This is a genomic window from Nocardioides astragali (assembly GCF_024436375.1).
Lineage (GTDB): Bacteria > Actinomycetota > Actinomycetes > Propionibacteriales > Nocardioidaceae > Nocardioides > Nocardioides astragali.
In genome coordinates this window covers 635,544-693,214 of the sequence record NZ_JAFMZM010000003.1, presented here as the reverse complement: position 1 = coordinate 693,214, position 57,671 = coordinate 635,544, and the positions used below count along the sequence as shown (strand labels likewise).

Annotated in this window: 52 protein-coding genes (1 of these 52 only partly in view); 24 read left to right on the top strand and 28 right to left on the bottom strand. The window is 70.3% G+C overall.

The annotated features are described in order from the left end of the window. The 5 genes from J3P44_RS12515 to J3P44_RS12495 all read right to left on the bottom strand — a co-directional run. A protein-coding gene (locus tag J3P44_RS12515) for an anthranilate synthase component I family protein (RefSeq protein WP_255890711.1) crosses the window boundary here: on the bottom strand, positions 1–965 show its 5' portion. 325 nt of this gene lie to the left of the window's left edge; only the first 965 of its 1,290 coding nucleotides appear in the window; it begins with the start codon at positions 963–965; the stop codon falls past the left edge of the window. Further along, positions 962–1,522 (bottom strand): anthranilate synthase component II, encoded by a 561-nt coding sequence (locus tag J3P44_RS12510; RefSeq protein ID WP_255890710.1) that lies wholly within the window; start codon positions 1,520–1,522, stop codon positions 962–964. Before J3P44_RS12510 ends, J3P44_RS12515 begins: the two co-directional genes overlap by 4 nt. A gap of 26 nt (positions 1,523–1,548) precedes the next feature. Next, entirely contained in the window at positions 1,549–3,243 is a 1,695-nt protein-coding gene (locus J3P44_RS12505) for a sulfatase-like hydrolase/transferase (protein WP_255890709.1), read from the bottom strand. Positions 3,244–3,406: 163 nt separating this feature from the next. Next, positions 3,407–5,320, bottom strand: coding sequence for an anthranilate synthase family protein (locus tag J3P44_RS12500; RefSeq protein WP_255890708.1), 1,914 nt, complete (start codon positions 5,318–5,320; stop codon positions 3,407–3,409). Between the two features lie 121 nt (positions 5,321–5,441). Then, positions 5,442–6,104, bottom strand: a complete 663-nt coding sequence (locus tag J3P44_RS12495; protein WP_255890707.1) for a NeuD/PglB/VioB family sugar acetyltransferase — start codon at positions 6,102–6,104, stop codon at positions 5,442–5,444. 99 nt (positions 6,105–6,203) lie between these two features. On the opposite strand from J3P44_RS12495, the gene J3P44_RS12490 reads away from it, so the two are divergent. The 6 genes from J3P44_RS12490 to J3P44_RS12465 all read left to right on the top strand — a co-directional run bounded on the left by J3P44_RS12490 (position 6,204) and on the right by J3P44_RS12465 (position 12,848). Further along, positions 6,204–6,818: a sugar transferase gene (locus J3P44_RS12490; protein WP_255890706.1), complete on the top strand. Its 615-nt coding sequence runs from the start codon at positions 6,204–6,206 to the stop codon at positions 6,816–6,818. After that, entirely contained in the window at positions 6,815–8,113 is a 1,299-nt protein-coding gene (locus tag J3P44_RS12485) for an O-antigen ligase family protein (RefSeq protein WP_255890705.1), read from the top strand. Before J3P44_RS12490 ends, J3P44_RS12485 begins: the two co-directional genes overlap by 4 nt. Positions 8,114–8,217: 104 nt before the next feature. Beyond that, positions 8,218–9,387 carry a hypothetical protein gene (locus J3P44_RS12480; protein ID WP_255890704.1) on the top strand — a complete coding sequence of 390 codons (1,170 nt, stop codon included), beginning with the start codon at positions 8,218–8,220 and terminating at the stop codon, positions 9,385–9,387. Next, entirely contained in the window at positions 9,351–10,274 is a 924-nt protein-coding gene (locus J3P44_RS12475; protein ID WP_255890702.1) for a glycosyltransferase, read from the top strand. The genes J3P44_RS12480 and J3P44_RS12475 overlap by 37 nt, the downstream gene beginning before the upstream one ends. Positions 10,275–10,878: 604 nt before the next feature. After that, positions 10,879–11,841 (top strand): class I SAM-dependent methyltransferase, encoded by a 963-nt coding sequence (locus J3P44_RS12470; RefSeq protein WP_255890700.1) that lies wholly within the window; start codon positions 10,879–10,881, stop codon positions 11,839–11,841. After that, positions 11,838–12,848 carry a hypothetical protein gene (locus J3P44_RS12465; RefSeq protein ID WP_255890699.1) on the top strand — a complete coding sequence of 337 codons (1,011 nt, stop codon included), beginning with the start codon at positions 11,838–11,840 and terminating at the stop codon, positions 12,846–12,848. Before J3P44_RS12470 ends, J3P44_RS12465 begins: the two co-directional genes overlap by 4 nt. Here J3P44_RS12465 and J3P44_RS12460 read toward each other — a convergent pair. The 6 genes from J3P44_RS12460 to J3P44_RS12435 are packed head-to-tail and all read right to left on the bottom strand — an operon-like array spanning position 12,837 to position 18,648. Further along, positions 12,837–14,372 carry a glycosyltransferase gene (locus tag J3P44_RS12460; protein ID WP_255890698.1) on the bottom strand — a complete coding sequence of 512 codons (1,536 nt, stop codon included), beginning with the start codon at positions 14,370–14,372 and terminating at the stop codon, positions 12,837–12,839. The two genes, J3P44_RS12465 and J3P44_RS12460, sit on opposite strands and share 12 nt — an antisense overlap. Next, positions 14,365–15,219 (bottom strand): 3-deoxy-8-phosphooctulonate synthase, encoded by an 855-nt coding sequence (kdsA, locus tag J3P44_RS12455; protein ID WP_255890697.1) that lies wholly within the window; start codon positions 15,217–15,219, stop codon positions 14,365–14,367. Before kdsA ends, J3P44_RS12460 begins: the two co-directional genes overlap by 8 nt. Continuing rightward, positions 15,216–15,968, bottom strand: a complete 753-nt coding sequence (gene kdsB / locus J3P44_RS12450) for a 3-deoxy-manno-octulosonate cytidylyltransferase (protein ID WP_255890696.1) — start codon at positions 15,966–15,968, stop codon at positions 15,216–15,218. The genes kdsA and kdsB overlap by 4 nt, the downstream gene beginning before the upstream one ends. Continuing rightward, positions 15,968–16,930 (bottom strand): KpsF/GutQ family sugar-phosphate isomerase, encoded by a 963-nt coding sequence (locus J3P44_RS12445; RefSeq protein ID WP_255890694.1) that lies wholly within the window; start codon positions 16,928–16,930, stop codon positions 15,968–15,970. The genes kdsB and J3P44_RS12445 overlap by 1 nt, the downstream gene beginning before the upstream one ends. 24 nt (positions 16,931–16,954) lie before the next feature. After that, positions 16,955–17,686 carry an HAD family hydrolase gene (locus J3P44_RS12440; RefSeq protein ID WP_255890693.1) on the bottom strand — a complete coding sequence of 244 codons (732 nt, stop codon included), beginning with the start codon at positions 17,684–17,686 and terminating at the stop codon, positions 16,955–16,957. Beyond that, a complete protein-coding gene (locus J3P44_RS12435; RefSeq protein ID WP_255890692.1) occupies positions 17,683–18,648 on the bottom strand; it encodes a class I SAM-dependent methyltransferase in 966 nt (321 codons plus the stop codon). The genes J3P44_RS12440 and J3P44_RS12435 overlap by 4 nt, the downstream gene beginning before the upstream one ends. Here J3P44_RS12435 and J3P44_RS12430 point away from each other — a divergent pair. The 3 genes from J3P44_RS12430 (at position 18,549) to J3P44_RS12420 (ending at position 22,308) form a co-directional block, all read left to right on the top strand. After that, positions 18,549–19,919 (top strand): lipopolysaccharide biosynthesis protein, encoded by a 1,371-nt coding sequence (locus J3P44_RS12430; protein WP_255890691.1) that lies wholly within the window; start codon positions 18,549–18,551, stop codon positions 19,917–19,919. The two genes, J3P44_RS12435 and J3P44_RS12430, sit on opposite strands and share 100 nt — an antisense overlap. A gap of 203 nt (positions 19,920–20,122) precedes the next feature. After that, the gene (locus J3P44_RS12425) at positions 20,123–21,043 is read left to right on the top strand and encodes an NAD-dependent epimerase/dehydratase family protein (protein ID WP_255890690.1); all 921 of its coding nucleotides are present in this window, start codon (positions 20,123–20,125) and stop codon (positions 21,041–21,043) included. Further along, on the top strand, positions 21,040–22,308 hold the full coding sequence (locus J3P44_RS12420; protein WP_255890689.1) for a nucleotide sugar dehydrogenase: 1,269 nt from the start codon (positions 21,040–21,042) through the stop codon (positions 22,306–22,308). The genes J3P44_RS12425 and J3P44_RS12420 overlap by 4 nt, the downstream gene beginning before the upstream one ends. A 45-nt stretch (positions 22,309–22,353) precedes the next feature. On the opposite strand, the gene J3P44_RS12415 is transcribed toward J3P44_RS12420, so the two are convergent. The 7 genes from J3P44_RS12415 to J3P44_RS12385 all read right to left on the bottom strand — a co-directional run bounded on the left by J3P44_RS12415 (position 22,354) and on the right by J3P44_RS12385 (position 31,906). Then, entirely contained in the window at positions 22,354–23,505 is a 1,152-nt protein-coding gene (locus J3P44_RS12415) for a glycosyltransferase family 4 protein (RefSeq protein ID WP_255890688.1), read from the bottom strand. Continuing rightward, on the bottom strand, positions 23,502–24,521 hold the full coding sequence (locus J3P44_RS12410; protein ID WP_255890687.1) for a glycosyltransferase: 1,020 nt from the start codon (positions 24,519–24,521) through the stop codon (positions 23,502–23,504). The genes J3P44_RS12415 and J3P44_RS12410 overlap by 4 nt, the downstream gene beginning before the upstream one ends. Positions 24,522–24,538: 17 nt before the next feature. After that, positions 24,539–26,386: an asparagine synthase (glutamine-hydrolyzing) gene (asnB, locus tag J3P44_RS12405; protein ID WP_255890686.1), complete on the bottom strand. Its 1,848-nt coding sequence runs from the start codon at positions 26,384–26,386 to the stop codon at positions 24,539–24,541. Beyond that, positions 26,386–27,540, bottom strand: a complete 1,155-nt coding sequence (locus tag J3P44_RS12400; protein WP_255890685.1) for a DegT/DnrJ/EryC1/StrS family aminotransferase — start codon at positions 27,538–27,540, stop codon at positions 26,386–26,388. The genes asnB and J3P44_RS12400 overlap by 1 nt, the downstream gene beginning before the upstream one ends. Next, positions 27,537–29,276 (bottom strand): polysaccharide biosynthesis protein, encoded by a 1,740-nt coding sequence (locus J3P44_RS12395; protein WP_255890684.1) that lies wholly within the window; start codon positions 29,274–29,276, stop codon positions 27,537–27,539. The genes J3P44_RS12400 and J3P44_RS12395 overlap by 4 nt, the downstream gene beginning before the upstream one ends. Positions 29,277–29,510: 234 nt before the next feature. Next, complete coding sequence (locus J3P44_RS12390) at positions 29,511–29,777, bottom strand: hypothetical protein (RefSeq protein WP_255890683.1); 267 nt, start codon at positions 29,775–29,777, stop codon at positions 29,511–29,513. 170 nt (positions 29,778–29,947) lie between these two features. Continuing rightward, positions 29,948–31,906: a glycosyltransferase family 2 protein gene (locus J3P44_RS12385; protein WP_255890682.1), complete on the bottom strand. Its 1,959-nt coding sequence runs from the start codon at positions 31,904–31,906 to the stop codon at positions 29,948–29,950. Positions 31,907–32,317: 411 nt separating this feature from the next. On the opposite strand from J3P44_RS12385, the gene J3P44_RS12380 reads away from it, so the two are divergent. Next, positions 32,318–33,280: a DMT family transporter gene (locus J3P44_RS12380; protein WP_255890681.1), complete on the top strand. Its 963-nt coding sequence runs from the start codon at positions 32,318–32,320 to the stop codon at positions 33,278–33,280. Positions 33,281–33,287: 7 nt separating this feature from the next. Here the strand turns inward: J3P44_RS12380 and J3P44_RS12375 are convergent, their stop codons facing one another. Together J3P44_RS12375 and J3P44_RS12370 are read right to left on the bottom strand one after the other, a co-directional pair. Then, entirely contained in the window at positions 33,288–34,184 is an 897-nt protein-coding gene (locus J3P44_RS12375; protein ID WP_255890680.1) for a LamG domain-containing protein, read from the bottom strand. Positions 34,185–34,290: 106 nt separating this feature from the next. Continuing rightward, entirely contained in the window at positions 34,291–36,480 is a 2,190-nt protein-coding gene (locus J3P44_RS12370) for a HelD family protein (RefSeq protein ID WP_255890679.1), read from the bottom strand. 174 nt (positions 36,481–36,654) lie between these two features. Here J3P44_RS12370 and J3P44_RS12365 point away from each other — a divergent pair, with 174 nt between their 5' ends. Beyond that, positions 36,655–37,647, top strand: coding sequence for a hypothetical protein (locus tag J3P44_RS12365; RefSeq protein ID WP_255890678.1), 993 nt, complete (start codon positions 36,655–36,657; stop codon positions 37,645–37,647). Positions 37,648–37,825: 178 nt separating this feature from the next. Here J3P44_RS12365 and J3P44_RS12360 read toward each other — a convergent pair whose 3' ends face one another. Together J3P44_RS12360 and J3P44_RS12355 are read right to left on the bottom strand one after the other, a co-directional pair. Then, positions 37,826–38,581, bottom strand: coding sequence for an enoyl-CoA hydratase-related protein (locus J3P44_RS12360; protein ID WP_255890677.1), 756 nt, complete (start codon positions 38,579–38,581; stop codon positions 37,826–37,828). Next, positions 38,578–39,201: a hypothetical protein gene (locus tag J3P44_RS12355; protein ID WP_255890675.1), complete on the bottom strand. Its 624-nt coding sequence runs from the start codon at positions 39,199–39,201 to the stop codon at positions 38,578–38,580. Before J3P44_RS12355 ends, J3P44_RS12360 begins: the two co-directional genes overlap by 4 nt. Here J3P44_RS12355 and J3P44_RS12350 point away from each other — a divergent pair. From J3P44_RS12350 to J3P44_RS12325, 6 genes are all read left to right on the top strand, one after another. Beyond that, positions 39,200–40,201 carry a molybdopterin-dependent oxidoreductase gene (locus J3P44_RS12350; RefSeq protein WP_255890674.1) on the top strand — a complete coding sequence of 334 codons (1,002 nt, stop codon included), beginning with the start codon at positions 39,200–39,202 and terminating at the stop codon, positions 40,199–40,201. The genes J3P44_RS12355 and J3P44_RS12350 overlap by 2 nt on opposite strands. 106 nt (positions 40,202–40,307) lie before the next feature. Continuing rightward, on the top strand, positions 40,308–40,970 hold the full coding sequence (locus J3P44_RS12345; protein ID WP_255890673.1) for a fasciclin domain-containing protein: 663 nt from the start codon (positions 40,308–40,310) through the stop codon (positions 40,968–40,970). Between the two features lie 47 nt (positions 40,971–41,017). After that, positions 41,018–41,632 carry an ECF RNA polymerase sigma factor SigK gene (gene sigK / locus J3P44_RS12340; protein WP_255890672.1) on the top strand — a complete coding sequence of 205 codons (615 nt, stop codon included), beginning with the start codon at positions 41,018–41,020 and terminating at the stop codon, positions 41,630–41,632. Then, positions 41,629–42,360 (top strand): anti-sigma factor, encoded by a 732-nt coding sequence (locus J3P44_RS12335; protein WP_255890671.1) that lies wholly within the window; start codon positions 41,629–41,631, stop codon positions 42,358–42,360. Before sigK ends, J3P44_RS12335 begins: the two co-directional genes overlap by 4 nt. After that, positions 42,357–44,366 carry an FAD-dependent oxidoreductase gene (locus J3P44_RS12330; RefSeq protein ID WP_255890669.1) on the top strand — a complete coding sequence of 670 codons (2,010 nt, stop codon included), beginning with the start codon at positions 42,357–42,359 and terminating at the stop codon, positions 44,364–44,366. The genes J3P44_RS12335 and J3P44_RS12330 overlap by 4 nt, the downstream gene beginning before the upstream one ends. After that, a complete protein-coding gene (locus J3P44_RS12325) occupies positions 44,363–45,751 on the top strand; it encodes an SAM-dependent methyltransferase (protein ID WP_255890667.1) in 1,389 nt (462 codons plus the stop codon). The genes J3P44_RS12330 and J3P44_RS12325 overlap by 4 nt, the downstream gene beginning before the upstream one ends. Here the strand turns inward: J3P44_RS12325 and J3P44_RS12320 are convergent. Next, positions 45,726–46,211, bottom strand: a complete 486-nt coding sequence (locus tag J3P44_RS12320; RefSeq protein WP_255890665.1) for an SRPBCC family protein — start codon at positions 46,209–46,211, stop codon at positions 45,726–45,728. The two genes, J3P44_RS12325 and J3P44_RS12320, sit on opposite strands and share 26 nt — an antisense overlap. 126 nt (positions 46,212–46,337) lie before the next feature. Here J3P44_RS12320 and J3P44_RS12315 point away from each other — a divergent pair, with 126 nt between their 5' ends. From J3P44_RS12315 to J3P44_RS12290, 6 genes are all read left to right on the top strand, one after another. After that, the gene (locus tag J3P44_RS12315; protein WP_255890664.1) at positions 46,338–46,904 is read left to right on the top strand and encodes an RNA polymerase sigma factor; all 567 of its coding nucleotides are present in this window, start codon (positions 46,338–46,340) and stop codon (positions 46,902–46,904) included. Positions 46,905–46,937: 33 nt separating this feature from the next. Further along, positions 46,938–47,807: a hypothetical protein gene (locus J3P44_RS12310; RefSeq protein WP_255890663.1), complete on the top strand. Its 870-nt coding sequence runs from the start codon at positions 46,938–46,940 to the stop codon at positions 47,805–47,807. 174 nt (positions 47,808–47,981) lie between these two features. Further along, a complete protein-coding gene (locus J3P44_RS12305; protein WP_255890662.1) occupies positions 47,982–48,461 on the top strand; it encodes a helix-turn-helix domain-containing protein in 480 nt (159 codons plus the stop codon). A 10-nt stretch (positions 48,462–48,471) separates the two neighbouring features. Beyond that, positions 48,472–48,936, top strand: a complete 465-nt coding sequence (locus J3P44_RS12300; RefSeq protein WP_255890661.1) for a VOC family protein — start codon at positions 48,472–48,474, stop codon at positions 48,934–48,936. Next, entirely contained in the window at positions 48,933–49,412 is a 480-nt protein-coding gene (locus tag J3P44_RS25525) for a cupin domain-containing protein (protein WP_255890660.1), read from the top strand. Before J3P44_RS12300 ends, J3P44_RS25525 begins: the two co-directional genes overlap by 4 nt. A gap of 26 nt (positions 49,413–49,438) precedes the next feature. Next, positions 49,439–49,990, top strand: coding sequence for a protein-L-isoaspartate O-methyltransferase family protein (locus J3P44_RS12290; RefSeq protein ID WP_255890659.1), 552 nt, complete (start codon positions 49,439–49,441; stop codon positions 49,988–49,990). A gap of 10 nt (positions 49,991–50,000) precedes the next feature. Here the strand turns inward: J3P44_RS12290 and J3P44_RS12285 are convergent, their stop codons facing one another. Both J3P44_RS12285 and J3P44_RS12280 read right to left on the bottom strand, forming a co-directional pair. Then, positions 50,001–50,381, bottom strand: coding sequence for an MmcQ/YjbR family DNA-binding protein (locus J3P44_RS12285; RefSeq protein WP_255890658.1), 381 nt, complete (start codon positions 50,379–50,381; stop codon positions 50,001–50,003). Positions 50,382–50,418: 37 nt separating this feature from the next. Then, complete coding sequence (locus J3P44_RS12280) at positions 50,419–51,093, bottom strand: winged helix-turn-helix transcriptional regulator (RefSeq protein WP_255890657.1); 675 nt, start codon at positions 51,091–51,093, stop codon at positions 50,419–50,421. A gap of 136 nt (positions 51,094–51,229) precedes the next feature. Between J3P44_RS12280 and J3P44_RS12275 the strand changes: the two genes are divergently transcribed. After that, the gene (locus tag J3P44_RS12275; RefSeq protein WP_255890656.1) at positions 51,230–52,624 is read left to right on the top strand and encodes an FAD-binding oxidoreductase; all 1,395 of its coding nucleotides are present in this window, start codon (positions 51,230–51,232) and stop codon (positions 52,622–52,624) included. 20 nt (positions 52,625–52,644) lie between these two features. Here J3P44_RS12275 and J3P44_RS12270 read toward each other — a convergent pair whose 3' ends face one another. From J3P44_RS12270 to J3P44_RS12260, 3 genes are all read right to left on the bottom strand, one after another. Beyond that, positions 52,645–53,805 carry an acyl-CoA dehydrogenase family protein gene (locus J3P44_RS12270; protein WP_255890655.1) on the bottom strand — a complete coding sequence of 387 codons (1,161 nt, stop codon included), beginning with the start codon at positions 53,803–53,805 and terminating at the stop codon, positions 52,645–52,647. Then, positions 53,802–55,829 (bottom strand): ATP-binding protein, encoded by a 2,028-nt coding sequence (locus tag J3P44_RS12265; RefSeq protein WP_255890653.1) that lies wholly within the window; start codon positions 55,827–55,829, stop codon positions 53,802–53,804. Before J3P44_RS12265 ends, J3P44_RS12270 begins: the two co-directional genes overlap by 4 nt. A gap of 97 nt (positions 55,830–55,926) precedes the next feature. Beyond that, positions 55,927–57,567, bottom strand: coding sequence for an acyl-CoA carboxylase subunit beta (locus tag J3P44_RS12260; RefSeq protein WP_255890651.1), 1,641 nt, complete (start codon positions 57,565–57,567; stop codon positions 55,927–55,929). Positions 57,568–57,671 lie beyond the last annotated feature (104 nt).

The window sequence follows — 57,671 nt, the reverse complement described above, 5'->3', positions numbered from 1 at the left end:
CGGAGGTGGCCACGGACCGTGGAGACGAGCTGGTGCACCGACTCGTAGGTCTCGACCTGCATCAGCGCCGGCACCTCGACCGACCCGACGTCGCAGACCATCGAGAGGTCGTTGCGGAGCAGGTCGACGATCATGAGGTTCTCAGCGCGGGTCTTGGCGTCGGTCGCCAGGCGCGCTCGGTGGACCTCGTCCTCCTCCGCAGTCGCGCCGCGCGGGGTCGTGCCCTTGATCGGCTTGGTCTCCACGTCCCGCTCGGGGGTGATGAGCGCGTATCTCTCCGGTGAGCTGGACAGCAGCCACGACCGCGCCTCGGCGACGTCGTGCTGGAGGAAGCCGGAGTACGGCGCGGGGTTGAGGTCGCGGAGCCGGAGGTAGGCCGTGACCGGGTCGAGGTCGGCATCGCGGGTGAGGCGGTGGGTCAGGTTGACCTCGTAGGAGTTGCCGGCGTGCAGGTGCTCCTGGACGGCGGCGAAGGCGTCGGCGTACGACGTGGGCGGCACACCGCTGGGGGGATTCTTGCTCTGCATGGGGGTTGCAACCCCCTGGTGGTGCGGGTTTCCCCGCGTACGCGGGGATTCCGCCTGATCCGCCACCTCGTGCTCGAAGACCCGCACCGCCCGCGGCCGCATCCAGACCGCGTCGGGGAGCACCGGATCGGGCGAGCCGGGGAGGTCGGTGCGCGAGGCGTAGCCGAGGTAGCCGAACCACTGCTCCCCTGCGCCGATCCGCTCCTCCAGCACCTCGAAGATGTCGTCCCCGACCACCGACGACGTCCCGCCGGCGTGCGCGCGCACCTCGCGTCGCGCGGCGGAGAAGGTCAGCGAGACGTCGTCGTCCTCGAGCCAGCCGATGATCGAGCGACGCCCGGACCACTCCCGCGCACCGCCGCCGTCGAGCCAGAAGCAGCGCCGGTGCGCGGCCGCGACGTCGCGGAAGAAGGGGACGGGATCACTGCGCTCGCTCACGAGAGGAAGTTCCTGATCAGGGTCTCGCCGTGCTCGGACACCACCGACTCGGGGTGGAACTGCACGCCTTCCAGCGGGAGGGACACGTGCCGTACGCCCATCACCACCCCGTCCTCGCTCCAGGCCGTGGCGACCAGGTCGTCGGGGAGGGCGAGCGCGGCGAGGGAGTGGTAGCGAGCGGCCTCGAAGGGCTGCGGCAGGCCGGCCAGGACTCCCGCGCCGTCGTGCCGGATCGAGGCGACCTCGCCGTGCGCCGGCTCGACCCGCGAGACCGTGCCGCCGTACGCCGTCACCAGCCCCTGCATCCCCAGGCACACGCCGAGCACCGGCCGACTGCCCGCCAGCAGCACCTCGCGCCCGACCGCGAAGTCGGCGGGGTCGGCGGGATGCCCCGGCCCCGGGGAAAGCACGACGTGCGAGTGGCGCAGCACGTCGTCGGGCTCGACCTCGTCGTGCTGCACGACCCGCGGCAGGACGCCGGTCACCCGGGCGAGGAGGTGCACCAGGTTCCACGTGTAGGAGTCGTGGTGGTCGACCACGATCACGTCTGGCGTCACGCTCGGAGACTAGGGCATGGCTAGTGCTACTGCGTGACCGTGCGGCAGGCGGCGGAGACGGGCTGGTCGCCCGTCTCCCTGCAACCGTCGAAGGCGGCGAGCTTCGCCATCAGCAGCGCCACCTCCTCACGCCGCTTGGGGTTGGCGACGTTGTTGCGCAGCTCGTACGCGTTGAGCTTGTAGTTGTAGAACTCGTAGCCCCACTTCGTCCTCCGCGGCCGGGGGTCGAGGTCGAGACGCACCAGCAGCGCCGTCCTGCTGCGCACCGCGGTGTAGGACGGGATCCGGTCGAGCTCCGACCCGCTGAAGGCGGCATCCGGGTCGCCCCCGGTGAGCGTCTGCTGGGTGTGCTCGAGGAACGCGTACGACTGCCGCGCGAGCTTCGGCTGGGCCAGGGTCGGCACCAGCGACAGCCCGCTGCGGTAGGGCGCGGGCGGCAGCCCGGCGAGCTCCTCGAAGGTCGGCGCGAGGTCGATGTTGCTGGTGACCTCCTTGCGCGCCCCCGGCACCACGCCCGGTCCGGTGATCAGCAGCGGCACCCGCACGTCGGTGTCGTACGGCGTCCCCTTGCCGCGACCCATGCCGTTCTGGCCGAGGTGGAAGCCGTTGTCGGAGGTCAGCACGACGTAGGTGTCGGGCCCGACCGCACCGAGGATCCGCGAGATCAGCCGGTCGGCGGACTGGGCCATCCGCGCGCGGTCGCGCAGGTCGCGGACGGCGATCGCTGCCGGCATGGTCGGCCCGGTGTTCCAGGCCCGCGCCGGCTTGCCGGCGGCCGTGCGCGGGCGGTTGTCGGCGCGCTTGTCGCCGAACCCGGGGAGGTCGGCCACCGTCAGCTTGCTGCACGCCACCCGTCCGCAGCCGCGCTCGCCCTCGCGGTCGCGGAACATCGGCGGGAACAGCGGGTCACCGGGGTAGTAGCCCTCGGCCTGGGTGCGGTTGTGCGGGGCGTACAGCGCGACCTCGAGGAAGTAGGGAGCGTCGGCGGCCTCGCCCCTCTCGAGGACGTCCATCGCCAGGTCGCCGATCACCGTCCCGGCGTACGCACGGTCCTTGGCCGCGTCACTCGCGCCGGCGGCGGGCGCGGGGTGCTGCCGCACCTGCAGCCGCTGGTCGACCAGGGACGTGCTGGCGAAGTCCCACCCGTCGTAGGCCGACCCGAAGACGGCGTCGAAGCCCGACCAGCCCGGCACCACCGGCGGGAGGGCCTGGCCGGGCACCCACTCGTACTCGTTGAGGAACTTGCCCACGAAGCCCGTCGTGTAGCCGGCCTGCTGGAGCCGCACGTTGAAGGCACGCTCCGGGTTGCCGCGGGTGTCGAAGGCGGGCCAGCCGCCGAGCATCGAGGTGCCCTTGTTGGAGGTGTTGGTGCGGACGCCGGTCTGGTGAGGGTACTGGCCGGTGAAGAAGCTCGAGCGCGAGACGCAGCACAGCGAGTCGGTGACGAACGCGTGGGGATAGCTGGCGCCCGCCCTCCGCATCCGCTGCACCGACCGCATCGTCTGGACGAGGTCCATCGAGAAGTCGTCGAGCATCACCACGACGATGTTGGGCCGGGCGGCCCGGCTGGCCGCGGGCTGCAGGTCGCCGACCGACGACGCCGAGCTCCGCGACGTGGGTGGCCGCGCGTCGTCTCGCGGGGTCGACCCGTCGGTCGACGCGCATGCCACGAGAGCGAGGAGGCACACGCCGGCCCAGGCCCGTCTGAAGTGGTGGTGCACCTGTCCCCCGTCGTGTCCTGCGCTGGCTACAGAAGAGTGACGCGTCGGGCACCCGATCGGTTGCCCGCCGCGCCGACATCAATGTCTACTCGTTCACTCAACTTTAGCCGATACCTGAGGACGTGGTGGTCGGATTCCGCCCCCGATGACGTACGTGGCGTCCTCAGATATCGGGTGTCGGGGTGAGGAGGTCGCGCACCGCCGCGTGCAGCAGGTCGTAGCCGTTCTCGGTGAGGATCGACTCGGCGTGGAACTGGATGCCCCGGAAGTGCGGCCCGACCAGCGCGTGGATGTCGCCGGTGGCCTCGTCGGCCTCGACACGTACGCCGTCCGGCAGGGCGCCGGCCGGGACGCGACCGACGAACGTGTTGTAGAAGCCGACGCGCTCGGTGCGGCCGTCGAGCCGGACCGGCGACTGGGTCCCTTGGAAGACGACGTCCTTGTAGCCGAGCTCGAGCCCCAGTCGCTGGCACAGCGTCTGGTGGCCCAGGCACACCGCGAGGAACGGCTGGCCGGAGGCGAGGAGGTCGTCGACGGCCTTCCGGAAGGCGGCGATCTTGGGGTGGTCACCCTCGCGCGGGTCGCCCGGGCCGGGGCCGACGATGACCAGGTCGGCGCCGTCGAACGCTCCCGCTGTGTAGTCCTCGTGCCGCACGACCCGCGAGGTCATGCCGAACACCCCCAGCACGTGGACGAGCATGTTCACGAAGTCGTCCTCGCCGTGCAGGATCACCGCCGTCCTCCCGGCGAGGCCTGGGTCGGCGGGCTCCCCCGCCTGGTCGGTGAGCCAGAAGCGGGACAGCCGCTGGTTGCGGGAGCCCAGCGCGAGGAGGACGTCCTCGTCGCGCGCGAGGTCGGCGATGTCGGTGCCGTCGGAGAGCGCGGCGTCGACGAGCCCGAAGGCGCTGAGGATGCCGCCGGCCTTGGCCCGCGTCTCGGCGACCTCGTAGGCCGCCGTGGAGTCGCGGACCAGGGTGGCCCCCGCGGTGACCTTGAGCTCGCCGGCCGGCGAGACGTCGGCGGTGCGGATCAGGATCGGGCTGTCCATGGTCGGCGTGCCGTGGGGCGACCGGCCGAAGAGCGCCAGCGCGGCGCCGTAGTAGCCGCGCCCCTCGGGCTCGTAGTCGGCGATCAGCCGGCAGGCGTTCTCCACCGGCGCGCCGGTCACCGTCGCGGCGAACATCGTGTCGCGCAGGATCTCGCGGTGGTCGCGGTCGGAGCGACCCGCGAGCAGGTACTCGGTGTGGATGAGGTGGGTCATCGGCTTGAGGAACGGCCCGAGCACCTGGCCGCCCTCGTGGCAGATGTCGCACATCATCTTCAGCTCCTCGTCGACGACCATGAAGAGCTCAAAGATCTCCTTCTCGTCGGCCAGGAAGTCGAGCAGCCGGTCCTTCACGTCGCCGGCGCCGTCGGCGGGGGCGGCGACCCGGAACGTCCCCGAGATCGGGTTCATCCGGACGTCACCGGAGCGCACCGAGACGTGCCGCTCAGGGCTGGCGCCGATGAGGAACCGGTCGCCGGTGAAGAAGCAGAACGTCCAGTACGCCCCGCGCTCGCGCTCCAGCAGCCGTCGGAAGACGGTCAGCGCGCGAGCGGCGTCCCAGTCGGCGACGACCGCCCGGTAGTGCCGGCCGATGACCAGGTTGGCGCCCTCGCCCTGGCCGATCTCGTCGCGGATGATCGCCTCGACGACGTCGCCGTAGTCGGCGTCGCTGGTGGAGAAGCCGCCCCGGTCGGCGAACTCGACCGGCACGTCGGGCAGCGCGGCGAGCAGGTCCTCGACCGCGACCTCGTGCTCGGCCTCGATGTCCACGACGGTCAGCGGGGTGCCGTCGTCGACGGCGGCGAAGCCGCGCTCGCGCACCTGCCGGAACGGCACGGCGGCGAGCCGGTCCGCGCTGCGCCCGGGCGCCGGTGCGCCCGTCTCCAGCGGGATGTCGAGCAGGGAGGCCACCTCGTGCGGCGTGCCGCCGACCAGGCCCGCGGTGGGTGCTGCCTTGCGCCGGATGACCGCCCAGGCGCCGTGCCCCTGGATCTGCTCCAGGAGGTCTCGGACGGAAGGGGTCTCGGTCATGGCCGAAACCCTACGGGTGGGGTCGGAACATCCAGCCGGCGTCTCAGAGGTACCCGTACGCGCTCACGAGGTCGCCCACGCTGTCGTCCTCTCGCGATCCCAGGCTCCGCGCAGGCACGCCTCAGCGCTGGCCCAGCGGCCGGGCCGGCACGCCGACGACCGTGGTCCCAGGAGCCACGTCGCGCACGGCGCACGCCGCCCCGCCGACGACGGCGTCCTGCCCCACCCGCAGCCGGTTCAGCACGATGCCGCCGACCCCGACCAGCACGCCGCTCTCGACGACGCAATCCCCAGAGATCGACGCGCTGGGGTTGAGGCTGACGAAGTCGCCGACCGAGGTGTCGTGCCCGACCGTGACGTTGGGGTTGAGGTGGACGTGCCGGCCGATCGTGATGTTGGTGGTGATCCGGACGCCGGCGCACGCCACGGTGCCGGCGCCGATCGTGACCTCGGAGCCCATCGTCGCGCTGGGGTGGAGGAGGATCGCGCCGGAGTGCCCGCCCTCCTCGAAGCGGAGCGCGACCTTGCGTCGGACGGACGGTGCGCCGATGCCAACTGCGTAGGCGACGGGTCCTCCGCACGTGGCAAGGAAGTCGTCAGCGGTCCCCAGGTAGGAGATCGAGCGCTTCGCCAGGCGCTCGCGATTGTCCGGGGCCAAGGAGTCGTCGACGACTCCCACCAGCTCCCAGAGGGGCTCCGGCGCGGCGGCATTGATGGCCTCGATGACATCGATGACCTCACGCCCGAAGCCGCCCCCGCCGACAATGACGATGCGAGTGCTCACGGGTTCACTGTGCCACGAGAGCGTCAGACCGCCGGTCAGTCGGCGTAGCGTCGGCGTACAATCCGGCGGGCCGAAGAGGATGAAGGGGACAAACAACCAGTGGATGGCAAGCGAGCGTTCGATCTGGCAGTCGCCATTCCCGCCTTCGTGGCCAGCCTGCCGGTCCAGGGCCTCGTCGCGCTGCTCGTCCGCCTTCGACTTGGCCGCCCGGTGCTGTTCCGCCAGGAACGGCCGGGACTGCATGCAGTGCCCTTCGAGATGGTGAAGTTCCGCACCATGCTCGATCCTGACCCCTCGCGCGGCTTGATCGACGACGCCGACCGGATGACCGGGCTCGGGCGCGTCCTGCGCGCGAGCAGTCTCGACGAGCTGCCCTCACTGTGGAACATCGTGCGCGGCGACATGTCGTTGGTCGGCCCGCGCCCGCTGCTGATGCAGTACGTGCCGCGGTACACCCCGCAGCAGGCTCGCCGGCACGAGGTCAGGCCGGGTCTCACCGGACTGGCGCAGGTCTCCGGACGCAACGCGCTGACCTGGGAGCGCAAGTTCGAGCTGGACGTGCAGTACGTCGACCACCACACCCTGCGCGGGGACGTGAGGATCCTCCTGGCGACCGTGGGCAAGGTCCTGCGACGAGACGGGATCGCCGCCGGCTCCTCGGTGACGATGCCGGAGTTCATGGGATCGCCGACCGGGCCCAGGCGTTCGCCTTGAGCATCGGCTCGCACGTCGCCACCGGCGGTCCACGGCTCTTCCGGCCGCGACGCGAGCGCGCGACGCTCGCCACGTGGCGGGGCCACCTGTGGACCGTGGTGATCGGCCTCGACTTCTACCTGTTGTCCAACCCGCTCGTCTACGAGCCGCTGTTCGCAATCTCGCTCCAGCGTGCCGTGCTGATCACCGCACTCGCAGTGGTCATCTCGATCCCGTGGTTGCGTGTGCCCCGTCTCAACCTCGCTCTGCTGGCGTTCTTCGCATGGGGCCTGGCCTCCAACGTGTGGTCCATCCAGCCCGGCGCGACGATGGAGACCTTCGGGCTCTACCTGACGTTGGGCGCACTCGCGGTGATGACCTACTCCCAGGTCGCCGGCGAGGTGCTGGCGCTGGGATTCGCCTACGGCGGACTGGCGGTCACCGGGCTGTCGGTCCTGGCGTTCCGCGAGCGGCTGCCGGGGTCGTACTTCGAGACGCTCGACGTGACCGAGCCGATCGTCTTCGCCGGCGTCGGCACCAACCCGAACATCCTGGCGTACACGGTGACGCTGGGACTGGCCGGCTGGCTGGCCCTGTGGCCGCGGACGCCGCTGAGCATCGTCCTGTGGGTGGGGATGGGCGCCGGCCTGCTGTACGGCGTCTACCTCGCCGAGTCGACGACCGGCTACCTCACGGCTGCGGCCATGATCGCCACAGCCGCCCTCCTGTGGGCGGCGCCCCGCCTGAAGGGGCGTACGTGGAGGCGCCGCAGCCGGGACGCCTGGATCGCGGGCGTCATCGCCATCACGGTGGGTGGCGCGGCAGCCCTCGGCTTCACCGGCATCGGACCGGGGACGTTCTCGGACCGGTTGCCGTTCTGGGAGGCCACGTTGACCGTGGCAGCACACAGGCCGGTGGTCGGCTTCGGGTGGGGGGCCGTGTGGGCGCACCCGTGGCTGTTTGCGCCACCCAATGCCGTGGCGGAGGGCATCTATGGGGCGGCCGGCGGCCTGTTCCTGACCCATGGACACAACTCGTTCATCGACCTCATCATCGACTTGGGGATGGTCGGTGTGGTGCTCGTGCTAGCGGTCGTCGTGTCGGTCGTCTGGACTGCCAGCCGTCCCGCGAAGCAGTCGCAGGCCCTCTCCAGGGGGGACGACGCTCGACGGTTTCGGTTCGTCCTCCTGTGCGTGGTCGACCTGCTGGTCTTCGGCATCACCGAGCCCATGCTCGTGATCCCTCTCGGCTTCTGGGCGCTCGTGCTGCTCACGGAGCCACGAGCCCCTCGGCGCCACGGCACGCGGCGTCACTGACGCGCGACACCCCACATCGTCTCGCGTTCCTGCGCCTCCCAGGACGTGGCCCGCACGGTGCCGGCATTCCGAGCTGGGGTCGTCCGGTCGTTAAGGTTTGCCGAATGGGACTCTCGGCGTGGCTCGCACTGGTCGCCTGCATCCTCGTGGGAGGTGCGGCGACCTTGGCGTGGGCTCACCGCGTCGGGGTCGTCCGCCCCGCAGCCGCAGGCCTGGCGGCGCAAGGGGTGATCACCATCGGCCTCTATGCCGCGATCGGCCTGTGGGCCCCTGATGCCATCGTGTACGACGACCTCGGCCAGGAGTTCGCGGCGTCCTGGAAGGGTGGGCCCGATCCGTCGGAGGTCACCGACGGGAAGGAAGCCTTCCCGGTGATGCTCGGCGCCGTCTACTTCGTGGTCGGGACCGCGCCGGGGATCGGACTGGTCCTGAACTGGGCCTCACACGGACTCCTCATCCCCGCGCTGGCAGCGCTGGCCAAGCGTGCCGACCTGCCGTCCGGGCCCACGGCGTGGGTGGTGGCCCTGTTCCCGCCGGCACTGTTCTGGTCCGCGCTCCTCCTGCGCGAGTCGATTACCTGGCTGCTGATGGCCGTGTTCCTCTACGCACTCGTCGGCCTCGCACGCGGGATCACGGTCCGCGACCTCGCGATCATGGTCGCCGCCCTAGTCGCTCTCATGTGGTTCCGCGGCACTGCCGCGGTCATCCTCGCGGGCGTCAGCATGGTGGTCCTCGTCCTGACCGCCAAGCTCCGCACCCTGCTTCCCCGTTGCGGGGTGGCGATGCTCGCCATGCTGGTGCTGTCGCCGAGACTGGCGTCGCTCCTCTTCGGCTACACCACGGTCGACGACATCGAGGCGAAGCGCTCCGACCTCAGCAACGCCGACACCAGCTTCGGTGGCGAGGCCGGCGGTGATGTCGAGGGCACGGTGGCGACGTCGTTCCTCGACTCCGCGATTCGCGTGGCACTGGGGCCCTATCCCTGGGAGTGGCCCAGCCTCGGTGCTCCGTTCGCCCTTGACGCGGCCCTGTGGCTCGCGATCCTGGGTCTGGCCGTGCTGGGCTGGTGGCGCGCGTCCAACCGTCTGCGACTGCTTCTCGTGGTGCTGCCCGCCCTGGCCCTCGCCGGCGCGCTGATGATCACAAGCGCCAACTACGGCACCATGCAGCGGCTGCGTGTGCAGACGTCCGTGTTGCTGACCCCGATGGCGGCCGCCGGGTTCACCTTCCTGGCAGCGTGGTGGAGGTCGCGGCTCGATCGAAAGGCAGGCTGATGAACGAACAGGTTTCGGCCGGCTGGGAGGTCCTCGTCGTCGCCTACAACAGCGAACCGGAGCTGCCGGGGCTCATCGACTCCGCCGAACGCAACCTTCCAGCAGGCACCACGATGACGATCTGGAGCAACTCGGACACAGACGTCCTTCGTCTCGCACTGGGTGCGAAACTCACCACCTCCACCCTCAGCATCGAGGTGCTCGGGGACGGATCAAACCTCGGGTTCGCCAAAGCCTGCAACCGGCTGGCGGAGATGTCGGAGGCTGACACCATCTTGTTCTTGAATCCGGACACGGAGATTCTTGACTTCGGGGAGGTCCTGCAGCCGACCATTTCTCGCATCGTCGCTCCGACGGTCTATTCACAGGCGGGCGAGCTTCAGAGCACGTTCGGGGCAGAGCGAACCCTGAGAAGAGAGATCGCGATCCGCCTTCTTCGATGGCAACCGGCCATGCGAGAGCTGGACGGAGCCACCTCCGTGGGCTTTGTGAGTGGCGCAGCGTTCGCCGTCGACCGCCGACGCTTTCTTGAGGTCGGGGGGTTCAACACGGACTTCTTCATGTACTACGAGGACCTCGACTTCTGTCGCCGGTGGCGAGCGGCCGGCGGCACGATCTGCGTCGACCCACGGTTCAGGGTCATGCACATCGGCGGAGTCTCTGCCTCCCGCAACCTGCTGCTCGCCCTGCAGCGCAGCTATGAGTCCGCCTTGGCCTACCACTCACGCACCGCGTCCTCGCGCATCCTCTTCCGTGGCGTGGCACTGACCGAAGCGATCCTCAAGTCCCTGGTGGCTGCGGCGACGGGACGCGTCGGCCGGGTCGACCGAAACACCCAATGGCGCTTTACCCGGTGGATCCTGCGTCGAAGTTTGCGGCGTCCATGACCAGCCGTCCCTCCAGTGGCTCAGGACTTGAGCTCCCCTTGATTGACGGCTGTCACCGCAAGCTTTGCCCGGCTTCGTCTAGGCGCGATGATGGAGTGACCCGGCCGCTGTGACGCGGTTACGCGTTGGGCCTCCCTCACATGTTCGTGGTTACGGAGCAGGCGCTGCCTGCTTGGCCCTATCCGACAGTTGTGGAACGAAGGCCCCGGTATTTCCAGACCGTTCGAGAAAAGGATTGAGCTCGCACGAGCAGTCACTCGCGCAATGGCAGTTCGAGCGCCGATTCCGTCAGACGTTCGCCCGACGATCAGACTGCCGAGCCTCAACCGAACCTTCGGCGTCGAAGCCGTTTTCCCGTAGGACACGGACGCCTCCCAGGTGTGAACTTATGCGGTAGACACGTCCGCTCCACATCCGGAGGCCTTGGCCCCCGGCAGATCCGGGCGGTGTCACGAAACACCGTCCCCTGGACGTCACACCCGGGGGAGCTCACCCACCTGCCATCCAGAGTCCTGCCAGCGCGTAGCATGGTCTGCCTACTGCATTGGCCCTCGCACTAGCGACACGGGGCAGTACGAGTTGTTGAGTATGAGGAGGGGTCGCCGTGACGACGAACGACAACAGTCAGCGCTCATCGGTCGCCGACCTGGTAACGGAGACCGTTGTTGCGTGCCCGATGTGTGGGAACTCGGCGTTGACCGCTTGGCGGGCCGGCTGTGCCGACAGCACCGGGATCCCCGTCCGGCTCGACTACTCGCGGTGCGAGGGCTGTGGGTGTCGGGTGTTGAGCCAGCGCGTCAGTGAATCCGCGGTGGGAGGCTTCTACGGGCATTCCTACGCGCCCTACTCCGATGATGCGGGAGCCCGCGCCCCGGGCCTTGTGGGAGACGGAGGGGGTGGCGGTCCGCTGCAAGCCGCTCTGGCGCGCACCTACCGTCCGACGGCCGAGACTCTCCCTCTTAGGGTGCTGGATTTTGGCTGTGGATCTGCCACGTTCGTCAACACCGCCAGGGAGATCGGCTGGCAGACCTGCGCGGCGGACTTTTCGGAGGATGGCCTCCGAGGTGCCCGAGAGGCGGGTCACGACGTTCGCCTTGTCGATGACTCGTTCTGGTCTTGGCTGTCGACCGAGCGGTTCGATGTCGTGCGCCTCAGTCACGTCATCGAACACCTCTATCGGCCCTCGGAGCAGGTGAGTGCCCTGCTGCGGAGCCTCAACCCGGGGGGCGTCCTACACATCATCACCCCTGACCCGCGGGGACCGGCATGCATGCTCGCTCGCCGACGCAGCAACTTCTTTCAGCTGGTGCATGTCACTCTCGTTCCTTCCGCGTCGCTGACCGCCTTGGCAAATCGACTGGGGGCGTCGTCAATTACCGTCGTTCCGGAGACGATCATCAAGGACGTTTGGCGCAGTTGGTTGCTCATGACAGGACGAGTGGACTCCTACGAAGGAGCACCTGAGGTTCCACGGTCGACGTTGGCGAGGATCGCCCTGCGCCTGATGGTCGCCGGCCTCGCCAAGCTTGGAAGGAACGACAGATACCACGCTTTCATCACGCGATGACTCTTCGTGCGGCCTGGCTGCCGTTCGTGGATGACAAGAGGGTCGCGAGCGTGCGGCTCCGGACCCACAACCCGGTCGACATCCTGCGTCAGGATGGGGTCAGTGCGCGCGTGTTGGGACGCGGTGGACCGACACCCGATGAAGTCCTCATCCTCCAGAAGGCCTACTCGCAAGATCACCTCGCAATGGCTCAACAGCACCGCGCCTCCGGGGGAGCAGTCGTTCTGGACCTTTGCGACAATCATTTCGTCAAGAATGACGCTGATCCGGTGCTCGAGGCGAGGGCAGCACGATTGATGGCGATTCTCCCGCACGTCGATGTGGTCAGCGTCTGCACGAGTGAGCTCGGGGAGGTGGTACCGCACCCGGAAACCATCGTCGTCAACGACGCTCTGGACGTCATTCGCCCACGCCCACAATCCCGCTTCCGTCGCCGTTACCGCGACCCTTCCCGCGTGGACAGAGTCTTGTGGTTCGGGACGGCAGGGGCGCATGACCTGCCCTTCGGGATCCGCGACTTGGCCCGGGTGCTGCCCGCGCTCGGCAGAGCAGGCGTCGAGCACCCCTTCGATCTCGTGGTCATGAGCAACTCCCGGGCCGCCTTCTCCAGGCTTCCAGTCCCGCCTGATCTGAGAGCCCGCTACGTCCCATGGAGCGCGAAAGCGTTCGCGCGCGTGGCAGCAGTCTCCGACGTCGCTGTTCTCCCCGTCGAGATCAACGCCGTGACCCGGGGAAAGACCAGCAACAGGGTCGCCACAGCGTTCCAGCATGGGATGAACGTTGTAACCGACCCGCTCCCGAGCTACCTCGACTACCGGGAATGCGTCAGGTTCGGCGGTTATGAGGAGCACGTCGTCGAGTACTTGCAGGACAAGTCACTCAGGGCGGATCACGTGCGAACTGGCCGAGAGATCACCGAGCGGCTTTATGCGCCTTCAGTCATCTCTCGGCAGTGGAGGGACGTCATCGAACGAGCAGCCCTGCTCCGCGACGCCTCATCGTCGTAATCGACTAAGAGCCCGTGCTCCCTGCTTCGCAGCGAGCCGGTTCACGCGCCTGGCGCCGGCGGAGATGACGCGCTTGGGGCGCAGCCTGTCACGTCGGTCGAGCTCTCGTTGGGTTGCGGCCAGCTCAGCCTGGAGGGCACTGGAGAAGACCTGGGTCGGCTGCTCCGTGGCAGGGACGAGAGACCGCAGGGATCGCCGAACGTGTCCCGCCTTGATGTGGCGCTCGACGAGGTCGGCGTCGACGTACCCGGCCTTGCAGGCCCGTACGAAAGCGTCCTCCCAGAGCCGACCGTTGGGATTGTCTTCGCTCTTCCACGGTTGCGTCGGTACCGCCGTGTAGTGGATCAGCTTGGTCTCACCGGGAATGTAGTGCTCAAGGTGGTTCCATCCCTCGGGGAGACCGTCGCGGACTTCGTCGGAAGGCACGACTGCCATCTTGAACAACAGGTCTTCGTAGGTGAGCGCGCCCGCGTCGAGACGATCGATGATCTCGTTGATGTCCCACTTGAGACCTCCGCAGTCGAGCATCATGACGCTCATCTGCAGCCCCGGGTGGAAGCTGGGACTCCCGACCCACTGCGGGGGGATAAAGGTCTGATTCGTGCACAGCACCTTTGCGCCGTCGAACGGAATGTCCCACAACTTGGTGATGTCGTCGAACACCTGCATGTCCGAGTCGACGTAGAGGGCACGACCCTGGTACCCCATCAGCTCGGGGATGAGGAAACGGCTGAATGAGAACGGTGTCCGCTGTCTGTTGCGCGGATCGACCGGCACACGATCCACCGGTTGCAGGTGCTCGACCTGCACCGGCTGGCTCGCGTGCTCATTGATGGTGAAGGCGAGCACTCGTGCCGCGATCAGCTCGCGTTCCTGCACACCGACGAAGACCTTCAACGGGGGGACCAGCGCGTCGACCTGGATCCCGTGCTGGCGCGCGATCCGGGAGATCCCCTCGAACTGGAGCGAGAAACTCGGCTGCCCGTTGGCCAGTCGCGTCGTGCCGTCCAGCGAAGAGAAGTGGCCGGCGTACTGCGTGCCGCCATCAACTCCCAAGGTGGCAACTCGACTCGCCCCCAGGTGTCCGGCGAGGTCCACCGCCGCCTCGGAGCTGAAGTACTGCGCTGTCACGGTCACGCCGCCCTTGCGCCCCGCTGGTTTCGAGTGCAGGTCGTAGCACACGATCCGACCCGCCGCATCAAGCTCAGCGAGAGCCGGCACGTAGCGGATGAGCTCGTCGAGTGACAGCCGGGCCCGGCTGAAGCCGAGGTGGGGATGGCGCGGCATGAGCAACCAGCGCGCATTGGCGGCGATGCTCTCGGCGCACTGCTCCGCGACGTCAAAGTCGATCATGTGAGCGATGTCGACCGGTTGCTGGGTGACCACGTGGTTCAACGACATGGTGACGTAGCCACTGAGGTCGAACTCGTCCTTGCGTGCGTAGGTCGGGCCCTTGCCCAACACGAGGAACTCGCGCTGATCACCGAACGGCCTCGAAGCCGCCCATGTCTCGAACTCAATCATTGGTCGCTCCTAGGTCGACTCGACTCGAATTGCGACGTACCTGGTCCAGCATCAACAACTCGATCAGAAGCTGCTCGAGATGCTGGACCGGAACCATGTTCGGGCCGTCGCTGAGGGCGCGATCCGGGTCGGGATGGATCTCCATGAAGAGGGCGTCGACACCGACTGCCACCGCAGCACGAGCGAGGACGGGAACATACTCGCGTTGTCCGCCCGACGAGGCGCCGAGCGCGCCGGGCATCTGCACGCTGTGGGTCGCGTCCATCACCACGGGCACGTCCATGGCCTGCATCTGTGCAAGTCCTCGGAAGTCGACGACGAGATTGTTGTACCCGAACGACGACCCCCGCTCGGTCAGCATGACGCCGGCGGCCTCGGACTCCTGGAGCTTGGCCAGGACGTTGGACATCTCCGGCGGGCTCATGAACTGGCCCTTCTTCACGTTCACCACGCGACCGGTCCGCGCGGCAGCCACGAGGAGGTCCGTCTGCCGACACAGGAACGCGGGAATCTGAAGGATGTCGGCCACCTCGGCCACCGGCTCTGCCTGCCAGGACTCGTGGATGTCCGTGACCACGGGAACGCCGAGCTCGTTCTTGACCTTCTCCAGGATCCGGATGCCCTCCTCCACCCCCATGCCTCGATAGGAGGTGACGGAGCTGCGGTTGGCCTTGTCGAAGGACGCCTTGAACACGTAGGGCACGCCCAGACGGTCTGTGACGGCCTTGATGGCTTCACCTGTGCGCAGCGTCATCTCGGGGGACTCGATCGAGCACGGTCCCCCCAGCAGAGCAAGCGGAGCGCCGCCGCCGATGGTGAGACCGGGGGCGACCTGGACGGCGCTCATGGGAAGCTCCTTCGGCTAGCAGCAACTGCGCGCTCGTAGTCGTCGGCCGTGTTGACCTCGATCGTGCTCTTCTCCGCGGCTCCCACATGGACCGCATAGCCATGCTCGAGAGCGCGCAGCTGCTCGAGCTGTTCCATCTGTTCCAGGGGCGTGGGGGGCAGGGTTGCGAACACGGGCAGGAAGTCCCAGCGGAACGCGTAGAGCCCGAGATGGTGCCGCAGGGGGACCAGCTCCGGCGACCCGGGATGCTGGGCGGGGATCCGACTGCGGGAGAAGTACAGCGCTCGTCCCTGGAGGTCGGTCACGACCTTGACGGCACTCGGATCGTCTGCCAACGAGGCGTCGAGGGGTGCGGCCAGAGTGGTCATCTCGGGTTGGGGATCCGCTGTGAACGGGGCGATCAGTGCGCGCAGGTCCCCCGCTGAGACGAACGGCTGGTCGCCCTGCACATTGGCCACGACATCGAAGCGATCGCCTATCGCGGCCGCCGCCTCGGCGACCCGCTCACTCCCCGTCGTGACGTCCGACGAGGTCATCAGCGACTCCCCACCGAACGCGTCGACCGCCTCGGCGATGCGCTCGTCATCGGTGGCGACGACCACGCGGTCGAAGACGCCGCTGCTCGCCGTGGCGTCGTGGACCCACTGGACGATCGTGCGTCCTTCGATCAGGAGCAGGGGCTTGCCCGGTAGGCGCGTGCTGGCCATGCGAGCTGGGATCACGGCCAGCGCGCGGACTGCACCCGCCATTACAGCCCGCTCCGGATGAGGTCGTGGAGGCGCACGATACCCACCACTCTCGACCCATCCACGACGGGCAACACAGAGATCTGTGACTCGCGCTGTTCCATGGTGAGCAGCGCGTCATAGGCCGCGGTCTCCGCGCCGACGACCTCGGGGTCCCTGGTCATCACGTCGGCGGCGGTCACTGACGAGATCGAGGTGTCGTCCAAGCGACCGAGGCACCGGCGCACGTCCCCGTCGGTGATCAGGCCCGCCAGACGGTCGCCATCCACGACGACAGCGGCTCCTACGCCGCCGGAAGTGATGCACGCGAGGACCTCAAGCAGGGAGGTGCTCGTTGCAACGCTGCCGATCGCTGCCACCGGTTGCATCAAGTCGGCCACAGAGAGCGTCAGCCGTCGGCCGAGGCGGCCAGACGGGTGGTTCAGCGCGAAGTTCTCTGCGGTGATGTCCTTGTAGGCCATCAGGCTCACCGCCAGGGCATCGCCGACCGCCAGCGCGAGGGTCGTGCTCGACGTCGGCGCGAGATTGAGAGGACACGCCTCCACCTCGGCAAACGCGTCGAGAACCACGGCCGCGCTGCGTCCCAGGGTGGAGTCCGCAGTGCCGACGATCGCGATGATCTGTGCGTTCCGCGACCGGAGGTAAGGGAGCGCCGCGAGAATCTCCTCCGTCTCTCCGCTGTTGCTGATCGCAACCACGACGTCGCGCTCTCGGAGGAGGCCGAGCTGCCCGTGCAAGGCGTCCGAAGGGTGCAGGAAGACGGCACGGCTTCCCGTGCTCGTCAGGGTCGCGGCGAGCTTTCGGGCGACGACGCCTGATGTGCCGACCCCCGTCGTGAGGATGGGGCCGTCCGTATCGGCCATCGACTTCACGGCGTCGGCGTAGGTGGCCTCATCGAGGCGGTCCGCCGCTGCAGTGAGTGCCTCTGCCTCGATGCGCAGCACGCGTGCTGCCGGATCAACCATGGGGCGCACTATACCTAGGCGCGGTCACGCGATCCCCAGCGCACCCATGAGCGCATCGTGGTGCTCGATGACCACGTCGCCCGACGGAAATGAGGAGTCGAGATCATCGAAGACACCGGCGTAGCGAACTGCGACGATCCCCGCTTTCATGGCGCCCACGATGTCGGTGCGACGCTGATCCCCCACATGCGCGACATGCTCGGCCGAGACGTGCAGTCCTCGGCAGGCATGGACGAAAGGAGCCGTCGCGGGCTTGTAGTCGCCTGTCTCGTCGCTGAAGCTCCAGTGGTCGAAGAGCTCGAGCAAGCCGTGACGTTCCAGGTGCTCGCGAAGAACCGGTGACGGTGTCAGGCCGACATCGCAGACGATGCCGACCCGCAGCCCCTTCGAACGGATGCTGACGAGTGCATCCTCGATCCCGGGAGCCAGCTGCAGCGGAGTCTGGCGTCCTGCGTCGGAGAAGGCCTGAGCGAGCTCTCCCCGCACGTGCGCGTCCACATCGGCGCCCAGGTGGTCCAGGATGTCGTCAGCGGCGTGCTCGACGCGGTACTGGACGTTCGCCCGCCAGCTGGCGCTCGCGCGCGCGAAGGCGGCGGCGTGTGCTGCACGCAGCTGTTCGTCGCTCACCGCGAGGCCGGCGCGAACGAGGAGCGGCGCGAAGTGCTCGACCCGAAGCCGCTCCAGCTCGCCTGGAGGCTCCCACACCAGCGTGCGCCAATAGTCGAACGTGACCGCACGAAGCGTCCGTCCGGTCACTCCGTCTGGTCCTCGCCGCGGCGGGCGATGAGGAGAACTCGGAGGCCGTTCCGCTCTTCACGCACCTCTTCGACCGCGACGTCTTCGAATCCTGCGCGGCGCACCTCGTCACGCAGGTCATCGAGGAGCAGCCAGCGCGCGCTCGGGTACACCCCAGCGAAAGGGCTGCGCGGATATTCCTTGACCTCCCTGACCCGAAAGGACTGACCGTCCACCTGATACTGGGAGGTGGCCTCGTGCTCGCGGCTGATGTGGGTGTCCAGGAGCATTCCGGACCGCACCCTGGCGAGGGCGCGCCTGAGGTGCCCCACCGGGTCCTGCAGGTGGTAGAGAACGCCATTGTGATGAAGTACGTCGCACTCGTAGATGTCGGTCGCGGACGCGTCCTCCACGTCTTGGACCGCCAGCTCGGGGCGGTGGCCGTAGAGCCACGTACGCGTCAACGTCTTGACCACGTTCTCCACGCGAGCGTCGACGGCCGTGACCCGCGCCGCGCGGTCGCATAGCGCGATCGTGTGAACTCCTTCGAAGCAGCCGACCTCGACGACATGCTTGTCCCGTAGTCCCAGGGCGGCGTCCAGGCGGACGATGCGTTCGTCGGGGATGACCTGGGGGGTCGAGCGCTTCGTGGCGTTGGCTGGCCTTCCCACCCGCCGTCCTTGGCCGTCCACCGTGAAACACGCCCAGGGCAGGAGCTCGTTGAGGGCCTGGATGTCGTCAGCCTTGAGGGAGTCGGCTACTGATCGCTCACGGATGAGGGGCTCGTACCCGTGCGCGGGCACGTGAGGGGACCCCTGCCTGCTCCGTAACGCGTTGCGAAGGGCGGATAGCATGGCGTCACCGTACTTGTCCGCGTACTGCCGTGGAAGTCGGCGGTCCCAGGCGCGATGCTCGTTGCCGGCGCGCTCTACAAGGGCGTCCGCGAAGAATTCCCGACCATGACAAGGAGCGATGGTTGCCAAGGAGCGGGGCGCGGGGGCAGCTGGGGCGCCTCTGGTCAGCCGAGGGCTTTGCCCTGGCGGCCGGTCTGGTCCAGAGCCTCGTCGTCGCCCGAGCCCTCGGCCCCGATCTCTTCGGCGTCTACGCGCTGGTGTTCACCTTCGCCAGCTTGGTCTTCGTCGTCCTGGACCCCCGCTCAGGCGAGGCGGTGGTTCGGTACATGACGGAGTTCCGGGCGGTCGACGATCTGGACCGATGTCGTGCCGTCACCCGGGGTGGGATGCTGCTGGACGCCGCTTGGGGAGCGGGAGGGCTACTGCTCGTTGCGATCCTCGCGGTCCCGTCCAGTGCTGTTCTGCACGTAAGGGACTACGCAGTCCTCATGCCTGTGGTGGCGCTCGGCATGGCGGCCACCGCGCCTGTCGCCACGAGTCGTGCGATCCTCGGTGTGTTCGAGCGCTTCGACGTCGTGAGCAACCTCCAGTTTCTCGTCGCGACGATCCGCGTCGCAAGCGTCTGCGCCGTGGCTCTCGGGGGATTCGGGCTGCCGGGGATCGTCTGGACACTCGCGACGGTGAGCGCGATCGAGTGTGCGGTGTTCGTCGCGGCCTCGCTCCGAGTTTCGCGCCAGAACCTCGGCGGAGGGATCCGAGGGGCGTCCCTCTCGGCGCTCCGCGGCCGCCGGCGCGCGATCCTCGGCTTCGTCGGCTATGCAGGTCTGACCAGTCTTGCAGCTTCCGCCTTCAAGCAGCTGGACACCCTGTTGGTCGGGGTCCTCGTCGGACCGAGCGCCGCGGGCTACTACCGGCTGGCCAAGACGCTGACGAGCCCGGCGGCCAGTGTCGGGATCCCGCTCCAGGCGGTCCTGTACCCCAGGCTCGCGCGCGCGCAGTCCGAGGGGGACGCGAGTGGCGGTGCCGTCATCGTCCGGCGCGTGTTCTGGCGGGTCGAGCTGCCACTTGCGGGAGCCGCGCTGCTCAGCATCCCCTTCATAGCGCCTGTGATCCGGCTGCTTGCGGGCTCGGACTTCGTGGGCGCCGTCGGACCCACCATCGCTCTCGTCGTCGGTGTCGCTGTCGCGTTCGCCACCCTGCATCAGCGTCCGCTGTTCCTGGTGAGGTACAAGCTCAGGGCCCTGCTGTTGTTCACCGTCGCTATGTCATTGGGATCCCTCGCGGTGTTCGTCCCCGCGGCTGACCTCATGGGTGTCGACGGAGTGGCTTGGGCACGCACCGCCGTTCTGGCCCTCGGCGTTGGTGCCATGGCGGTGTACCTACGTTCGCGAGAGTCGTGACCGGGTGCAGCCTCGAACCGGTGCTGATGGTCAGGATGATTCGATTGCGCGCTCTGAGCCGGAGGGGCCAGGACCCAATCGGAGCGCTGCGTACGAGCGCACGCGGGTCCCGACTCCGCCGGCGGTCTCCGGCGTCACTACAATCGTCAGGCCTGCCATCGTGTCCGGGAGGCGTCGTCAGGTAGGGGATGTTGCGTGTGCATGTGCTGATCACGGGGGGCGCCGGCTTCATCGGCTCGAACCTCGCCGAGCTCGTCCTCGCGACCGGTCACCGGGTCACGGTCTTCGATGACCTCTCGACCGGCTTCGCGGACAACCTCGACGGTCTGAACGTCACGTTCGTCGAGAACACGATCCTGGACGTGGACGCGCTGACGTCCGCGATGTCCGGCGTCGACTCGGTGGTCCACCTCGCCGCCCTGGGCAGTGTGCCGCGCAGCATCAAGGACCCGTTCGCCACCCACGCCGCCAACGCCACGGGCACGCTCAGCGTCCTGGAAGCAGCACGAGCGGCTGGAGTGGGGCACGTCGTGGCTGCCTCCTCCTCCAGCGTCTACGGCCTCAACCCCGCGCTGCCCAAGTCGGAACGAGAGTGGGTGCGCCCGCTCAGCCCGTACGCCGTCACCAAGCTCGCCACCGAGCAGTACCCCCTCGCCTACCAGCAGTCGTACGGCATGGAGACGTTGGCGTTCCGCTTCTTCAACGTCTTCGGGCCCCGGCAGCGTGCGGGTCACGTCTACGCCGCCGTCATCCCCACCTTCATCGACGCGCTGTTGCGCGGCGAGACCCTGTGGATCAACGGCGACGGGTCCAACTCCCGTGACTTCACCTATGTCGGCACCGTCTGCCGAGTGCTGCTCGACGCCTGCGAACGCCGGGTCAGCCACCCGGAGCCCGTCAACCTCGCGTTCGGCACCAACACCACGCTGCTGGAGCTGGTCGGAGCCATCGAGCGCGCGTCTGGGTTGTCCGGTGACGTGCAGCACCGCGAGGCGCGCGCCGGGGACGTCCCTCACTCGCAGGCCGACAACGCCACCTTGCGCTCGCTGTTCCCCGAGGTGACCCCGGTGGAGCTCACCGAGGGCCTCCACCGCACGCTGGACTGGTTCAAGGAGAACTCATGACCACCACGCTCGTCGTCGTCGGCCAGGGCTACGTCGGCCTCCCGATGGCCCTCCGGGCTGCCGAGTCGGGGCTCAAGGTCTACGGCCTTGACAACAACTCCGCCACGGTGGGACGCCTCAACGCCGGACGGTCCCACATCGACGACGTCTCGGACGACGACCTGAGCCGCGGCTTGGAGGCCGGTTTCGAGGCGACCGCCGACCCATCCGTGGTGGCCCTGGCCGACGTCGTTCTCGTCTGTGTCCCGACCCCTCTGGCGGAGGAGGGCGGACCGGACCTCGGGGCCGTCCGCAGGGCCGCCGAGGCGATCGGCGCCCACATCACGCCGGGCACCCTGGCGATCCTCGAGTCGACGACGTATCCGGGCACGACCGAGGAAGTGTTCGCACCCCTGGTGACGGCGCGCGGCCTCGAGTTGGGCGCCGACGTGTTCATCGCCTTCTCTCCCGAACGCATCGACCCCGGCAACGAGACGTACGACGTGCGCAACACGCCCAAGGTCGTCGGCGGTCTGACCGACGAGTGCACTCGCCGCGCCGCCGCCTTCTACGCGCAGTTCGTCGACACGGTGGTGCCGGCCAAGGGCGCGCGCGAAGCCGAGATGTCGAAGCTCATCGAGAACACCTTCCGGCACGTGAACATCGCCTTGGTCAACGAGATGCTGCGTTTCTCCCACGAGCTCGACATCGACCTGTGGAACGCCATCGACTGCGCCGAGAGCAAGCCGTTCGGCTTCATGGCCTTCCGCCCGGGCCCCGGGGTGGGGGGTCACTGCATCCCAGTCGACCCGTCCTACCTCAGTCACCGGGTCAAGGCGCAGCTCGGCTACTCCTTCCGAATGGTCGAGCTAGCCGAAGAGATCAACACCGCCGCTCCCCTCTACGTCGCCAATCGCGTCAGGGACCTGCTCAACGACCGCAGCAAGGCGGTGAGGGGCGCGAAGATCCTCCTGCTCGGAGTCACCTACAAGGCGAACATCTCGGACTGCCGCGAGAGCCCCGCCGACCCCCTCGCGAAGCAGCTGCTCGGCTGGGGCGCCGACCTGTCCTACCACGACCCGTTCGTGCCGGTCTGGCACCCGCATGCGGTCGACGCGACATTCGACTGCGCACCGGACCTCGACCAGGCCGTGCGCGACGCCGACGTCGTGGTGCTGCTCCAGACGCACGCGACGTACGCCCTCACCGACTTGGCCGACACCGCAAAGGTGCTGCTGGACACCCGTGGCGTCGTCGTGGGTCACCCGCACGTCGAGGTGCTCTGAGCCTCTCCGGGCGCCGCTCCTGATCCGGTCCCGGTAGGGGGACGGTCAGGCACCAACGGCGTGGTCGACGATGGCTCGGGCCACGTCCCCCGGCTGGAAGTCCTGGACCGCCCGGTCGCGGCTGGCCCGACCCATCCGGTCGCGCAGCGCCGCGTCGCTGACGAGCTGCTCGATCGCGCGGCCCATCCCGTCACCGTCGTCGGGTCCGACCAGCAGCCCCGTGACGCCGTCCACCACGGAGTCGATCGCCCCGGTGGCGGTGGTCGTCACGGCGGGCTTGCCCATCGCCGCCGCCTCGAGGACGACGTTCGGCAGGCCTTCTCGCCTCGTCGGCAGCACCAGGAGGTCGCTGAGCGCCAGGTAGGGCCGCACGTCGTCGATGTGGTCGAGGACGCGCACGCGCACGCGGTCGCCGAGCTGCTGGAGCCGCTCGAGGTAGGCCGCGGAGTCCGGCTCATCCTGCGCTCCGATCACGAGGAGCTGCAGGACGCAGCCCCGCTCCGCCGCCGAGGTCAGCGCCCTGATGAGGGTGTCCGGTCCCTTGTCGGCCGTCAGCCGGCCGATGAAGACCACCACCGGCACGGCGAGTTCGAGGCCGAGGCCGGCGGCGAGCTCGGGATCCTTCGGCCGAGGGGCGAAGTGCTGCGTGTCCACGCCGTGGCTGCTGCCGTGGTGGGGAACGGCGACGACGCGCCCGGCGTTGAGGCCGAGTCGCTCGAACTCGCGCGCCAGCGAGGGGGACACGGCCACCACGCGGTGGCTGCAGCGGCTCGCGACCTTCTCGAGGACGGCGAGGATCCGGCGCTGCGTGCCGCTCGACCCTTCGAGCCGGAGGCCTTGGAGCAGGTACGTTCGCTGTGGGACGCCCGTGATCCGTGCGGCCATCATGCTCAGCAGGCCAGCCTTGGGGGTGCCCCCGAGCACGACCGCGGGTCGCAGCCGCAGCAGGAGCAGGATCCACCGCGCCAGACCCAGCAGGTCCTTCAGGGGAGCGACACCGCGGTGCATCGGGAGCGCGTGGACGGTCTGCGCCAGGTCCGCGAGCGTCGCGGTTTGCGCGCCCGGGGAGGTGACGACGTGCACCTCGTACCCCCGCTCACCCAGCTCCTCGAGGGTCTCCCGGTAGAACGAGGCGGCCGTGATCGGGATCGTCGAGGAGACGACCGCACGCGGCGGGACGCGACCTCGAGCCGTCACGGAAGGACCGCCGCTCGCCACTCGTCGGCCCAGGCGTCGAAGGAGTAATGGGCCTGCACGGCCGACACCCCCTGCCGTCCGCGAGCCGCGCGGACCTCCGAGGAGGAGCCGATGGCCTCACCCAGTGCGTCTACCCAGTCGTCGTGCGTGGTGGCGGACCACCCGGAGAAGCGCTCGAGCGCCAGCTGGTTGGCGCCGACGGGCGACCCCACCATGGGCAGGCCCGTGGCGGCGTACTGCAGCAGCTTGTAGGCGCACTTGCCGCGCGCGAACGGGTCGTTCCTGAGCGGCGCGAGGGCGACGTCCGCCGACGCGAGGTGCGCGGCGTACGTCTGCGGGGTCCACGTCTCGCGGTCCATCAGGCCCTCCAGTCCGGGGATGTCGGTTTCCGAGGCCGCGCTGACGACGAGCACCCTGGCACCCGTGCGTTGGTGCACCTCGCGCAGGGCCGGCGCGATGCCGGTGAGATACGCCTCGGTCGAGCGAGAACCCAGCCACACCAGGGTCGGCGGTCCAGTCAGGTCGTACGACGTCTTGGGTGTGTACTGCCCGGGCTGCACGCACGTCGGGATCAGCCGCACGTCCCGGCCGTGACGGCCGGCGAAGTCGGCCAGCAACGCATTGCCGGCGATGACGACGTCGGCCGAGGCCGCGGCCATCTCCACCTTCCGACGCTTCCCGAGCACCCGTCGCCAACCCGCCCGGTCCTCGAACAGGGCGTCGTCGAGGTCGTAGACGCCACGAGAGGCGTCGCGCAGGAGCCGCGACTCGACTCCACCAGTGCTCCAGGGGCTCGCCTCCCGGGAGAGGAGCACCGTGCCGCCCAAGGACGAACCGCTCAGCGCCCGGACGCGCCTCTCGGCGCGTGCGACGGCCGGCAGATGCTGCAGGACGGTGCGCGGCGAGTGGTCGCCGAGGGCGGCGTACTCGAAGCGCGCGGCGTGCAGGGCGAGGTGGTCGAGCCACTCGTAGGCCCGGACCCGGGTGCTCGGTGCGGTCGGTCCGTAGATCGACACCACAGACAGGCTGGACGTCACTCGGACTGCTTCCGGAGCCAGAGCTCGAGCACGAGCAACGCGTAGACGAGGTAGGTGGTGTTCTTCTCCGGCCAGCGCGTGCCGTTGACCAGGTCGTCGACGGCCGCCCCGTCGACGTAGGACTTGACGTGTGCCGAGGGCACCGTGAGGACGTCGTGCACCAGGGGTCGCCAGTCCTCGGCCAGCCAACGTCCGACGGGGACCTCGAAGCCCTTCTTCTTGCCACGGATCACCTCGTCGGAGAGCCGTCCCCGGTAGCTGTCACGCAACAGGCCCTTGGCGCGGCCGCGCGGCAGCCGGACGTGGGCCGGCAGCGACCAGACGTACTCGGCGACGCGATGATCCAGGAACGGGGACCGGCCCTCCAGGGAGTGGGCCATGGTCGCCATGTCCATCTTGACCAGGAGGTCGGACAGGAGGTTGAGCTCGATGTCGGTGACGAGCTGCTGGTCGAGCGCCCCGAGGCCGCCCCGGCGGGTGGTTCGGACCCGGTCCTTGGTGTCGGTGACGTCGCCACCGCGCCAGACCTCCCGCTTGTCCGCATCGAGCAGCATGTCCGTCGACCAGGCGAGGTAGCGGTCCTCCGGATCGAGCTGGAGGCCGCGGACGATCCGCTGCGCGAACCCCGCCGCTCCGCGCCGCTCCTCGGTGCCTCGCCCCGACAGTCCCCGCTCGGCCAGGCCGAGAAGACGATCCGGAACCCCCGACAGCCGGCCCGCAAGGTGGGCGGCCACGTGTCGGCGGTAGCCGCCGAAGACCTCGTCACCGCCGTCTCCGTTGAGCACCACGGTGACGTGTTCGCGAGCGAGGCGGGAGAGGGCGAGGCTGGGGATCGCGCTCGAGTCGGCGAAGGGCTGGTCATAGTGGGATACCACGGTGTGCAGGCTCTCGAGGGGGTCGAACTCGAGGGGCAGCACGGTCGACTTGATGCCCAGGGAGGTGGCGGTGCGGCCGGCGACCGCGGACTCGTCCAGCCCACTGCCGGTGGCGACGGTGAAGGCGTGGACCGTCTCGCCGAGGGCTTGGGCGGCCTCGTAGGCGATGACCGAGCTGTCGACGCCGCCGCTGAGGAACACGCCGAGGGGTACGTCGCTGCGCAGCCGCAGCCGCACTGAGTCGGCCATCAGCTCGCGCACGCGCTCTCGTGCTTCTCCGACCGCGACGTCATGGGTCTCGAACTCGGGTCGCCACCAGCGCTCGGCGTGGGTCCCGTCGGCGTCGACGCTGAGGTACCCACCGGGCTCCACGGCGTTGATGCCGTCGAAGATCGTGTCCGGTTGCGGGATCACGCCGAGAGACAGGTAGTCGTAGACGCCTTGGTCGCGGACGGCAGGGTTCAGTCCGGCAGCCGCGAGGAGCTCCCGCATGGCCTTGATCTCGCTCGCGAACGCCAGACCCGACCCCGCCTTGGCGTAGTAGAGCGGCTTCTTGCCGAAGCGGTCGCGGACCAGCAGGGTGACGCCCGTGCGCTCGTCGACGACCGCGAAGGCGAACATGCCGACGAGACGGTCGAGCATGCCCACACCGTGCTCGAGATACATCGCGAGCAGCACTTCGGTGTCGGAGTTGCTGCGGAACGAGTAGCCGAGCTTCTCCAGCTCGGCTCGGAGCTCCTTGAAGTTGTAGATCTCGCCGTTGAAGACGAGGGAGACTCCATCCCGACTCATGGGCTGCTGTCCGGCGGCAGGATCCATGACCGCGAGCCGGGTCATCCCGACTCGTCCCTGCGTGGTGTCGATCCAGCCGGAGTCGTCGGGACCGCGATGAGCGATCGTGACCAGAGCCCGAGGTATCGCGTCCAGCGGCGCCTGGGAGACCCGGAGGGCTCCCGCGATGCCGCACATCAGGCGGACACCTTCACGAAGTCGCATATCGCGCCGGTGATCCGGTCGAACTGCTCGTCGGTGAGGACCGAGCCGCTCGGGAGGGACAGGCCGGTGCGGAAGAACCGCTCCGAGGCGCCGTTGGTGTAGCTGGGGCATCCGGCGAAAACCGGCTGGAGGTGCATCGGCTTCCACAATGGTCGAGCCTCGATGTCCGCCGCGGCGAGATGCGCGCGCAGGTCCTCGGCCGAGAAGCCCGCGACGTCCGGGGCGACCAGGACCGAGGTCAACCAGAAGTTGTCGTGGTCGCCACCGGCAGGCGCGTCGCGGCCGTCCTCGCCACCGAAAGGCGTGACGCCCGGGACGCCGGCGAAGAGCTCGAGGTAGCGGCGGCGCCAGCCGCGGCGCCGTTCCAGCATGGCCGGCAGCCGCTGGAGCTGGGCCCGGCCCACGGCCGCCAGCAGGTTGGACATCCGGTAGTTGTAGCCCACGTCGACGTGCTCGTAGTGCACCACCGGTTGCCGCGCCTGGGTCGCCAGGTAGCGGGTCCGCGCGGCCATGTCCGGGTCGTCGCAGAGGAGCGCGCCCCCGCCCGAGGTGGTCATGATCTTGTTGCCGTTGAAGGACACCACGGCCGCGATGCCGTCCTGGCCTGCGGGCTTCCCATCCCGGCGGGCCCCCAACGACTCGGCGGCGTCCACGAACACGGGGACGTCGTATCGTCGGGCGAGGTCCCGGATCGCGGCGTGGTCGGCCACCTTGCCGATCAGGTCGACCGGCACGATCGCGGCGATCTTCGCTCCCCGGCGTACCTGGTCGGCGAGCGCGTCGCGGAGCAGCTGCGGGTCGAGGTTCCCCGACTCGTCGGAGTCGACGAAGACGGGAGTCGCGCCGGTGTAGGTGACGGCGTTGGCCGTGGCGGCGAAGGTCATCGTCGAGGTGAGGACGACTGTGTCGGGACCGGCGCCGAGCTGCAGCAGACCGAGGTGCAGGGCGGCGCTGCCGGAGGAGAGCGCCACGGCGAAGGACCGGCCGGTGTACGCCGCCAGCTCGGCCTCGAAAGCGTCGACCTCGGGACCGAGCGGCGCGACCCAGCCCGACCGCAAGGCGCGGACGAGGGCGTCCTCCTCGAGCTGCGTCACGTCTGGCGAGGAGAGGTGGATCCTCTCGCTCACCGCTCCCCCACCGCGTGCGCCAGGTCGCTCAGCTCTGCCGGGTCGAGCGGGGGGACCGACACACACCTGATCATCGGGTGGGTAGTGGCACGCGCCGCCTCGTCGTCGGAGAAGAGCACCTCGTGCAGCTTCTCCCCGGGACGGAGGCCGGTGAAGACAATTTCCACGCCGGAGGCACCCGACAGGGAGATCATTCGCTTGGCGACGTCGAGGATCTTCACGGGCTCGCCCATTTCCAGCACCATCGCCGAGCCCGAGCCGCCCATCGCACCGGCTTGGACGACCAGCTCGCAGGCCTCCGGGATCGTCATGAAGTAGCGGGTCACGTCGGGGTGGGTGACGGTGATCGGGCCGCCTGCCTCGATCTGGGCGTTGAAAGTGTGCAGCATCGACCCTCGGGAGCCGAGGACGTTGCCGAAGCGCACGCTGATGTAGTGCCCCTTGCTGCGCTGGGCCTGCCAGGCCGTGAGCTGCTCGGCTACCCGCTTGGTCGCACCCAGCACACTGGACGCGTCGGCGGCCTTGTCCGTGGAGATGTTGACGAAGTGCTGGACGCCGTTCTGTTCGCTGAGCTGGAGGAGGTTCAGGGTCCCGAGCACATTGGTCTTCCATCCCTCGTCGGGGAACCGCTCGAGCATCGGCAGGTGCTTGAGGGCAGCGGCGTGGAACACGATGTCGGGCTGGTGGGTCTCGAAGATCCTCGCCAAGGCGGCTCGGTCACGGATGTCGACGAGCACCGTGTCGGGCTTGTCGAGCAGCCCGTGGCCGTAGAGCGAGAGCTGGACGGCGTGCAGAGCAGATTCGTCACGGTCGAGCATGACCAGCGTCTCGGGACCGAACTTGTGCACCTGACGGGCGAGCTCGGACCCGATGGAGCCGCCGGCGCCGCTGATGAGCACACGGCGCCCCGTCAGGTAGCTGGCGACGTCACTGACGCTCGTGGAGACCTGGTGGCGGCCGAGCACGTCACCGATCTCCACCGGCCGGATGTCGGCAACCGTGACCCGTCCACCGATGAGCTCGGTGACGCGGGGCAGCACCAGAAAGTCCAACCCGATCCCCTGAGCGGTCTCCTGGGCGCGGCCGATGACCTGTCCCGGTGCGCTTGGCACGGCGAAGATCACAGCGTCGACCTCGTGGGTGACGGCGAGGTCGGGCAGGGCATCCCCCGCACCCAGCACCTGGACCCCACTGATGCGCAGGTGGCGCTTGCCGGGGTTGTCGTCGAGGAAGCCCACCACGTGGTCCCCGTGACCCCGGACGAGATGGAGGACCTGACGTCCGGCATCTCCCGCGCCATAGATCAGAACCCGCCGGCTCTGGGCCACCACGGGGTCACGGGAGCGGTCACGCAGCGCGCGGTAGGCAAACCGCCCGGCCGCCGAGATGAGGAGCGCCAGCGGCGGGGTGAGCACCAGGATGCTGCGCGGCGGGGGGGCGCTCATCAACACGCTGAACACCAGCGTGATCGCGCCGACGGCGGCAGCGTGCAGACCGAGGCCCAAGGCTTCGTCGAAGGAGCCGACGAGGTAACGGCCGCGGTAGAACTTCGTGGTATAGCCCAGGGCGACGATCAGTGCGGCGGCCAGCAGCCAGTACCAGATCACCGCCTCCCACTGGACCTCGTTCAGCTGGAAGTCGTGCCGCACGCCGATGACAAGGGCGCCCGCCAGGGCCCAACCGCCGATATCCCACAGCGCCAGCGCGCCGCGACGCACCAGTGCGTTGTCGATCATGCTGGTGCCACCCCCTCATCCTGAGCTCTTCTCGTCCCGTCCGGTTCGAATGGAGACAGGATGAGCAGTCATCGTATGCCGCGCTGCTCCTGCCGTGCGAACCATCGCGTCTGTGCCGCTTGCAACGGTCCGCACCGGGCGAGCGCCGCCGTGCCACCAAATCGGTCGAGCCGTCGCCGCCCCCGTCGTTGCGGCCGTCGCGCTCTGGGAGGTGCTGGGCCGGCGGCCGAGCCGCTAGGGGTACTTCATCTCAACGCTGACCCAGTCGACCAGCATGTGGGGCCGCGTGCCGCCCGGGACGACGTGCTCTGGCAGGACGTCCTTGTTGGACAGGCGCAGGTGGAACGGCATGGCGTTGCCGGGCACCCGGCCCGCGTCGGGGAGCAGGGCGGACTCGTAGGACTTCCTGGTCTCACCCGACGGGAGGCCGGCCGTCGTGGGTAGGACCGGCACGAGCACGGCAGGGATCACGGCGACGAGGGCACGTGCGAACCGAGACATGACCCTCCCAAGGCGTGAGCTGACGTGGCCGAGACCTGCGCAGCGATGCCACGGGACTGGGTCCAGTCCTTCACGATCCGTGCGACCCAGCGCCCTCGCTTAGGACGACGACCCCATCCCGGAAAGCTCGGTGCCGCTCTCTCTGCTCGGCACTACTATTCGACCGGCCCTCACCGGCGACCCAGCAGCGAACGCCGTACGACGACCGCGGGTGCCTCGGCCAGCCGCTTCAGCCGCTCCGTGGTCATGTCCGTCAACGGCTTTTCCGGCCGCTCGAGGGTGCCCGCGTCGATGCGCTCCTGCACGTCCTGGACCAACTCGAGCCGGCGCAGCTTCTGGGTCCGGCGGCGCAGCTGGTCCCGGGTCGTGGCGAGCTCGTCCCTGGTCTCGGCGAGGCGCGCATCCACGGCCAAGCGCTTCGCCACGGCGGCCTGATAGGCCTCGGCGACCTTCGTCATCTCGACGTTGGTCTCGTGCTGTGCGGTGGCCGTCGCCTGTGCCAGCTCGTGCGCCGCGGCCACCTCGCGCCGGCTCCTCTGCAGCGTCGCGACGAGTCGACGGGTTTCTTCGGGCTGAAGTAGCAGCACCGAATCGACCACAGCAGCCTGGATGCGCGCCCGCGCCTCGTCCCACTCGTCCTCGGTGTGCACGTCACGCGAGGAGGCGGTGTGAAGCCACCAGCGGTAGACGCTGGTGATCTCGCGGACGGAGGCGACGCCGAGCACCGCGGCGCAGCGCACGACGTACTCCCAGTCCTCGTTGGCGTGGAGGGTCTCGTCGAAGCGGAGTCCCAGGTCGTGGACGGCGCCGCGCGGGAACGCGACCGTCATGATCGGGCTGTAGTTGTCGGACAGGTGGTCGACCAGGCTGAAGTCGAGGGGCCACTCGCGGTAGGGGTCGGCGACCGAGATTGCGAGGACGTCGTCACCGTCCGCCACAGGCACCACGTCCTGGCGGACGGCGACGGTGCGCAAGAGTCGACCATCGTGCCTGGTGGCGGCCGCCTTGAAGGCCGACACGTAGTGGGCCAGCACGGTGTCGTCGTCGTCGAGTGCGACGACGTAGCGACCGCGGGCAGCGGTGAACCCGTCGTTGAGCGGGGCGGCCCGGCCGGGCCGCTCGACCCGCAGCACGCGCACTGCATCGCGCAACCACGCGGGCGCGGAGGCGACGACGTCCTCCACGGCCGCCTGCTCCTCGGACGTGGTCCGGTGGCACATCACGAGCAGCTCGAAGTCGCGGTCGCTCTGCCCGGCGAGGCAGGTCAGCACGTCCTCGAGGCACAGCAGCCGCCTCCCCTGCGTGCGGGTCACGATGGTGAGGAACGGAGCATCCGGATCGGGGTCGGCCGTGGTCCTCTCCGCCGGGCGGAGCGAGAACTGGCGTGCCAGTGCTCCCAGCGAGGTCGCCGGGAGGTCGGCGGGGTGGGTGGAGCCGGACCACGCCTCGGGACGACCGGGTGGGAACGTCACCGACCCCTCGATCCCGACGTCCCAGCCCAGTCTGATCGGGAGACTGACGGCAGCGGTCGCCGAGGCGACGACGGGGAGGTCGACCTCGCCCGCAGCCGCGAGCAGGGTGGTGCCGGCCTCTCCCGGTGGGGCTAGAAGTGCATCCTCGAGGGCGGCGAGGTCGCCGGCGCGCAGGGCGCAGCACACGCCCGTCACCCGCGCCTGCGGTTCCCCGTCGGCGTTCCGCGGCTCCCAGACGTGTCTGACCTCGTCAAGCAGGTCGGCCCGTGGGTCGGCACCCTCTTCCAGTCCGTAGCCGCGCGGGCGCGGATCGGTGCGCGTCAGTTCCACCGGCAGCACGCGAGCGTCCACGACGCATCGCGGACGCTCCAGGACCGCGTCGACCATGCGTTGTACGACGTGGGGCCCGGGCACGGCGACCGCCTCCACAACGAGGGTGACCGTGTCGTCGGGCACGTCGAGGACCGGCACGGCGGCCCCGAGCGAGCCCAGATCGATCCCAGCAGGGACGGGACCGTCGCCCAGCCACACGTGCCGCACGTCGGCGAGCACCGAGTCCCGCGACAGGGCGTCGTGCCACGCCTCGGTGTGCCGCTGCTGCGGCGGGCCCTCTCGGTGCAGCAGGAGCAGCAGAACGGGCGGCACTAGGTTGGGCACGATTCAGACCTCCGAAGGATCGGGACGCTGCCACCCTAAGGCCGCTCGACGGCTGATCACCCCTTCGCCCACTCGGCGAGGAAGACGGCTCGCGCAGCCACCAGAAATCGGCCTGCGCGGGCCGCGCGACGGCCACCACGCGGAGGCGAACTCCACGAAGCCCTCGGAGCTGACGGCTGCGGACGAAGGTCGTGGAGTCCTGACCTCCCACATGCCTGCACCATCCAGCGGTTCCCGGAACCCGATGAGACGGATCTCGAAACCCGGATGCCGGAGCACGCCCTCGGCTGGCACACTCGTCCGCATGATCCTGCAGCCCCGCCTGCTCCCGCCTCCGGTCGCCTGACCGGAGCGGTCCGCCGCTCCGCACCGAGCCACTCGTCCCGACTCGTCCGACGGAGCATCGTCAGCATGTCCAACCTGTCCAGCACGTCCCTCCAGCCTCACCACACGACACACCTGCGCGGCCTCGCAGAGGTCGCCGCCGCCAGCGTCCTGTGGGGCACCGGCGGCCTCGCGGTGCAGCTCATCCGCGAGTCCGACCCGCTGTCCCCCGTGACGATCAGCGCCTGGCGGATGGCGAGCGCCGGTGCCGTGCTCCTCGTGGCGCTCCTCGCCCTGCGCCGCGGCAGCGAGCTGCTCGACCTGGCACGCGCCCGGCCACGCCAGCTGCTGGCGATCGGCGTGGGCACGGCCGCCTACCAAGGGTTCTACTTCGTCTCGGTCACCCAGGTCGGGGTCGCCGTCTCGACGGTCGTCAGCCTCGGCCTCGCACCCGTGCTGCTGACGGTCGCGGAGTCCGTGCGCAACCGCCGCGCGCCCGCGCGAGGTCGATTGGCCGTGCTGATGGCGGCACTGGTCGGGCTGCTGCTGGTCAGCGTGGCGGGCCACGAGTCCGCGACCGGCCCGGCCCCGGTCGCGGGCGTGCTGCTCGCAATCGCGTCGGGTGCGACGTACGCCCTCACCACGGTGGCCGGCGGCTCCATCAGCCGCACCTCGTCGCCGCTGGTGCTGACCAGCGGGATGACGCTCGTGGGCGCGGCCGTGCTGCTGCCCTGCCTGGCCCTCGTCGAGGGGCCGCGCGTCACCGCGGATCCGGCAGCGCTGGCCTGGCTGGCCTACTTGGGGGTCCTGACGATGGCGCTGGCCTACGTCCTGCTCTACTCCGGGCTCCGCGTCGTCGCGCCCAGCACCGCCGTCACGGCCAGCTTGGTCGAGCCGGTCACCGCCGCGGTGGTGGCGGCTGTCGTGCTCGAGGAGTCGCTCGGCGCGGCTGCCGTCGTCGGGATCCTGCTGGTCCTGGGGGCCGTGGCCGGGCTCGGCCGGCCGGCTGCCGCCGCCGGACCGGTGCTGCCGGACCCGGATCCGGCCTGAGCCAGGCTCAGCTGGCGGCGGTCGGGTACAGCACCTGCACGGTGACCCAGTCGACCAGCATGCTGTGGCGCGCACCACCGGCGACGACGTACTGCGGCTCCACGTCCTTGTTGGACAGCCTCAGGTGGAACGGGAGTGCGTTGCCCGGCACCCGGCGAGGATCCGGCGTCGAGTCCACGATGTAGGCCTGGTTGCCAGAGCCGTCCCTCGCCTCGTAGTGCACCTGGTCACCGCCGACCGTGAACTCCGCGTGGTACTCCCAGAAGGAATGCCACGGCTTCGCGCCGTCGGCGAAGGCCTGGCCGACCGGCCAGAGCTCGGGAGGCATGCCTGAGACCTCGCAGGCGTCTGCGCCGACGCCGACCATCTCGTCGTAGCAGATGTGCGAGCCGAGCTGCGCGCCCGTCGGCTTGAGGGGGCCGTAGCTCTCGATCACGTCCAGCTCGCGGGGGTCGACACCGTTGGGGTGCTGGACCCAGAAGGCGGCGTAGTTGCTGCCCGTGTCGGGCATCACGAGGCTCGCCGAGACCCGCACCCGGGTCCCTGCTGGGAGGGTCCAACCGGGTGTTGAGCGGATCTGGGCGACGTGCCCCACCTCGAGCTTGCCTGCCCCGTTGAGGGCGGCGGCGTTCCAGCCCGGCATGTGGTGCCACTGGTCGGGCGACGCGCCGGCCGGTCCGTCGAAATGATCGACGAAGACGGTCTCCCACGTGGGGGGAGCCGGGGTGGGCGGCGCTGCGGTCGGCGGAGCAGTGGAGGGCGGAGCCGTCGTGGTGCGGGGCTGGACCGCACGTCGGAGTCCCGACTCCGTCGTGGGCCACGTGCCCGGGCCGATGCACGCCGTGGCAAGGAGTAAGAGAGCGCCGACGAGCACCGCGGCGCGCCACGGTGTCCTGCTACCCACCTGCCGGCGCGCGAGCCGAGACATCAATCTCCCCAGGGTTGTTGGTGCTGTCGGGATCCGCGTGCGGGATGCTACGCAGCGGGGACAAGTGGTCCCGATCCCGATCTCAGCCGACCGTCGTCAGCAGCTGCGTCGCCCGGGTCAGCACGACGTAGAGGGTCGAGCGCCCGGTGGCCGACTCGTCCTCGATCTCCTGCGGCTTGACGACGACGATGCCGTCGAACTCCAGCCCCTTGGTGTCGAGGCCCGTCAGGACCACGACCCGGTCCTCACCGCTCGGAGTCACGCTCGAGTCGACGGCCGCGCGGGCGCCGGCGGCGTCCTCGGCGAGCTCGGGCCACGACGCCAGCCACGCATTGACCTCGGAGCGACGGGCCACCGGCACGACGATGCCGACGGTGCCCTCGACGCGGCCGGCGGTCGAGGTCACGGCCTCGCGGACGGCGGCCTCGAGGTCGTCGACCCGGCCGACGACCCGTGGCTCCTCGCCCGTGCGGCGTACGGCGTCGGGCAGGTCGGCGTCGAGGCCCACGCGGCGGGCGTAGTCGGCGGCGAAGGAGTAGATCTCGGCCGAGTTGCGGTAGTTGGTGGAGAGGTGGAACTCGTGGAGCTCCTTGCCCTCCAGCGCCTCCGCGCGGGCGCGTGCCGCCTCGGGGGCGTCGGGCCAGGACGACTGGGCGGGGTCGCCGACGATGGTCCAGCTCGCGGCGCGTCCGCGACGACCGACCATCCGCCACTGCATGGGCGTCAGGTCCTGCGCCTCGTCGATGAGGACGTGGGCGTAGCCGTCGTCGTCGATCCGGTGGGTCGGCGCCGACCAGGCCAGGCCACCGGGGGCGTACTCGCGCTCGGAGATCGTCGTGAGCTCCTGCAGGTCGACACCACCCTCGAGGAGACCGGTCTCGTCGAGGTCGCGCTCGTCGTCGGTGCGCTGCGGGACGTCGCCGATGGCGTAGCGCAGCTCGTCGAGCAGCGGGACGTCCTCGATCGAGAGGTCGCCGGTGCTCCACGACTTGGCCATCAGGAGCTGCTCCTCGCGGGTCACGACGCCCTCGCCGACGCGGGCCAGGAACTCGGGGTCGCGCAGCCAGCCGAAGACGGTGGCGGCATCCAGGGGCGGCCACCAGTGCGAGGCGAACTCGACGAAGCCGTCGTGGGACAGCATGTCGTCGTCGAACGCCTCACGCCCGCGTTCGCGACCGCGCTCGCCCTGGACCTGGCGCCACATCGCGTCGAGCAGGGTCCTGGCCACGCGCGGCAGCTGGCGGTTGCGGCGGCCCTGCGACATCAGCTGCCGGCGCAGTCGGCCGAGCAGGCCGGGGTCGAGGACGATCGTCTCGTCGCGCCAGTAGATCCGGAAGCTGGTGGGGGCGCCGGGCGCGTGCTGGCGGGCCGTGCGCCGCATCAGCTCGGCCATCTTGGTCGCGCCCTTGATGTCGGCGACGGCCGGCTCGTCGTGGCGGGTCGCGCGGACGCCGCCGACGACCTCGCCCAGGGAGCGCAGCGCCACTGCGGTCTCGCCGAGGCTGGGCAGCACCCGCTCGATGTAGCGCATGAAGACGCCGCTGGGACCCACGACGAGGACGCCGCCGCCTTCGTAGCGCCGACGGTCGGAGTAGAGCAGGAAGGCCGCGCGGTGCAGCGCGACGACGGTCTTGCCGGTGCCGGGGCCGCCGGAGATCGACACGACGCCCTTGCCCGGTGCGCGGATCGCCTGGTCCTGTTCGGCCTGGATGGTGGCGACGATGGAGTGCATCGAGCGGTCGCGAGCCCGGGACAGCTGCGCCATCAGCGCGCCCTCGCCGACGATCGGCAGGTCGGTCTCGGCCCTCTCGAGAGCGTCGGCGTCGAGCAGCTCGTCCTCGACGCCGATGACCGTGCGGTGCAGCGAGCGCAGCACTCGACGGCGTACGACGCCCTGCGGGGTCGCGGCGGTGGCCTGGTAGAACACGCTGGCCGCCGGCGCACGCCAGTCGATCAGCAGCACGTCACGCTCGGCGTTGCGCACGCCGATGCGGCCGATGTAGCGCGGTTGCTGGTCGATCGAGGGGTCGAGGTCGAGGCGGCCGAAGACCAGCCCCTCGTGCGCGGCGTCGAGCTGCGCGATGCGCTTGGCGGCCTGGAAGACCATGGCGTCGCGCTCGACGAGACCGCCCTCGTGCTCCAGCTTGCCGCGGCGGTGTCCTTCCGCCGCCAGTGCCTTGGCGTTCTGGGTGGACGCGTCGAGCTGGACGTAGACCTCGTCGACGTACTGCTGCTCGGCAGCGATCTCCCGCGCCTCGAGCTCCTCGCTCACACCTGCTCCTCATCCCCCGATGACATCCCTTGATGCAACTGCCCACGCTTCCGGGCAGACCGACAAGCCTAGCGCCGGGTGGTGCTCCGCGCCGACTTACCGAGAATCCGTGGAACGGCACCGTGCGCCCGGCCGTCTTGTTGGATGGGACCCGGCAGCACACGAGGGGGACGAGTGGACGACGAAGCACGCGACCGCGCACCCACCCGGCGGTGGCTGGGCGCCGCTCTCGCGGTGGCGCTGGTCCTCGCGGGCGCCTTCGCGCTGCCGCGGCTGATGGCCGACGACGACGGCGACGGCGACGACAGCTCGGCCGAGCCGAGCACGGACTGCGTGGCTCGCACCGATGCGCCGACCAGCGAGATCGGCGAGCAGGAGGCCACGTGGGTCCGCTTCTGCCCGCTCGCCGACGAGGGAGCAGCGCTGCGGGTACGGCACCCGCAGGGCGTGATCACCGGGGACCTCGCACCCGCCCTCGCCGCCACGCTGTGGGAGACGCAGGTCGATCGCCCCGTGTGCGGCGTCGACGAGGCATCGCTCCGGCCGACCGGGCTTTTCCGGATCGAGGTGGGCCTCGTCGACGGCCGGGTCGCCGAGCTCACCGGCGACACCGGCTGCAGCACTAGGGACACGGTGCTGTTCAGCCAGCTCGAGACCACGCTCCTCATGGATGCGGCGGGGGCGAGTGGCCCGCCCGGGCCGCTCCCTGACCCCGTCACGTGCCCGGCCCGCTTCACCACGACGGAGACCAACCACGACGGGAGCTCGGCCGGCCTGCTCGCCGAGACCGCCGAGTCGCACTGGCAGTCGACCGTCCCACTGCTGCCCCTCCCCGCCACCGCGGCCGACGTCTGCGTCTACAGCGGGGCGGGCCAGCGTCGGGAGCTCGTCGGGCAGTGGCAGGCCGGCTCGCCCGTGTCCGAGTCGATCCGCGCGAGCGCCACCACCGCCGTCCACTTGGGCGCGATGACCGACTGCCCGCTCGACCCCGCCGCGCCGTCGTACGTCGTCGTGCTCACCGACGCGACCGGGACCGCTCGTACGCTCACCATCGACCTGACCCAGTGCGGACCGGTCCAGGCAGCGATCGGGACCCCGCCGGTCGACACGCACCTCGGCCTCGCGACCCAGGAGCTGATCCGCCTCGTGGCGCGCAGCGGGCCCTGACGTCCATCGTCAAGCCCCTGGTGAGGCTGAGAGGTGCTCGCTCCCGCTGCGTCCTTGGTCCACTGACCCGGCTTCCTGCGATGGACCGCGCACCATCGCAGGAAGTTGGCGCCCAGGACCGAGTGCTCACACTGGGTTCGACAGCAGGGGCTGCCGGGCCCAGGACCCGCCTGTGCCGCTACTTCCGCGACAGGAAGGCCGTCATCGCCTCGCGCGCCTCGTCGCTGGCGAACAACCGTGCGCTGGTCGAGGCCATCTCCTCGCCGAGGGAGTCGATCCGCGCCACGAGGTCGCGGTTGAGGATCCGCTTGGACTCGCGCAGGCCCTGGGCGGCACCGGTCGCGAGGCTGGCGCAGATCGCGGTCACCTCGTCGTCGAGGTGGGCCGCCGGCACCGCCTTCGTCACCAGTCCGTACGCCGCCGCCTCGGCGCCTGTGAACACCTCGCCGCCGAGGGTGGTGAGCGCGGCAGCGCGCGGGTTCATCCGGTGGTGGACCGTCAGGCTGATGATCGCTGCGGCCAGGCCGAGCTTGACCTCGGTGAGGGCGAACGTGGCCTCGTCGGCACTGACGGCGATGTCGGCGGCGGCAATGATGCCGATGCCACCGGCCCGGACGGCGCCGAGGTTCTTGGTGACCACCGGCTTGTCGAGGGTGACGATGAGCCGCTGCAGGTCGACGATCCTGCGGGCGCCCACCTCCATGCCCTCCGTGGTCGCCTCGGAGAGGTCGGCGCCGGAGCAGAACACCTTGCCGGAGCTCTCGACCAGCACGACCCGCACGCCGTCGTCGGCGCCGGCGCGCTCGAGGTGCGCGACGAGCTCGGTGACCAGCTGTCGGCTCAGCGCGTTGCGGTTGGCCGGGCTGTCGAGGGTGATCGTCGCGACGGCGTCCGCGACGGCGTAGTGGACCAGCTCGGCGGAGGTATCGCTCATGTGCGCATGATGCCGCACCACTTCCCCGTGGTGGTCCGGGCCCGAGCCATCCGTGGCCACTCCCACTCCGAACACCCCACATGCAGACCCCCGACCAGCACACCCGGCGGAGCACGCTCCGCCATGCGGGGCACGGTGTGCTGGCCACCGTCGTCGGTCTCGCGGCCGCCCACCTCGTCGCCGCACTCACCGTGCCGGCCGCGTCGCCGGTGCTGGCGGTGGGCTCCACCGTCATCGACCTGACGCCCACGCCGCTCAAGGAGTGGGCGATCCGGCAGTTCGGCACCGCGGACAAAGCCGTCCTCGTGGGCTCGGTCGTGGCGGTCGTCCTGGTGCTGGCGGCCGTCGCGGGCATCGTCGGCGCTCGGCGCGAGACCGTCGGCCTGCTCGTCGTCGTCGGGCTCGCCGGCGTCGCCGAAGTGCTCGCCGTGCTGCGCCCGGGCTCCGGTCCGCTGGACCTCGTCCCTGCGCTGGTCGCCGCCGTCGTCGCGGCCACCTCGTTGTGGTGGCTGCACCGCCTCGACGACCGCGCCTCGAGCGCGCCGTCGCCAGCGGTCGACGGTCCGAGCCGGCGCGGGGTCGTGCTGGCGACCGGCGCTGGCCGCCGCTGCCGTGGCCATGGGCGCCCTCGGTCGCTGGGTCACGTCCGCCCGTCTCGGCGGGACCGACATCGCACTGCCGGTCGCCACGGAACGCGCGCCCGCCTTCCCCCAAGGGCTCGAGGCGACGTACGACGGCATCAGCCCGCTGCGTACGCCCAACGCCGACTTCTACCGCGTCGACACGCGCCTGACCGTGCCGGTCGTGGACGTCGACTCGTGGACGTTGACCATCGACGGCGACGTCGACCAGGAGGTGACGCTGACCTTCGACGACCTCGCCGCGATGAGGACCGTCGAGCGCGACATCACCCTCACCTGCGTCTCCAACGAGGTCGGCGGCCCCTACCTCGGCGGCGCCCGCTGGCTCGGCATACCGCTGGCCGACGTGCTGGCCAGGGCCGGCATCGACTCGACCGGGGCGGACCAGATCCTCTCCACCGATGTCGACGGGATGACCATCTCGACCCCGCTGCAGGTGGCGCTCGACGGCCGGGATGCGCTGATCGCGATCGGCATGAACGGCGAGCCCCTGCCCCGCGTCCACGGCTTCCCGGCCCGCATGGTCGTCCCCGGGCTCTACGGCTTCGTCAGCGCCTGCAAGTGGATCACCCGGATCACGTTGACGACGTACGACGCCGAGCAGGCGTACTGGACCGAGCGGGACTGGGCGGTCGACGCCCCCATCAAGCTCTCCAGCCGGATCGACACCCCCAGGCCGCTGTCGGAGAGCAGCGCCGGGAAGGTCATCGTCGGCGGCATCGCCTGGGCGCAGCACGTCGGCATCGAGAAGGTCGAGGTCCGCATCGACGGCGAGGCCTGGCGGCCCGCCACCCTCGGGCCGCAGGTCACCGACGACTACTGGCGCCAGTGGTTCCTCGAGTGGGACGCCACCCCGGGACAGCACTTCGTCGCCTGCCGGGCGACCAACAAGGACGGCGACGTCCAGAGCGCCGTGCGGACGACGCCCTTCCCGGAGGGCTCCTCCGGCCTGCAGGAGATCGCGCTCACGATCACGTGAGGCGGCGACGGCGACATTTCCTGCCGTCCCACCCATCCGGCCCACCGCGTGCTCCGAACACCTCCCGACACCACCCCCACCGCAGCTTCCGACGAAAGGCACCCACATGTTCACCCAGCTCCGCACCCGCACCCTGGGCCTCGCCGCCCTCGCGCTGACCGCGTCCATGGGCCTGGCTGCCTGTGGCGGCGAGAGCGACGCCGACACCGCCGACGAGCCCACCACCTCGGAGACCACGTCCGAGACGCCCACCCAATCCAACATGGAATCCGAGTCGCCGGCCGAAGAGGCGATGGCCGCCGGTCCGTTCGGTCCCGGCTGCGCCGGCGTCCCGACCGAGGGCGAAGGGTCGGTCGAGGGCATGGCCGACGACCCGGTCGCCACGGCCGCCTCCAACAACCCGCTGCTCAAGACGCTGGTCGCGGCCGTCACCGAGGCCGGCCTCGTCGACACGCTCAACTCCGCCGAGGCCCTGACGGTCTTCGCTCCCACCGACGACGCGTTTGCCAAGATCCCGAAGAAGGACCTCAACGCCCTCCTGGCCGACAAGGAGGCGCTGACCACCGTGCTCACCCACCACGTGGTCGCCGGCCAGCTCTCGCCTGAGGACGTCGCGGGCGAGCACGAGACCCTTGCCGGCGACATGATCACGGTCGAGGGCTCCGGCGAGGACTTCACCGCCGAGGGCGCGGCCGTCGTCTGCGGCAACGTCTCGACCGCCAACGCCACCGTCTACGTCATCGACTCGGTGATGATGCCGAAGATGTGACCCGTCCACCGACAAGACCGGCTCGAGAAGCACAGCACTAGGCGAGGATGACCGACGTGGACCACGTGAGGCCCGTACCGGACGGGGCGCCCGAAGGCGTCCCGTCCGGGGGCACCGCATCGACGCTGTCCGACCTGCTCCACCGGGCCGGCCTGGGCGACGAGCAGGCGTTCGCCGAGTTCTACGACGCGACGTCCGCTCGCGCGTACGGCCTGGCCCTGCGCGTGGTCCGCAACCCGGCCCACGCCGAGGAGGTCACGCAGGAGGCCTACCTCGACGCGTGGCGCTCCAGCACCCGGTACGACCCCCGGCGCGGGAGTGCGGCCGGCTGGCTGCTGACGATCGTGCACCGCAAGGCCGTCGACCGGATCCGCTCGGTGGAGGCGGCCATCGCCCGCGACGAGACCTGGAACCGCGAGACGGACCCGGTCGAGCAGGACCAGACCTCCGAAGCGGCACACGCCTCGCTGGAGGCGGCCCGGGTCCGCGGCGCGGTGGCCACCCTCACCGACGTACAGCGCCAGGCCGTCGAGCTCACCTACTTCGGCGGCTACACCCACACGGAGGTCGCCACCTTGCTCGACGTCCCGTTGGGCACCGCGAAGACACGAATACGCGACGGACTGATCCGTCTGCGAGACCTGATGGGAGTCAGCTCATGAGCGACATGCACCAGCTCACGGGCGCCTATGCGCTGGATGCGCTCGACGAGCTCGAGCGGGCTCGCTTCGAGCAGCACCTGGCCGAGTGCGAGGACTGCCGCGCCGAGGTCGCCGAGCTCCGGGAGACCGCAGCCCTGCTGGCCGATACCGTGGCCACCCCGCCGCCCGCGTCGCTGCGCGACTCGGTGCTGGCCGGCATCTCCCAGGTCCGCCCCCTCGCCCCCGAGGTCCCGCCCGCCACACCGGCGACCGCCACCACCGTGCAGCCGGCCACGCGGCGACCCTGGGTGCCCTTGCTGGTCGCGGCGGCACTCGCACTGATCGTCGGCGTCGGCGCCGCGGTGACCCAGCCCTGGGCCGACGACGTCCCCCCGCCGACCGCCGCCGAGCGGGTCCTGCGGGCTCCCGACGCCGAGGAGGTCTTCCTCGACCTCGGCGATGCGGGTCGGGCCACCGTGGTGCGCTCCAAGGCCGAGAACCGCGCCGTCATCGTCACCGAGGACATGGTCTCCGCCCCAGAGGGCAAGGACTACGAGCTGTGGTTCCAGACGCCCGACGAGGCCATGGTCCCCGCCGGGCTGATGAAGGACGACCCGGACCAGACCGTGGTGCTCGACGGCCCCGCCGCCGAGGCGATCGCGGTCGGCATCACCGTCGAGCCGGACGGCGGCTCGCGCGAGCCCACGACGCCGCCCATCGCCCTCTTCGACCTCACCGAAGCGACATGAGCAGCACGCACCAGCGCCGGATCGCCGTCGTCGGCTCCGGCGTTGCGGGACTGACTACTGCCTGGATCGCGTCGCGGACCGCGCACGTCACGCTCTACGAGGCCGACGACCGGCTCGGAGGTCACGCCGACACCCACCGCGTCCCCACCCCAGACGGCGAGCTGGCCGTCGACACCGGCTTCATCGTCCACAACCGCCGGACCTACCCCACGCTCCTGCGGCTCTTCGCCGAGCTGGGCGTCGAGACCCAGCCCTCCGAGATGTCGCTCTCGGTGAGCGACGCCGGCACGGGTGTCGAGTGGGCCGGTGCGCTCGGGGCGCGCGGCCTCTTCGCCCAGCGCTCGACGCTCCGCTCCCGCGAGCACTGGACGATGCTGCTCGAGATCCCGCGCTTCCACCGACGGGCCCGCGCCCTCCTGGCCAGCAGCGCCGGGGACGACCAGACCCTGCGCGACTTTCTCGCGGAAGGCGGGTTCTCGGCCGGCTTCGTCCGGCACTTCATCGAGCCGCTGGTCGCGGCCGTGTGGTCCTGCGACCCGGCGACGTCGCTCGACTACCCCGCGCAGTACCTCTTCACCTTCCTCGAGCACCACGGCATGCTCGGCGTCCTCGGCTCGCCCGAGTGGCGCACCGTCACCGGCGGCTCCGCGACGTACGTCGTCAAGGTCGCGGCGGCTCTCGACGACATCCGCGTCGAGACCAAGGTGACGTCGGTCCGCGAGCTCGCCGACCGGGTCGAGGTCACCGATGGCAGCGGTGCGACGTCGACCTTCGACGCGGTCGTCGTCGCCACCCACCCCGCCCAGGCGCTCGCCATGCTCGAGGCCCCGACCGGCGCGCAGCGCGAGGTCCTCTCGGCGTTCCCCTACAGCAGCAATACCGCCCTCCTGCACACCGACACCTCGCTGCTCCCTCGTGCCCGCGACGCGCGAGCGTCGTGGAACTTCCACCGCCCAGCCAGCGCGACCGGAGCGGTCACGGTGACCTACGACCTCACCCGGTTGCAGCGCCTCCCCACCGACACCCACTACCTCGTCACCCTCGGCGGCGAGGACCTGGTGGACCCCGCGACCGTGATCGCCCGGATGGAGTACGAGCACCCGCTCTACACGCCCGAGTCGGTGGCCGCCTCGCGGCGCCTGCCCGAGATCAACACGCCGCGGACGGCGTTCGCGGGCGCCTACCACGGCTGGGGGTTCCACGAGGACGGTGCGCGCTCGGGGCTCGTGGCCGCGACCCACCTGGGGCTTCCGTGGACCCGCACCACTCCAGTCGTCCCCGCGGCGGGACGCTTCGAGACGAAGACCCGCCACACCCGGCGTACTCCCTTCGCGCGGACCTTCGAGCACTCCTCGACCTTCTGGCTGGTGGACGTGGACGACCTGCCCGACCACGGCGTCCTCGCCCGCTTCGAGGCGCGCGACCACCTCGGGTCACCGGAGCGCGCGCTGCGCCACAACGTCGAGGCGTTCCTCGCCGACCACGACGTCACCCTCGGCACCGGCGACCGGCCGGGCACGATCCTGATGGCCGCCCAGCCGCGGTCGCTCGGCTACGCCTTCAACCCCATCAGCGTGTTCTGGTGCTTCGACGACGCCGGCCGCCAGGCGGGCGTCATCGTCGAGGTGCACAACACCTACGGCGACCGGCACGCCTACCTCGTCCACCCCGACGAGCAGGGCCGCGCCCACACCGAGAAGGCGATGTACGTCTCCCCCTTCCACGGCGTCGACGGGACGTACGACATCGCGGTGCCGATCCCGACCGACCGGCTGCTCGTGGCGGTGACCCTGCGCGGCCACGACCTCGACTCACCCGGCGGCGCCCCCGCCCCGTTCAGCGCCAGCCTCGTCGGCACCCGCAGCGACGTCCCCCTCCGCAGGACCCTCGGCGCCGCCCTGCGCGGCAGCCTGCAGATCCGCGCCCACGGCCTCTGGCTCTGGGCCCGGCGACTGCCGGTCCGGCCGCGCCCACGGCCGCGTCATCGTCAGGAGGGCGTCCGATGACCCTCGAGAAGAACCACACCGACCACTACGCCACCGAGCACGGCCCGATCCTGCCGAGCGCCGGGCCGCGCTCCCAGAGCCTCCCCGCGCTGGAGCCGCTCGCGCCCGGCCTCCGCACGGCCGTCTCCGCAGCGGTCGCAAAGCGCCTGTTCCGCGCCGCCGTCGCCCGCCTCGCTGTGACGGTCGTCGAGGAACCCACCGGCCGCCGCCTCGGCCAGGGCGGACCGGTCATGCGCCTGCACCGGCCCGACGAGCTCTACGCACGCCTGGGCCGCCACGGGTTGATCGGCTTCGGCGAGGCCTACCTCACCGGAGCCTGGGACGCCGAGGACCTGGCCGGCTTCCTCACCGTCCCGGCCGCCGGGATCGCCACCCTGGTGCCGGACTCGCTGCAGCGGCTGCGCGCCTTCGTCACGCCCCGCATGCCCGGCCACCACCGCAGCACCGAGGCCAACAGCCGGGCCAACGTCTCGCACCACTACGACCTGTCCAACGACCTCTTCGCCCTCTTCCTCGACGAGACCTTGAGCTATTCGTCCGCCCTCTTCGACACCTCCTCCACGCCGGCCGGGACGGGCCCCGGCTCCGTCGGTGAGCACTTGGTGGCCACTCCACCAGAGCCCACCGACAGCCCCGACCCTCGTCTCCACAGCCCCGACGTCGCCGACGCGCAGGCGCGCAAGATCGACCGGCTCCTCGACGAGGCCGGCGTCACCGACGGCACCCGTGTGCTCGAGATCGGCACCGGGTGGGGAGAGCTCGCGATCCGGGCCGCCCGCCGGGGCGCGACGGTCCACACCGTCACCTTGTCGGTGGAGCAGCTCGAGCTGGCCGAGGCGCGGATCGCGGCGTCCGGGCTCGCCGGCCGGGTCTCCGTGGAGCTGATGGACTACCGCTCGCTCGCGGCCACCGGAGCGACGTACGACGCTGTGGTCTCGGTCGAGATGATCGAGGCCGTGGGCCACGAGTTCTGGGGCACCTACTTCCGCATCCTCGACCAGGTGCTCGCACCGGGCGGCCGGGTCGCCCTCCAGGCGATCACCATGCCCCACGACCGGATGCTCGCCACCCGCGGCGGCCAGACGTGGATCAACAAGTACGTCTTCCCTGGCGGCTTCCTGCCCAGCGTCGAGGTGATCGACCAGGTCACCCGCGAGGAGACCACCTTGCGCGTCGTGGGGCAGCTCGAGATGGGCAGCCACTACGCCGAGACGCTGCGTCGGTGGGACCGCCGGTTCCTGGCCCAGCGCGACGCGGTCCTGGCCCTCGGCTTCGACGAGATGTTCATGCGGGTGTGGCACTTCTACCTCGCCTACTCCCAGGCAGGCTTCGCCAGCGGCTACCTCAACGTCTCGCAGCTCACCCTCGCCCGCGAGACGCAGTGAGCAGGATGACTTCGACCTCTTCGAGCGCCTGACGCGCGTAGCCGCGCCACATCACGGCGAACGCCGGCATCGCCACGCGGCCGACGGGGGTGGGCGTCAGCACCCAGGTCCAGGTGATGCGGGTGCCGCTCCCCGCCGGCTCGAAGCTCCAGAGCCCGTCGGCGGTCGCGATGAGTGGCTTCATCGGGCCGCGGACGTCGGAGATCGTGTAGCCGAAGCTGTGCGGGCGGTCGGTCGACACCAGTGTCTCGACCACGGTGCCTCGGTCAGCGGTCACGATGGTGCGCGTCTGACCTACCGTGCCCCACTCGCCTCTCTGGCGACGCACGGCCCTGACCGGCGGGATCGCGAGTCGCCGACGACGGAAGATCTCCGGCAGCGGATGTGGCAGCACCCGGTCGAAGGCCTCGTCGACCGGCACCGGGACGTCGCGGAACTCCGACAGCGTGATGGTGGCCATGGCTCAATGTAGGCACGCGCGGCCCACAGCCGAGGGTGTGGAGCGTGGCCCGGTCGGTCGGACGCCCGGCATCCGGCTCGGGGGCGCGCGGGAGCCGGGGTGCCTGTCCCCGTCACCCTGCCAGGGGTGACAATTCGTGACGTGGGTGCGGACGAGGGGCTCGACCATGCGGTCGAGGCGATGCAGCGTGGGGACGAGGCGGCGTTCCGTCTGGTCTACCGCGCCGTCCAGCCGGCCCTGCTGCGCTACCTCACCGTGCTGGTCGGGGTCGCTGACGCCGAGGACGTGGCCAGCGAGGCGTGGGCCCAGGCCGTGCGCGACCTCGACCGGTTCACGGGCGACGCCGACGGCTTCCGCGGCTGGATCACCACGATCGGGCGCAACCGGGCCCTCGACCACCTGCGCCGAGCGCGTCGGCGCCCGGTGTCCGACGAATCCGTCGACGGGATGCTGGACCTCCCCGACCTCACCGACGTCGAGAGCGACACGCTCGGGCGGGTCCAGTCGGAGGCGGCGCTCGCCCTGATCGCGTCGCTTCCCCAGGACCAGGCGGAGGCGATCCTGCTGCGCACCGTCCTGGGCTTCGACGCCCCCACGGCGGCACGCATCCTGGGCAAGCGTCCGGGGGCAGTGCGGGCCGCGTCACACCGCGGTCTGAAGCGCCTCGCGAAACAACTTTCCGAGGAGCCGTAACACCTGGCGCGGCGCCGACGCTGAGGTGGTGAGATGAGTCGTCGTACGAGCCACCTGTCCCGCCGCGATGCCGAGCGCCTGCTCGCTGACCCGGCGGCCTCTGACAGCGCCCTCGGGACGGTCCTGGCGGCGGCCGGTGGGACGGCTCGCCCGGGCGAGCTCCGTCGCGAGCACGAGGCGGTGGCGGCCTTCCAGTCGGCTCTCCTGTCCACGCCGCCGGCATCCCGCGCGGGTTTCGTGTCGCCGACCGCACTCGGCCGCCGCGCCGCCGCCCGAGCGGTGGTCGCCACGGGCGCGGTGGTCGCGCTCGCGACCGGAGGATTCGCCCTCGCCAACTCGGCCCACCTGCCGATCCTGCCGGGTCAGGCCTCCGACCAAGCCACCGAGTCGGTCGCCAAGACGCCGAAGCCGAGCGACACGCCCAGCGAGACCCCCGGTGAGACTTCGAGCGAGACTCCGGGCGAGACTCCGGGCGAGACGCCCAAGGAGACCGAGTCCGACACCACCGGGCCGACCCCTAGCTTCAAGGGTCTCTGCAACGCGTTCCAGGCCACCGACCACTCCGCCCACGGCAAGTCGCTCGACAGCGCCGCGTTCACCGCGCTTGCGACCGAGGCCGGCGGTGCCGAGAAGATCGCGACCTACTGCGTCGCGCTGATCGGTGAGCCGAAGGAGACCGGCCGGCCCACCGACAAGCCCACCCCCGGCCGGCCCACCGACAAGCCGACGCCCGGCAAGCCGACGGACCAGCCCACCGGCAAGCCGTCCGTGCTTCCCACCCCGACCGACAAGCCCAGTCCCGACAAGCCCAGCACCGACAAGCCCAGTCCCGGCAAGCCCACCGACAAGCCCGCGCCTGCCGGCAAGGGCGGCGGAAAGGACTCCACTACTTCCGGTCCTTGAGACCGGAGGCGGCCGCGTTCCGCGGGGCCGCTCGTCGCATCCGTACATCGAGCTCCCGCCGTCGTACGGATCCCCCCAGGAAGCGACGAGTGCCCCACAACGCACCAGCAGCGGCGCGGCCCTCCCCCGGGGTCGCGCCGCTGTTCATGTCTGCACCGACTAGATTCCGGAGCCATGGGCCGGCCGCTACAGCTCTCCGCGAAGGAGGACATCAACCGGCGCATGCTCCGTGCCCGCGACGAGATGGACCGGCGCTACGCCGAGCCCCTCGACGTGCCCACCCTCGCCGCGATCGCGCACCTGTCGGCGTCGCAGTTCGGGCGGGTGTTCAAGGACGTCTACGGCGAGACGCCGCACCGCTACCTCCAGCGTCGCCGCGTCGAGCGGGCGATGACTTTGCTCCGCCAGACCGACCGGCCGATCACCGATGTCGCGTGGGACGTCGGCTTCGCCAGCCTCGGCACGTTCAGCAGGACGTTCAGCAACATCGTCGGGCTCTCGCCCAGCGAGTTCCGCGCCCAGCACGCGCCAGTCGCGGTGCCGTCGTGCTTCATCGCTACGTGGACCCGACCGCGGGAGCAGCAGCGCCGCCCCACCAGCGAGCCCGGCACGACAGCGGTTTCGGAGAAGCGCGAGGACCCCGACGCTGACTAGCGTCCTCGTCATGACAACCAACCACATCACCTCACTCCACATCCGCAGCGTGCCCGTGCTCGACCAGGACGAGGCCCTCGACTTCTACACGACCCACCTCGGCTTCGAGGTGCGCGACGACATCGACCTCGGGTTCATGCGCTGGCTCACCGTCGGCGTGCCCGGCCAGGACACGTCCCTCCTGCTCGAGCTCGTCGGCGGTCCTCAGCACGACGAGTCCACCGCGGCCCAGGTCCGCGAGCTCGTGACGAAGGGTGCCCTCGGCGGGGTGTTCCTGCTCAGCGACGACGTGCACGCGACGTACGCCGCCCTCCGCGACGCCGGCGTCGAGGTCACCCAGGAACCGGTCGAGCAGCCCTACGGCACCGACTTCGGCATCCGCGACCCGTTCGGCAACCACGTCCGCGTCAGCCAGCCCAACGTCGCGGCCCCCGAGCAGGTGCAGGACGCCTACGACGCGGCGGCCACCAAGTGAGCTATCCGCCCGAGATCTACCACGGCGACACCGGCGAGGTCTCCGCCCACCTCGTGCGGGCGGGGATCGAGCCGGCCGTCGTCTATCCCAACGGCAACAAGGTCTTCTACCTCGCCCAGGGCACCGAGACGACCGGGACGTTCGGCCTCTACCGCTGGGAGTTCGCGGGACCCGAGAGCGGGCCCGGCGCGCACTTCCACAGGACCATCACCGAGTCGTTCTACGTCCTCGAGGGCACGGTCACGATCTACGACGGCACGGCCTGGACCAAGTGCCACGCGGGCGACTTCGCCCACGTCCCGGCCGGTGGGATCCACGGCTTCCGCAACGAGGACGGGGCGGCGAAGATGCTGCTCCACTTCGCGCCAGGCGCGCCGCGAGAGGCCTACTTCGAAGGACTGGCCGAAGGGATCGGCGACTGGGACCAGGACGCCTACGACAGGTTCATGCGCGAGCACGACAACCACTGGCTCTGAGCGCTCACCCCTGCTGGACTGTCCTGGTGGACTCCGTCGACGCTGCCTTCGACGCGACCCCGCGGCGGGACTTCCTCCCGAGCGGGGTCCGTCGCCGGGCGTCGTACGACGGTCCGCTCCAGATCGCGGCGGGCCAGACCAACTCCCAGCCCCGCACGGTCGACGACATGCTCCGCCTGCTCGACGTACGCCCCGGTCAGCGGGTGCTCGACGTGGGTGCGGGGTCGGGCTGGACGACCGCGCTGCTGGCGCACCTCGTCGGTCCGACGGGGTCCGTGCTGGGGGTGGAGCTCGAGCCGGAGCTGGTCACCTTCGGTGCCGACAACGTCGCGTCGACCGGACGCACCTGGGCGACGATCCGGCAGGCCACACCCGGCGTGCTGGGCGATCCCGACGGAGCGCCGTACGACCGGATCCTGGTCTCGGCCGAGCCCGACGAGCTGCCGCAGGAGATCGTCGACCAGCTCGCCGACGACGGGGTGCTGGTGATCCCGGTGGCTGGGACCATGCTGCGGGTGACCAACCCGGGCGCGGTCGTCACGCGGCACGGGCGCTACCGGTTCGTGCCGCTGCGCTGAGCGCGTGGGCTCACCCCGAGCCCGGGCGGGCGACCTGCTCGGCCAGCGTGGCGGGCGCCTGGACGCAGTAGGAGTCGGTCAGCAGCTCCGCGAGCTCGTCCCAGTCGGTGTCGTCGTCGAGCACCATCCCGATCGAGTTGCCGCCCCAGCCGGACCTGAAGTAGGGGGGTCCCATGTGCTCGAAGGCGGCGACCTCGTCGGGCTCGCCGCGGAAGGTGATGCGGAAGACCTGGTCCTCGCCGCCGAAGATGTGGGCGACCGTCGCGCCACCGACCCGCCAGCGGGTGCCGGTCCACGCCGGCTCCTGGCGGCAGCGGGGCAGGGCGCCGAGCACTGCGTCGACACGCAGCACCCACTCCTCCGGCACCAGCGGTCGGTCAGCGAGAGCCACGGCGTACAGCCTGCCACTCGTCACCGACAGCGGTCGCTCAGGCTCCCTCGGGCAGCGGCACCGGCGCGAAGACGCTGCGGGTGAACCACGTCGGCAGCGCGCGGACGAGCGGGCGCGGGCCGGCGATGGACAGGTCGCCGGCCTTGACCGCGCCCAGCAGGTCACGCCGTCCCATCCAGTAGTCGATCATCGTCGACACGTGCCCGGCCACCTCCACGTCGACGTCGTGGCCGGGGTCGGTGAGGCACAGGTCGACCGTGGGCGATTCCAGCACGAGCCAGAAGTGGCTCTTCTTGTCGCTCGATCCCTGCAGGTGGAAGTGAACGACGACGCGACGGTCGGGCAGGGCGGTCGTGTCGACGTTGCGGTGGATGTCCCACATCAGGAGCGAGGCGTCGTACCGCTTGGCGATCACGTCGCCCCGCGCCCAGCGCTGGCCCCAGATGCCCATCGACTCGATCACCGGCCACAGCTCCTTGCCCGCGGCGGTGAGGTGGTACTCGCCGTCGATATGGTCGACGACGCCGACGCGCTCCAAGGTCTTGAGGCGCTTGGACAGCAGGGCGGGTGACATGAGGGGGACCCCGCGGCGGAGGTCGTTGAAGCGCGTGCTGCCGCACAGGAGCTCGCGGACCACCAGCGGTGTCCACCTCTCGGTGAGCACCTCCGAGGCCATCGCGACGGGGCAGAACTGACCGTAGGTGGTTGGCATGACTCTGACGGTAGGACCGGTATGCGGTCTGTACCAGTACAGGATCGATACTCGCGGGACACGCGTCGGGCGGCGCACTGTGGTCGAGCACCACCACCGACCACTCCGCCACCACTCCGATGTCCGGGAGGACGCCATGACCGTGCTCGACATCCCCACCACCGAGGCGCTGGCAGGCGACTTCCTCGGTGACCTGATCACGCCCGACCACCCGGCGTACGACGACCAGCGGCGCATCTGGAACGGCGAGATCGACCGCCGACCGGCCGTCCTCGCTCGCTGCCAGGGTGCGAGCGACGTGGCCTCCGCGCTGCGCTGGGCCCGCGACAACGGGCTGCCCGTCGCGGTGCGCGGCGGCGGCCACGGGATCGCGGGCCACTCCCTGGTCGATGACGGTCTCGTCCTCGACCTCTCCGGCATGCGCGGGACCGTCGTGGATCCGGAGGCCCGCACCGTGTCGACGCAGGGCGGCGCCCACAACGCCCACGTGGACCGGGAGAGCCAGGCCTTCGGGCTGGCCATGACCAGTGGCTACATCAGCCACACCGGGATCGCGGGGCTCACGCTCGGCGGCGGGATCGGCCACCTGATGCGCAAGACAGGCCTGGCCATCGACGCACTCCGGTCCTGCCAGGTCGTCACGGCTGACGGCTCGATCGTGCGCGCCTCCGCGGAGCAGAACCCCGACCTCTTCTGGGGCCTACGCGGTGGCGGCGGCAACTTCGGCGTGGTCACCGACTTCACCTTCGACCTCCAGCCCGTCGGGCCGACGATCCTCGCCGGGCTGGTGGCGTGGTCGGCGGAAGAGGCGCCGACCGTGCTCGCCTTCCTCCGCGACTTCATCGCCGACGCTCCCGACGAGGTGGGGCTGATGGCCAACCTGCGGCTGGCGCCGGCGCTGCCGCTCTTCCCCGACCACCTGCACGGCAAGCCGATCATCGGCCTGGTCGCGACGTACGCCGGCTCGGTCGAGGAGGGCGAGCGGGTGCTCGCACCGGTCCGCGCGCTCGGCAGCCCGGTGCTCGACACGATCGCACCCAAGCCGTACACCACCCACCAGAAGTTCCTCGACCCCGCGGTGCCCCACGGGCGGCACTACTACTGGAAGTCGCACCGGCTCGGCCCGCTCACCGACGACGTCATCGCCATCATCTGCGAGCACCTGGCGACGATCAGCAGCCCGCTGTCGACGGTGCCGATCTTCAGCTTCGGCGGCGCGATGAGCCGGGTGCCCGAGGACGCCACCGCGTTCCCGCACCGCACGGCGAGCCACGACATCAACATCGTCGCGCAGTGGCTCCCGGAGAACGCCGGCGACGCGGACCGGCACCGGGCCTGGGTGCGCGGGTTCTTCGACGCCCTCGCCCCGCACAGCCGCGGCGTCTACGTGAACTTCACCAGCGACGACGCGCAGACCCGGGTGCAGGAGGCCTACACCCCGCGGCAGTGGGAGCGGCTGCGGACCCTCAAGACGGCGTGGGACCCCGCCAACGTGTTCCGCGGCAACGCCAACATCCCGCCGCTGGGCTGACGCGCGGTCGCGGGCGTTGGTCAGTAGGACTTGGGCAGCCCGAGGCTGTGCATCGCGACGAAGTTGAGGATCATCTCCCGGCTCACCGGGGCGATCCGGCCCGCGCGGGCGGCGACCAGCATCCCGGCGATGCCGTACTCCTGCGTGATGCCGTTGCCGCCGTGGGTCTGCACCGCGGCGTCGACGGCGTGGACGGCGGCCTCGGCAGCGGCGTACTTGGCCATGTTGGCCGCCTCACCCGCGGCCAGGTCGTCGCCGGCGTCGACGAGCGCAGCAGCCTTCTGGGTCATCAGGCGGGCGAGCTCGGTCTCGATGTGGGCCATCGCCAAGGGGTGGGCGATCGCCTGGTGGGACCCGATCGGGGCCTGGAAGACCGTGCGCTCCTTGGCGTACGTCGCCGTCTTCTCGAGGGCGTGCCGCGCCAGGCCGGTCGAGAAGGAGGCCGCCATGATCCGCTCGGGGTTGAGCCCGGCGAACAGCTGCACCAGTCCGCCGTCCTCGTCTCCGACCAGCGCCTCGGCGGGGAGACGGACGTCGTCGATGAAGACCTGGAACTGCTTCTCCGGGCTGACGATCTCCATCGGGATGACGGTGTAGTCGAAGCCGGTGGAGTCGCTCGGCACCACGAACAGGCAAGGCTTGAGCTTGCCGGTCTTCGCGTCCTCTGCACGTGCGACCACGAGCACGTTCTCGGCCTCGTCGACGCCTGAGATGTAGATCTTCTGGCCCTTCAGCACCCACTCGTCGCCGTCACGGCGCGCGGTGGTGGTGATGTTGTGGGAGTTGGTGCCGGCGTCGGGCTCGGTGATCGCGAACGCCATGGTGGCCGTCCCGTCGCAGATGCCCGGCAGCCACTTCTGCTTCTGCTCGTCCGTGCCGTAGCGGGCGATGACGGTGCCGCAGATCGCCGGGCTGACGACCATCATCAGCAGCGGACAACCCTGCGCCGCCAGCTCCTCGCAGACCGCGGCCACGTCGCCGATGCCGCCGCCCCCGCCGCCGTACTCCTCCGGGATGTTGATGCCGAGGTAGCCCGCCTTCGCGATCTCCAGCCACAGCTCGGTGGTCTTCTCGCCCGAGCGGGCGCGCTCGACGAACCACTGGCGGCCGTATCCCTTCGCCAGCCTGGCCACCTGGCGCCGCAGCTCGATGCGTTCGTCGGACTCGGTGAAGCTGGTCATGGGACGGTCCTTTCGGATTCGGTGGTTGAGGTGCGAGCGGAGCGAGCCTCGAAACCCCCTTCGACGACGGCCAGTACCTCCCCGGCGGCGACCTGCGTCCCGGGCTCGACGTGGATGTCGGTGACCGTGCCGGCGTGCGGCGCGGTCACGGTGTGCTGCATCTTCATCGCCTCGAGGACGAGCACGACGTCCCCCGCCCCCACCTCGGCGCCGGCCTCGGTGATGACGTCGACGACGGTGCCGGGCATCGGCGCGAGGAGCGAACCGCTCGCCACCGCGTCGGCGGGGTCGGTGAAGCGCGGGACCTCGCGGAGACGCGCGGACATTGCCGGTCCGTCGACCCACAGCTCACGCGGGGCACCAGGCCTGTCGACTGACCAATGTCCGCGCGTCTCCGTGGCGACGCCGTCGACCTCGAGCCGTGCGTGCGTCGGGGAGACCTCGAGCACGGTGACGCCGTCGACCACGAGGCCGTCCCGGGTGCCCCACCACTCGACCGGGGCACAGCCTTCGAAGGTGGTCCGCTGGGGCTGGGAGGGGACGTTTCGCCATCCGACCGGGACGCCCTGCTGGACCGTACGCCGTGCCGCGTCGCCGGCGGCGAGCATCAGGGCGCCGGCGATCACCGCGATGCGTGCACTCGCGCTTGAGTCTGCAGGAGACTCAGCGGGAGTCGGACGTGACTCCAGCCAGGTCGTCGTCATGTCGCCCGCGACGAAGACCGGGTCGGTGAGAATCTCGACAAGCTGGTCGCGGTTGGTGACGACGCCGTGGATGCGAGCGCGGCGCAGCGCGGCGACGAGCATGCGGATCGCCTGCTCCCGGGTGGGTGCCCAGGCCATCACCTTCGCCAGCATCGCGTCGTAGAAAGTGGAGACGTCGTCGCCCGAGGCGAAGCCGCTGTCGACCCGCACCCCCGCGCCGGCGAGCGGACCGAGCTGGACGTAGGCAGGCAGCTCGAAGGTGACGAGCCGCCCGCTCTGCGGGACGTACGCCGCGTCCTCGGCGTAGAGGCGCACCTCGACCGCGTGGCCGCTGCCGGACGTCATGCGGTCGGGGGCAGGGGTGACCCCGTCCGTATGACATCCCGGGAGGTCACGACCCTCGGCCACCGCGATCTGGAGCCCGACCAGGTCGATGCCGGTGACGAGCTCGGTCACCGGGTGCTCGACCTGGAGACGGGTGTTCATCTCGAGGAAGAAGAATCGCTCGCTCGTGGGGTCGTAGAGGAACTCGACCGTGCCGGCCCCGACGTAGCCGACGGCGTGAGCCAGGCGGCCGGCGGCATCCTCCATCTCCTCGGCGACGTGCGACGGCAGCCAGGGTGCCGGCGCCTCCTCGACGACCTTCTGGTGCCGGCGCTGGACCGAGCAGTCGCGCGTGCCCAGGGTCAGGCCCGTCTCGTGGACGTCGCAGACGACCTGCACCTCGACGTGGCGGCCGTGCTCGACGTAGGGCTCCACGAAGACGGTCCCATCACCGAAGGCGGACTCCGCCTCGGCGCTCGCCGCCGCGATCTCGGCGTTTAGCTGGTCGAGGGTGCGTACGACGCGCATGCCGCGCCCACCGCCACCGGCCGATGCCTTCACCAGCAGGGGCAGGTCGGCCGCGGTCGGCTCGGTCGGAGCGAAGAGCACCGGGACGCCGGCCTTCTCGGCGATCTCCTTGGCGCGCTCCTTGTCGCCCATCGCCTCGATCGCGTACGGGGGCGGTCCGATCCAGGTGAGACCGGCCGCCTCGACGGCCCGGGCGAAGTCGGCATTCTCGGAGAGGAAGCCGTAGCCGGGGTGGATCGCATCGGCTCCGGCCTTGAGCGCGGCCTCGACGACCAGGTCGATGCGGAGGTAGGTGTCCGTAGGAGCGTTGCCGGGCAGGCGTACGGCGTAGTCCGCCTCGGCCACGAACGGCAGCCCGGCGTCGGCATCGGAGTGGACGGCGACGGTCTCGATGCCGAGCCGCCGGCAGGTGGCGAAGACGCGGCGTGCGATCTCGCCGCGGTTGGCCACCAACAATCTGCGGATCATGCGCCATCTCCTGGGTTTCGACGCACCCGTCGCGCTCTCGTTCCTCGGTCGCGGGGCTTGCTCAACCTCGTCTCGCAGACGCGACGCGCTCGTTTGATCATGTGCGGAACACCCCATAGCCCTCGGCGCCCTTGATCGGGGCGTTCTCGATGACGCTGAGGCAGATGGCGAGCACGGTGCGGGTGTCGCGCGGGTCGATGACGCCGTCGTCGTAGAGCATCCCGGACAGCGCGTAGGGCAGCGACTGCTCCTCGACCATCTGTTCCACCATCGCGCGCATGCCGGCGTCGCCCTCCTCGTCGTACGCCTGGCCCTTCGCCTCGGCGGCGGCGCGGGCGACGATGGACAGCACCCCGGCGAGCTGGGCGGGGCCCATCACGGCCGACTTCGCGCTGGGCCAGGTGAAGAGGAAGCGGGGGTCGTAGGCGCGGCCGTTCATGCCGTAGTTGCCGGCACCGTAGGACGCGCCCATGATCACCGACAGGTGGGGGACGGTGCTGTTGGAGACCGCGTTGATCATCTGGGCGCCGTGCTTGATGATCCCGCCCTGCTCGTACTCCTTGCCGACCATGTAGCCGGTGGTGTTGTGCAGGAAGAGCAGCGGCGTGTGCGACTGGTTGGCGAGCTGGATGAACTGCGTGGCCTTCTGCGCCTCCTCCGAGAACAGCACCCCCTGCGCGTTGGCGAGGATGCCGATGGGCCGTCCGTGCAGCTCGGCCCAGCCGGTGACGAGCGACGTGCCGTAGAGGGGCTTGAACTCGTCGAACGGCCGCGCGTTGCGCTCGCTCGTGCCGTCGACGATCCGCACGATCACCTCCCGTGGGTCGAACGGCTCCTTGAGGTCGGTGGGGATGAGGTCGAGGAGGCCGTCGGGGTCGGCGTCGGGCTCGGCGAAGCCGAACTGGGACCCTCCCGTGGTCGCTGGGACCCCGGCATGCCGCGCGTCGAGCGGACGGAGGTCCGCCTGAGCACCGCGTCGCCGCCGGTTCAGACGGGCCACGATCCGCCGCCCGATCCGGATCGCGTCGTGCTCGTCCTCGGCGAGGTAGTCGGCGAGCCCCGACACGCGAGCGTGCATCTCGGCCCCGCCGAGCGACTCGTCGTCGGACTCCTCGCCGGTCGCCATCTTCACCAGCGGCGGGCCGCCGAGGAAGACCTTCGCGCCGCCGCGGACGAAGACGGTGTAGTCGCTCATGCCCGGGACGTACGCCCCGCCTGCGGTCGAGTTGCCGAAGACCAGCGCGATCGTGGGCTGCCGGCGCGCCGACGCCCGGGTCAGGTCCCGGAAGAGCTTGCCGCCGGGGATGAAGATCTCCTTCTGCGTCGGCAGGTCAGCGCCGCCGGACTCGACGAGCGAGACCGTCGGGAGGTTGTTCTCCTCCGCGATCTGCGAGGCCCGGAAGACCTTCTTCACCGTCCAGGGGTTGGAGGCGCCGCCCTTCACGGTCGGGTCGTTGGCGGTGACGAGGCACTCCACGCCCTCGACCACACCGATGCCGGTCACCACGGACGCACCGACCGCGAAGTCCGATCCCCAGCCCGCCAGCGGCGAGAGCTCGAGGAAGGCCGACCCCGGGTCGAGGAGGAGCTCGATCCGCTCGCGGGCAGTCAGCTTGCCGCGCGCGTGGTGGCGATCGACGTACTTCTGCCCGCCGCCGGCGACCGCGACCGCGTGCTGCGCGTCGAGGTCGGCGAGCTTCTCGAGCATCGCTTCCCGCCGCTCGGTGGCGCTGCTCATGCGGGGTCCCCGCGGCGTTGTTCGGGGGAGCGCAGCGGAGGAGAAGAACGTCGTGGGGTGCTCATGCGGGGTCCCCGCGGCGTTGTTCGGGGGAGCGCAGCGGA

Bases quoted from the DNA above. Each gene is read 5' to 3' on its own strand.
- J3P44_RS12420 (WP_255890689.1), top strand. From the start codon at position 21,040: ATGACCACCACGCTCGTCGTCGTCGGCCAGGGCTACGTCGGCCTCCCG.
- J3P44_RS12305 (WP_255890662.1), top strand. From the start codon at position 47,982: ATGGGCCGGCCGCTACAGCTCTCCGCGAAGGAGGACATCAACCGGCGC.
- J3P44_RS12300 (WP_255890661.1), top strand. From the start codon at position 48,472: ATGACAACCAACCACATCACCTCACTCCACATCCGCAGCGTGCCCGTG.
- J3P44_RS12500 (WP_255890708.1), bottom strand. From the start codon at position 5,320: ATGACCGAGACCCCTTCCGTCCGAGACCTCCTGGAGCAGATCCAGGGG.
- kdsB (WP_255890696.1), bottom strand. From the start codon at position 15,968: ATGGCGGGTGCAGTCCGCGCGCTGGCCGTGATCCCAGCTCGCATGGCC.
- J3P44_RS12355 (WP_255890675.1), bottom strand. From the start codon at position 39,201: ATGGCCACGGCAGCGGCGGCCAGCGCCGGTCGCCAGCACGACCCCGCG.
- J3P44_RS12395 (WP_255890684.1), bottom strand. From the start codon at position 29,276: ATGATCGACAACGCACTGGTGCGTCGCGGCGCGCTGGCGCTGTGGGAT.
- J3P44_RS12265 (WP_255890653.1), bottom strand. From the start codon at position 55,829: ATGATCCGCAGATTGTTGGTGGCCAACCGCGGCGAGATCGCACGCCGC.
- sigK (WP_255890672.1), top strand. From the start codon at position 41,018: ATGACCGACGTGGACCACGTGAGGCCCGTACCGGACGGGGCGCCCGAA.
- J3P44_RS12380 (WP_255890681.1), top strand. From the start codon at position 32,318: ATGTCCAACCTGTCCAGCACGTCCCTCCAGCCTCACCACACGACACAC.
- kdsA (WP_255890697.1), bottom strand. From the start codon at position 15,219: ATGAGCGCCGTCCAGGTCGCCCCCGGTCTCACCATCGGCGGCGGCGCT.
- asnB (WP_255890686.1), bottom strand. From the start codon at position 26,386: ATGTGCGGCATCGCGGGAGCCCTCCGGGTCTCCCAGGCGCCGCTGGAC.
- J3P44_RS12325 (WP_255890667.1), top strand. From the start codon at position 44,363: ATGACCCTCGAGAAGAACCACACCGACCACTACGCCACCGAGCACGGC.
- J3P44_RS12345 (WP_255890673.1), top strand. From the start codon at position 40,308: ATGTTCACCCAGCTCCGCACCCGCACCCTGGGCCTCGCCGCCCTCGCG.
- J3P44_RS12280 (WP_255890657.1), bottom strand. From the start codon at position 51,093: ATGCCAACCACCTACGGTCAGTTCTGCCCCGTCGCGATGGCCTCGGAG.
- J3P44_RS12320 (WP_255890665.1), bottom strand. From the start codon at position 46,211: ATGGCCACCATCACGCTGTCGGAGTTCCGCGACGTCCCGGTGCCGGTC.
- J3P44_RS12465 (WP_255890699.1), top strand. From the start codon at position 11,838: ATGACTCTTCGTGCGGCCTGGCTGCCGTTCGTGGATGACAAGAGGGTC.
- J3P44_RS12445 (WP_255890694.1), bottom strand. From the start codon at position 16,930: ATGGTTGATCCGGCAGCACGCGTGCTGCGCATCGAGGCAGAGGCACTC.
- J3P44_RS12480 (WP_255890704.1), top strand. From the start codon at position 8,218: ATGGGACTCTCGGCGTGGCTCGCACTGGTCGCCTGCATCCTCGTGGGA.
- J3P44_RS12310 (WP_255890663.1), top strand. From the start codon at position 46,938: ATGAGTCGTCGTACGAGCCACCTGTCCCGCCGCGATGCCGAGCGCCTG.
- J3P44_RS12260 (WP_255890651.1), bottom strand. From the start codon at position 57,567: ATGAGCAGCGCCACCGAGCGGCGGGAAGCGATGCTCGAGAAGCTCGCC.
- J3P44_RS12460 (WP_255890698.1), bottom strand. From the start codon at position 14,372: ATGATTGAGTTCGAGACATGGGCGGCTTCGAGGCCGTTCGGTGATCAG.
- J3P44_RS12350 (WP_255890674.1), top strand. From the start codon at position 39,200: ATGGGCGCCCTCGGTCGCTGGGTCACGTCCGCCCGTCTCGGCGGGACC.
- J3P44_RS12360 (WP_255890677.1), bottom strand. From the start codon at position 38,581: ATGAGCGATACCTCCGCCGAGCTGGTCCACTACGCCGTCGCGGACGCC.
- J3P44_RS12270 (WP_255890655.1), bottom strand. From the start codon at position 53,805: ATGACCAGCTTCACCGAGTCCGACGAACGCATCGAGCTGCGGCGCCAG.
- J3P44_RS12275 (WP_255890656.1), top strand. From the start codon at position 51,230: ATGACCGTGCTCGACATCCCCACCACCGAGGCGCTGGCAGGCGACTTC.
- J3P44_RS12330 (WP_255890669.1), top strand. From the start codon at position 42,357: ATGAGCAGCACGCACCAGCGCCGGATCGCCGTCGTCGGCTCCGGCGTT.
- J3P44_RS12390 (WP_255890683.1), bottom strand. From the start codon at position 29,777: ATGTCTCGGTTCGCACGTGCCCTCGTCGCCGTGATCCCTGCCGTGCTC.
- J3P44_RS12335 (WP_255890671.1), top strand. From the start codon at position 41,629: ATGAGCGACATGCACCAGCTCACGGGCGCCTATGCGCTGGATGCGCTC.